Source organism: Psychrobacter sp. H26 (assembly GCF_059073035.1).
Window position 1 is genome coordinate 576,716 of the sequence record NZ_JCACRW010000001.1, and the last position, 57,671, is coordinate 634,386.

At 38.2% G+C, this 57,671-nt stretch carries 55 protein-coding genes (2 of these 55 running past the window's edge); 31 read left to right on the plus strand and 24 right to left on the minus strand.

Features of this window, described 5'->3' with window-relative positions:
* The 5 genes from AC5JPT_RS02405 to AC5JPT_RS02425 all read right to left on the minus strand — a co-directional run.
* Positions 1 to 224, minus strand: the 5' portion of a protein-coding gene (locus AC5JPT_RS02405; protein WP_493856961.1) for a hypothetical protein. 76 nt of this gene lie to the left of the window's left edge; the window shows 224 of its 300 coding nt (coding positions 1–224); it begins with the start codon at positions 222 to 224; the stop codon falls past the left edge of the window.
* 62 nt (positions 225 to 286) lie between these two features.
* A complete protein-coding gene (locus AC5JPT_RS02410) occupies positions 287 to 454 on the minus strand; it encodes a type I restriction endonuclease (RefSeq protein WP_493858416.1) in 168 nt (55 codons plus the stop codon).
* A gap of 42 nt (positions 455 to 496) precedes the next feature.
* Positions 497 to 640 carry a hypothetical protein gene (locus AC5JPT_RS02415; RefSeq protein ID WP_493856962.1) on the minus strand — a complete coding sequence of 48 codons (144 nt, stop codon included), beginning with the start codon at positions 638 to 640 and terminating at the stop codon, positions 497 to 499.
* Entirely contained in the window at positions 633 to 3,218 is a 2,586-nt protein-coding gene (locus AC5JPT_RS02420; protein ID WP_493856963.1) for a GmrSD restriction endonuclease domain-containing protein, read from the minus strand. Before AC5JPT_RS02420 ends, AC5JPT_RS02415 begins: the two co-directional genes overlap by 8 nt.
* Complete coding sequence (locus tag AC5JPT_RS02425) at positions 3,218 to 5,056, minus strand: DUF262 domain-containing protein (protein ID WP_493856964.1); 1,839 nt, start codon at positions 5,054 to 5,056, stop codon at positions 3,218 to 3,220. The genes AC5JPT_RS02420 and AC5JPT_RS02425 overlap by 1 nt, the downstream gene beginning before the upstream one ends.
* A gap of 947 nt (positions 5,057 to 6,003) precedes the next feature.
* Here AC5JPT_RS02425 and AC5JPT_RS02430 point away from each other — a divergent pair.
* The 7 genes from AC5JPT_RS02430 to AC5JPT_RS02460 all read left to right on the plus strand — a co-directional run bounded on the left by AC5JPT_RS02430 (position 6,004) and on the right by AC5JPT_RS02460 (position 14,180).
* Complete coding sequence (locus AC5JPT_RS02430; RefSeq protein WP_493856965.1) at positions 6,004 to 9,345, plus strand: glycosyltransferase family 2 protein; 3,342 nt, start codon at positions 6,004 to 6,006, stop codon at positions 9,343 to 9,345.
* A gap of 1 nt (position 9,346) precedes the next feature.
* The gene (ybiA, locus tag AC5JPT_RS02435) at positions 9,347 to 10,405 is read left to right on the plus strand and encodes a riboflavin biosynthesis intermediates N-glycosidase (RefSeq protein ID WP_493856966.1); all 1,059 of its coding nucleotides are present in this window, start codon (positions 9,347 to 9,349) and stop codon (positions 10,403 to 10,405) included.
* Positions 10,406 to 10,407: 2 nt separating this feature from the next.
* Positions 10,408 to 11,829 (plus strand): asparagine synthetase B family protein, encoded by a 1,422-nt coding sequence (locus tag AC5JPT_RS02440; protein ID WP_493856967.1) that lies wholly within the window; start codon positions 10,408 to 10,410, stop codon positions 11,827 to 11,829.
* Positions 11,826 to 12,506, plus strand: a complete 681-nt coding sequence (locus tag AC5JPT_RS02445) for an arylamine N-acetyltransferase (protein ID WP_493856968.1) — start codon at positions 11,826 to 11,828, stop codon at positions 12,504 to 12,506. The genes AC5JPT_RS02440 and AC5JPT_RS02445 overlap by 4 nt, the downstream gene beginning before the upstream one ends.
* 420 nt (positions 12,507 to 12,926) lie before the next feature.
* A complete protein-coding gene (locus tag AC5JPT_RS02450; protein WP_493856969.1) occupies positions 12,927 to 13,325 on the plus strand; it encodes a hypothetical protein in 399 nt (132 codons plus the stop codon).
* A 118-nt stretch (positions 13,326 to 13,443) separates the two neighbouring features.
* Positions 13,444 to 13,626 (plus strand): type II toxin-antitoxin system HicA family toxin, encoded by a 183-nt coding sequence (locus AC5JPT_RS02455; RefSeq protein WP_493858417.1) that lies wholly within the window; start codon positions 13,444 to 13,446, stop codon positions 13,624 to 13,626.
* Positions 13,627 to 13,769: 143 nt separating this feature from the next.
* The gene (locus AC5JPT_RS02460; RefSeq protein ID WP_201599334.1) at positions 13,770 to 14,180 is read left to right on the plus strand and encodes a type II toxin-antitoxin system HicB family antitoxin; all 411 of its coding nucleotides are present in this window, start codon (positions 13,770 to 13,772) and stop codon (positions 14,178 to 14,180) included.
* A 222-nt stretch (positions 14,181 to 14,402) separates the two neighbouring features.
* On the opposite strand, the gene AC5JPT_RS02465 is transcribed toward AC5JPT_RS02460, so the two are convergent.
* Entirely contained in the window at positions 14,403 to 14,588 is a 186-nt protein-coding gene (locus tag AC5JPT_RS02465) for a hypothetical protein (RefSeq protein ID WP_493856970.1), read from the minus strand.
* Between the two features lie 82 nt (positions 14,589 to 14,670).
* On the opposite strand from AC5JPT_RS02465, the gene AC5JPT_RS02470 reads away from it, so the two are divergent.
* The gene (locus AC5JPT_RS02470) at positions 14,671 to 14,799 is read left to right on the plus strand and encodes a hypothetical protein (RefSeq protein WP_493856971.1); all 129 of its coding nucleotides are present in this window, start codon (positions 14,671 to 14,673) and stop codon (positions 14,797 to 14,799) included.
* An 863-nt stretch (positions 14,800 to 15,662) separates the two neighbouring features.
* On the opposite strand, the gene AC5JPT_RS02475 is transcribed toward AC5JPT_RS02470, so the two are convergent.
* Positions 15,663 to 15,935, minus strand: coding sequence for a hypothetical protein (locus AC5JPT_RS02475; protein ID WP_493856972.1), 273 nt, complete (start codon positions 15,933 to 15,935; stop codon positions 15,663 to 15,665).
* Between the two features lie 274 nt (positions 15,936 to 16,209).
* Here AC5JPT_RS02475 and AC5JPT_RS02480 point away from each other — a divergent pair, with 274 nt between their 5' ends.
* The 5 genes from AC5JPT_RS02480 to AC5JPT_RS02500 all read left to right on the plus strand — a co-directional run bounded on the left by AC5JPT_RS02480 (position 16,210) and on the right by AC5JPT_RS02500 (position 23,758).
* Positions 16,210 to 16,428, plus strand: a complete 219-nt coding sequence (locus tag AC5JPT_RS02480; protein WP_493856973.1) for a helix-turn-helix domain-containing protein — start codon at positions 16,210 to 16,212, stop codon at positions 16,426 to 16,428.
* A 243-nt stretch (positions 16,429 to 16,671) separates the two neighbouring features.
* Positions 16,672 to 17,241, plus strand: coding sequence for a hypothetical protein (locus AC5JPT_RS02485; protein ID WP_493856974.1), 570 nt, complete (start codon positions 16,672 to 16,674; stop codon positions 17,239 to 17,241).
* Entirely contained in the window at positions 17,228 to 19,540 is a 2,313-nt protein-coding gene (locus tag AC5JPT_RS02490) for a hypothetical protein (protein ID WP_493856975.1), read from the plus strand. The genes AC5JPT_RS02485 and AC5JPT_RS02490 overlap by 14 nt, the downstream gene beginning before the upstream one ends.
* A 1-nt stretch (position 19,541) precedes the next feature.
* Entirely contained in the window at positions 19,542 to 22,679 is a 3,138-nt protein-coding gene (locus AC5JPT_RS02495) for a tyrosine-type recombinase/integrase (protein ID WP_493856976.1), read from the plus strand.
* A 395-nt stretch (positions 22,680 to 23,074) separates the two neighbouring features.
* Positions 23,075 to 23,758: a hypothetical protein gene (locus tag AC5JPT_RS02500; RefSeq protein ID WP_493856977.1), complete on the plus strand. Its 684-nt coding sequence runs from the start codon at positions 23,075 to 23,077 to the stop codon at positions 23,756 to 23,758.
* An 862-nt stretch (positions 23,759 to 24,620) separates the two neighbouring features.
* Here AC5JPT_RS02500 and AC5JPT_RS02505 read toward each other — a convergent pair.
* Both AC5JPT_RS02505 and AC5JPT_RS02510 read right to left on the minus strand, forming a co-directional pair.
* Positions 24,621 to 25,337: a 3'-5' exonuclease gene (locus AC5JPT_RS02505; RefSeq protein ID WP_493856978.1), complete on the minus strand. Its 717-nt coding sequence runs from the start codon at positions 25,335 to 25,337 to the stop codon at positions 24,621 to 24,623.
* A 135-nt stretch (positions 25,338 to 25,472) separates the two neighbouring features.
* Positions 25,473 to 26,630, minus strand: a complete 1,158-nt coding sequence (locus tag AC5JPT_RS02510; RefSeq protein WP_493856979.1) for a cysteine desulfurase family protein — start codon at positions 26,628 to 26,630, stop codon at positions 25,473 to 25,475.
* Positions 26,631 to 26,794: 164 nt separating this feature from the next.
* On the opposite strand from AC5JPT_RS02510, the gene AC5JPT_RS02515 reads away from it, so the two are divergent.
* From AC5JPT_RS02515 to AC5JPT_RS02550, 8 genes are all read left to right on the plus strand, one after another.
* On the plus strand, positions 26,795 to 27,811 hold the full coding sequence (locus AC5JPT_RS02515; protein ID WP_493856980.1) for a DUF4007 family protein: 1,017 nt from the start codon (positions 26,795 to 26,797) through the stop codon (positions 27,809 to 27,811).
* Positions 27,812 to 27,875: 64 nt separating this feature from the next.
* Complete coding sequence (locus AC5JPT_RS02520) at positions 27,876 to 31,241, plus strand: hypothetical protein (RefSeq protein WP_493856981.1); 3,366 nt, start codon at positions 27,876 to 27,878, stop codon at positions 31,239 to 31,241.
* Entirely contained in the window at positions 31,242 to 32,078 is an 837-nt protein-coding gene (locus AC5JPT_RS02525) for a phosphoadenosine phosphosulfate reductase domain-containing protein (protein ID WP_493856982.1), read from the plus strand.
* 90 nt (positions 32,079 to 32,168) lie between these two features.
* Positions 32,169 to 34,370, plus strand: coding sequence for a GmrSD restriction endonuclease domain-containing protein (locus AC5JPT_RS02530; RefSeq protein WP_493856983.1), 2,202 nt, complete (start codon positions 32,169 to 32,171; stop codon positions 34,368 to 34,370).
* Between the two features lie 64 nt (positions 34,371 to 34,434).
* Complete coding sequence (locus AC5JPT_RS02535; protein ID WP_493856984.1) at positions 34,435 to 36,597, plus strand: DEAD/DEAH box helicase family protein; 2,163 nt, start codon at positions 34,435 to 34,437, stop codon at positions 36,595 to 36,597.
* Entirely contained in the window at positions 36,590 to 36,808 is a 219-nt protein-coding gene (locus AC5JPT_RS02540) for a hypothetical protein (RefSeq protein ID WP_165598257.1), read from the plus strand. The genes AC5JPT_RS02535 and AC5JPT_RS02540 overlap by 8 nt, the downstream gene beginning before the upstream one ends.
* Positions 36,809 to 38,842, plus strand: coding sequence for an AAA family ATPase (locus AC5JPT_RS02545; RefSeq protein ID WP_493856985.1), 2,034 nt, complete (start codon positions 36,809 to 36,811; stop codon positions 38,840 to 38,842). It begins immediately after the preceding gene.
* Complete coding sequence (locus AC5JPT_RS02550; RefSeq protein WP_493856986.1) at positions 38,839 to 39,327, plus strand: DNA phosphorothioation-associated protein 4; 489 nt, start codon at positions 38,839 to 38,841, stop codon at positions 39,325 to 39,327. The genes AC5JPT_RS02545 and AC5JPT_RS02550 overlap by 4 nt, the downstream gene beginning before the upstream one ends.
* Positions 39,328 to 39,536: 209 nt before the next feature.
* Here the strand turns inward: AC5JPT_RS02550 and AC5JPT_RS02555 are convergent, their stop codons facing one another.
* The 8 genes from AC5JPT_RS02555 to AC5JPT_RS02590 form a co-directional block, all read right to left on the minus strand.
* Positions 39,537 to 40,955, minus strand: coding sequence for a DUF3631 domain-containing protein (locus tag AC5JPT_RS02555; protein WP_493856987.1), 1,419 nt, complete (start codon positions 40,953 to 40,955; stop codon positions 39,537 to 39,539).
* A complete protein-coding gene (locus AC5JPT_RS02560) occupies positions 40,952 to 41,239 on the minus strand; it encodes a helix-turn-helix transcriptional regulator (RefSeq protein WP_493856988.1) in 288 nt (95 codons plus the stop codon). Before AC5JPT_RS02560 ends, AC5JPT_RS02555 begins: the two co-directional genes overlap by 4 nt.
* A 106-nt stretch (positions 41,240 to 41,345) precedes the next feature.
* Positions 41,346 to 42,155, minus strand: coding sequence for a hypothetical protein (locus tag AC5JPT_RS02565; protein WP_493856989.1), 810 nt, complete (start codon positions 42,153 to 42,155; stop codon positions 41,346 to 41,348).
* Positions 42,156 to 42,268: 113 nt separating this feature from the next.
* On the minus strand, positions 42,269 to 43,735 hold the full coding sequence (locus AC5JPT_RS02570; RefSeq protein WP_493856990.1) for a tyrosine-type recombinase/integrase: 1,467 nt from the start codon (positions 43,733 to 43,735) through the stop codon (positions 42,269 to 42,271).
* Positions 43,736 to 44,062: 327 nt separating this feature from the next.
* Positions 44,063 to 44,254, minus strand: coding sequence for a hypothetical protein (locus AC5JPT_RS02575; RefSeq protein ID WP_394213772.1), 192 nt, complete (start codon positions 44,252 to 44,254; stop codon positions 44,063 to 44,065).
* Positions 44,255 to 44,358: 104 nt separating this feature from the next.
* The gene (locus AC5JPT_RS02580) at positions 44,359 to 44,772 is read right to left on the minus strand and encodes a hypothetical protein (RefSeq protein ID WP_493856991.1); all 414 of its coding nucleotides are present in this window, start codon (positions 44,770 to 44,772) and stop codon (positions 44,359 to 44,361) included.
* Positions 44,773 to 44,912: 140 nt separating this feature from the next.
* Entirely contained in the window at positions 44,913 to 45,581 is a 669-nt protein-coding gene (locus AC5JPT_RS02585; protein WP_493856992.1) for a hypothetical protein, read from the minus strand.
* A complete protein-coding gene (locus AC5JPT_RS02590; protein ID WP_493856993.1) occupies positions 45,578 to 45,856 on the minus strand; it encodes a hypothetical protein in 279 nt (92 codons plus the stop codon). The genes AC5JPT_RS02585 and AC5JPT_RS02590 overlap by 4 nt, the downstream gene beginning before the upstream one ends.
* A gap of 426 nt (positions 45,857 to 46,282) precedes the next feature.
* On the opposite strand from AC5JPT_RS02590, the gene AC5JPT_RS02595 reads away from it, so the two are divergent.
* Positions 46,283 to 46,369: a YdcA family protein gene (locus AC5JPT_RS02595; protein ID WP_493858418.1), complete on the plus strand. Its 87-nt coding sequence runs from the start codon at positions 46,283 to 46,285 to the stop codon at positions 46,367 to 46,369.
* Positions 46,370 to 46,747: 378 nt separating this feature from the next.
* On the opposite strand, the gene AC5JPT_RS02600 is transcribed toward AC5JPT_RS02595, so the two are convergent.
* From AC5JPT_RS02600 to AC5JPT_RS02630, 7 genes are all read right to left on the minus strand, one after another.
* On the minus strand, positions 46,748 to 47,632 hold the full coding sequence (locus tag AC5JPT_RS02600; RefSeq protein WP_493856994.1) for a hypothetical protein: 885 nt from the start codon (positions 47,630 to 47,632) through the stop codon (positions 46,748 to 46,750).
* A 2-nt stretch (positions 47,633 to 47,634) separates the two neighbouring features.
* Positions 47,635 to 48,660: a DGQHR domain-containing protein gene (locus AC5JPT_RS02605; RefSeq protein WP_493856995.1), complete on the minus strand. Its 1,026-nt coding sequence runs from the start codon at positions 48,658 to 48,660 to the stop codon at positions 47,635 to 47,637.
* Between the two features lie 13 nt (positions 48,661 to 48,673).
* On the minus strand, positions 48,674 to 49,525 hold the full coding sequence (locus tag AC5JPT_RS02610; RefSeq protein WP_493856996.1) for a DNA-methyltransferase: 852 nt from the start codon (positions 49,523 to 49,525) through the stop codon (positions 48,674 to 48,676).
* A gap of 218 nt (positions 49,526 to 49,743) precedes the next feature.
* On the minus strand, positions 49,744 to 50,019 hold the full coding sequence (locus AC5JPT_RS02615; RefSeq protein ID WP_493856997.1) for a hypothetical protein: 276 nt from the start codon (positions 50,017 to 50,019) through the stop codon (positions 49,744 to 49,746).
* A gap of 81 nt (positions 50,020 to 50,100) precedes the next feature.
* Positions 50,101 to 50,394, minus strand: a complete 294-nt coding sequence (locus AC5JPT_RS02620) for an excalibur calcium-binding domain-containing protein (protein ID WP_493856998.1) — start codon at positions 50,392 to 50,394, stop codon at positions 50,101 to 50,103.
* Positions 50,395 to 50,421: 27 nt separating this feature from the next.
* Positions 50,422 to 50,940, minus strand: a complete 519-nt coding sequence (locus AC5JPT_RS02625) for a hypothetical protein (RefSeq protein ID WP_493856999.1) — start codon at positions 50,938 to 50,940, stop codon at positions 50,422 to 50,424.
* 122 nt (positions 50,941 to 51,062) lie between these two features.
* A complete protein-coding gene (locus AC5JPT_RS02630; protein WP_493857000.1) occupies positions 51,063 to 51,743 on the minus strand; it encodes a S24 family peptidase in 681 nt (226 codons plus the stop codon).
* A 153-nt stretch (positions 51,744 to 51,896) separates the two neighbouring features.
* Here AC5JPT_RS02630 and AC5JPT_RS02635 point away from each other — a divergent pair, with 153 nt between their 5' ends.
* From AC5JPT_RS02635 to AC5JPT_RS02675, 9 genes are all read left to right on the plus strand, one after another.
* Positions 51,897 to 52,139: a helix-turn-helix domain-containing protein gene (locus AC5JPT_RS02635; protein WP_493857001.1), complete on the plus strand. Its 243-nt coding sequence runs from the start codon at positions 51,897 to 51,899 to the stop codon at positions 52,137 to 52,139.
* Between the two features lie 65 nt (positions 52,140 to 52,204).
* Complete coding sequence (locus tag AC5JPT_RS02640) at positions 52,205 to 52,702, plus strand: phage regulatory CII family protein (protein ID WP_493857002.1); 498 nt, start codon at positions 52,205 to 52,207, stop codon at positions 52,700 to 52,702.
* On the plus strand, positions 52,699 to 52,935 hold the full coding sequence (locus tag AC5JPT_RS02645; protein WP_493857003.1) for a hypothetical protein: 237 nt from the start codon (positions 52,699 to 52,701) through the stop codon (positions 52,933 to 52,935). The genes AC5JPT_RS02640 and AC5JPT_RS02645 overlap by 4 nt, the downstream gene beginning before the upstream one ends.
* A gap of 72 nt (positions 52,936 to 53,007) precedes the next feature.
* A complete protein-coding gene (locus AC5JPT_RS02650; RefSeq protein ID WP_493857004.1) occupies positions 53,008 to 53,736 on the plus strand; it encodes an antA/AntB antirepressor family protein in 729 nt (242 codons plus the stop codon).
* Positions 53,736 to 55,283, plus strand: coding sequence for a YdaU family protein (locus AC5JPT_RS02655; RefSeq protein WP_493857005.1), 1,548 nt, complete (start codon positions 53,736 to 53,738; stop codon positions 55,281 to 55,283). Before AC5JPT_RS02650 ends, AC5JPT_RS02655 begins: the two co-directional genes overlap by 1 nt.
* Positions 55,280 to 55,681: a hypothetical protein gene (locus tag AC5JPT_RS02660; protein WP_493857006.1), complete on the plus strand. Its 402-nt coding sequence runs from the start codon at positions 55,280 to 55,282 to the stop codon at positions 55,679 to 55,681. Before AC5JPT_RS02655 ends, AC5JPT_RS02660 begins: the two co-directional genes overlap by 4 nt.
* Positions 55,682 to 55,721: 40 nt before the next feature.
* Positions 55,722 to 56,198 (plus strand): DUF1064 domain-containing protein, encoded by a 477-nt coding sequence (locus AC5JPT_RS02665; RefSeq protein WP_493857007.1) that lies wholly within the window; start codon positions 55,722 to 55,724, stop codon positions 56,196 to 56,198.
* Between the two features lie 277 nt (positions 56,199 to 56,475).
* On the plus strand, positions 56,476 to 57,078 hold the full coding sequence (locus AC5JPT_RS02670; protein WP_493857008.1) for a helix-turn-helix domain-containing protein: 603 nt from the start codon (positions 56,476 to 56,478) through the stop codon (positions 57,076 to 57,078).
* Positions 57,075 to 57,671, plus strand: partial view of a hypothetical protein gene (locus AC5JPT_RS02675; RefSeq protein ID WP_493857009.1) — the 5' portion only. 345 nt of this gene lie beyond the right edge of the window; the window shows 597 of its 942 coding nt (coding positions 1–597); it begins with the start codon at positions 57,075 to 57,077; the stop codon falls past the right edge of the window. The genes AC5JPT_RS02670 and AC5JPT_RS02675 overlap by 4 nt, the downstream gene beginning before the upstream one ends.

Genomic DNA, 57,671 nt, shown 5'->3' on the forward strand with positions numbered 1-57,671 from the left:
GTCTGATGTACAGCATTTGTGATTCGCCGTTCCTTAATTAGATGACCTTGCCAATCTGCTTGTTTACTGAGCCTAATAGCAGCGTCTACTTTATCTGTTAAGTCCTCATTTTGATCCAAGTTGTCATATAGTGCGCGCTTAGTAGGAGTGTTAATAGTCTCAGGATACGAGTCACCGCTTGCTGTGCCAGTCGGATTGATTACTTTACACGTTAACTGCGACATTGATGTTAGAACATTTTAGCTCAATGATGCCTAAAGCAAACTCGTTGACGTAAAGGACGATATCATGGATTTTTTTTGTTCTTTCTAGTAATTGAGATTTTCTCAGCAATAGCAAAGTCATTGGCGTCGACGTTATTCCAATCAATAAGGCTGATGTTCTCGAATCGTTCGCTTGCGTCTTCCTTTTCCTTAACGCCGTAGGCTACTAACGAGTGCGGCAGCCTGTTGATAGCGCATCATCTTAAGATAGGGCAACCCTTACGGGCGGCCAGCTATTGCTCTAATAGCTCAGCTTCGATATTGCAGTTGTTGGCTTGATCTTTAAATTCACCCAAATAGCGATAGCCTAGCATATTAGTGAAAAAGCGTGCGACACGGTTTTGCATGAGTCTTTCTATAACGTTGACATTACTCATTCTCAATACTCCTCAATGAATTACAAGTTTGAGTAAGCTGACTAATCACATCATCTACCGTTGTTAATGAGCTAACCTCATAGCCTGTTTCGTCGTCTGTGATATGTTTGCGTTGAAGTCCATTGATTTCAAGTATATCAGTAACTTTTTGAGGGTAATCGTTCAATGAGCTATTTTTAAACAGCACTATAAAGTTGTTTGGCTCTTTCAAAATTTCGAAGTGATATTCATTTCCTGCATATCGCCAACCTTCTATTTTTAGGCTGGCAGGTATGGTACTAGTCATTACTTCCTGGTAATTAAGGTCTTGGAAGGGTTGTATCAAGGATTTGTCTTGGTTCAGTTTGATTCCAATAACACGGGTATAAAGCTCATATTGCGTATGGTTGCGTTGGGCTTCTTTAAATAAAACAAACTCATCATCATTCCTAAGAATGAACCCTTGCTTACAATCCTTGAAGAGCTCAGGATGTTGTATCAGATGTTCGCGCCATTTAACTAAACTATTATTAGCCAGCGCTTTGTCACAGATTTTTTGTAGCGAATATCTAACATTATTAACGTCGAAGTCGGTATCGTCTAATACAGCTTTTACATATGACTGTCTTTCTTCGATTTTGGCACTTGTTTTTTCTCGCTTCATATAAGCAGAGCCAATACGTAGTAGTCTTTTCCAACTATGATCACGATCGATATTATGTTTAGTAGAGCGACTGCTTAATAAGTTATAACGATCGTACCCTTTTTTAGTAAAGTATACTCCCTTACTTAGTACAGCGCGTTCCCATACATAGCCAATGTCTGAGGAGTTTTGTTGAAGTAGGTCAAAAATGGCTCTCGCTGACTGGGCGTATTTCTCAAAATGAGTAAAATATATGCTGTTTTGATCTACTTCCCACTTACAATCACCATGCTCTCTGTAATATTCTAAAATACCTGAAAAATTCAGTAGGAAACCGATTTGACCGTTAAAGAATTGATGTTTCTTATCACTATCAAAAAATGGCTGCTTTTCAGCTTCTAGAATCGCCTGTTTCCACTGATCTGATCTTAATATCAAATGTGCTTTAATCTTTTCTTCAACAAGCTGATCTTCTGAGATTCTACTCAAGGCTAACCCAGGTCTATGAGTTAGCGTATATAAAATAGGAGAGTTAAACCCACTTAGTTTTTCAATGGATAGCAGAGCTTCTAAGAAGTCTTTTGAAGTATTAAAAATAGTATTTTCAGTTAAGTTATAAATGACACGTACCCATTCAACAAGCTCAGATTGAATATCATCAGCATTAACGCTGTTAGCTGATCTGAGCTTTTTTGAAAGAAAACGATAAAAAGCATAGAATCGTAGCTTTTCGGGATAACTGGTATCATCTGCTAGTACTTTTTTGAACATAGATACTTCTGAATAATGTGTCTCATTATATGTGTCAGGTAAGTAAGTTTTGAGATGATGGTTATGATCGTCATTTAAATCTAGTAAGTCTAAAAGATGAATGAACTTAGTTACAAAATCAGGTGTAAAACAATTTAATTCAATGTACTGAGCTATTGTTAAGTGCTGCAACTTGGCTTTTTGTGCAAAAAAAGTATTGAGCCTATCTTCAATTTTACTATCATTGTTCTTAGTATCGATAATATATTGGTATATTATGATTAAGCGAATGAAGTTCATAAGCTCATCATCATAGGTATCAGGATTATCACCAACAGTCCGATACGTCCAAAATAGATCTGCCCAGTCTGTATCTATCTTATGAATGAAATACTCATAAGCATTAACCTTATTCTCTCTAAATTTTAAATTATAATTAGTTGCATCTTCAGAGAAGGATTTGATAATCTGTTGCAGATTAGCTTTGAAGTTTTCAAATAGAGTGAGGGGCTTGCCTCGCGCGTTCATTTTGATATACAGCTCGTCAGATAACCCAAACTTACTTAATGATAGGAACTGAAAAGTGATATAAGGGTTATTGCTATCCATCATCCGTAGGTATAAATCGCTATCACAGCATTCAAACCTGTTTTCAAGCGCCTTTAACATATTTAGGCAGGCTTGTACGGTCGGATCTTGTCTCCAAGCTGAGAAAAACCAAGTACTGTCACTGATTAACTCGTGAATACTATAGTTGTGTTTGCTGGCTATTTTATGATATCGCTGTTCAATGTCATCATTCGATACTAAAGCATCAAAAAATTCAGATGAGCTTGGTCGGGTTTTGTACGTAAAGCGAGACTTATTATCTTGGCTAAATCGCTCTTTGAACTTTACTAGGTGTTTATGCTTTACAGCCAAAAACCAATGTAATAAGAACAATGTTGTTAGGCGTTGCTGACCATCCAACACTGAAAGTGTATTGTGATTATCGATATCACCATATACAAAATCTAAATTTAATGTCTGTTTATCGCTATTAGTTTTATCTATAGTAAGCGCTGAGAATAAAGAGTTTAAAAAAGTATCTCGAACCTCTGATTGCTCTTGACGCCCCTGTGCATAGTCACGTTGAATAATCGGAATCTCGACAATACTAACTTTATCGAACAGCTCGCTAAAGGTTAACTTTTCTCCATTTTCCATTATTGAGCTCCAGATTTTGCAAAAAATTCAGTCATGGTGTTTATCATTGCTTCTTGATGGTCATCTCTATCATTTGAATTCCAGTAAAGCATCTTGTCTATATTTGTACTGTAATACTTCAAAAAAGCATTTTTGGTGCATAAAGGAACATATATGGCTTTTTTATCTAGCTCAATAATATGCTTTCGTTTTATAGGAAAGATTGCATTTTTATAGCTGCGATTGGTATGACTATCAAGCAAAGTTAGGTTGCCGATAGAATTATCTACTATCTCCTCATCATTTGGGTCGTAGAGTTTTATGATGTGTTTATAGATATCTTCGAAAGACTTTTGATTGAATGTCTTGGCTTGTAAGATCTGATTAATGTCATTACTAATAGATAATATTTCGTTATTATTATCTGTAGCGTCTTTTACATCAGTCTGTGAGTGTTTTAAGTATTCTTTGACGTCTTTTAGCCAACTCTTTTGACTATTTATATTGTCAGGCATGTCTGAGGTTACTGAGCGTATGTGCTCAACATCCCAGCTTTCACGCTTGAATCTATCAAATTGAAAACGTGAATTTGATTTGGAGTTACTAAGTAGGCTTACGATATTGAATAACAGTAGAATACGGCGGAGTTCTTTTAAGTATTTAGTATCGTAAGTAAGCTCTGATGATAGATAGTAGTTTATGCGTTGTTGAGTATCATCGTTAGATAATGTGGTATAAGACTTATGATTAAATGAAAGCTCAAATATCTCGCTGATAAGTTTTTTACGGAAATCTTGTTTGTTTTGACTCTTTTGGCTTATCGTTATAACACTATTTATCTTTACTCCTTCGGTGATTAGAAAACCAATAAGATGGAATAACTCGCGATCATTAAACCATTCTTCTAAAGTCATAAAGAGCCGTTTGATATTTAGCCATTCTTGAGCTACGTTTACCTCATTAGCGTTAAGTAGATTATTGAACAGTAAAAAAGTTTTCAGTTTGTCACTGTCTTCTATGCCCGTGCTATCTAGCGATGTCGCGTATAGGTTAAGTAGTAACTCAATCCTATTGGATTCGAGATCATCATTATTTAAAAAGTACCAAAACGCATCGTCTTGAAAGCTTTTTTCGATCGAGTCCCACTCTTGAGAGATTGTAAACTGTTTAAGGTTTTGAAGATGATGAAGATTTTCATCGTCAGATGTTGAGGGTAGACAGAAATTACTAGCTTTCAAGAACAGCGCTTTTATAAGCTCAGCATTAACGAGGGGGATCTTACCTATATTAAGTCTAGAGAAGACCTCAGTTGACTTTTCAAAGTCACCTAATTCGTACCATATAACTTTGACACTTCTATTATCTAGATTTAATAGAGGGGTTTGTATGGATTCATACTTATCTATTTCTTTTTGACTTTTAAACCATGATTCAACAGCTTTTTTAGCTTCGTAAATATGAAAGAAATCGATGTTATTTTCGTGTTGATTTGGCTCAATATTTTTCAAAAATCGAGCTGAATCTTTTCTTGTTTCATAGCTAATATGATATCGAGATATGTTCTCTTCATTATTAGCTTCCAATAAGCACGTTAAAATAATGTAAATAGTGGTTAAGCGCTGCTGTCCATCAACAACTTCCCAAGTCTTGTCATCTTTTTGCTTTACGACAATAGGTTGTAAACAATAAAACGATTCATCCTTATTATTTCTGGATTTCAAATAATACTCTTTTATATCGTCCAATAAGTCAGTCACTTGCTGCTCTTTCCAGCGGTAACCACGTTGATAAGCAGGAATGTAGAACCTCTTTTGCAATAAACTACCAATGGTTTTTAACGTTAATGTATTATCCGACATTCCTAGATCCTTATTATTATAATTTTAATGCTCCAACTGCACTTTGCCAGTCAAACCCTAATTTTCACAAAGCCATCTGGAAAAATCTTATTATTAGCAATTTTTGGTATAAGCCTTATATAAATAGGCTTAGATAGATTACTAATACTGTGTGTTCATATTTTGATTAGTGATCAGTATATCTACAAATTCTATTTATAAACCCGTAATACTATAGGTAATCACATCTAATATTCTTTAAATATATACATATAAGTTAATTATGCAAAAGCTCAAAATAGCTGGCTTGACTATCAATAAGCGTGTAATAGTACACTTAGTCTGTCGTGCACTCAATATGGCAATTAAGAGTAGACGACCCATCCAAGAGCTGATTTGGCATTCTGACAGACTCAGTCATTACCATAGCCATCAAAGATATTGTTAAGTATATTGAGCTTGATTATGAGTAAACTAGAGTTAAAAAAGGTTTAAGTTGTAAATCGCCAAAACAAGTATGGTTTGATTACTATCGTCAGGCTGCGTAACTAAAATAGTCCAAGTCCAAGTTTAACTTTAAGAATTTGATGGCAGGGGTCATAACTACACATTAACAAAAGTTGATCTTGTTTAACTGTGGATCCTTATCCTGCACAGTTATTGTTTACTTATCAATTATCCTGGATTTGTGCAAATTAATTGATAAGTAAACAATAATTGTATATGGTTACATTTTTTTAGGCACTGCGACATTTGTAAGCCATTGCACCATTACGCATTAGAAAGGGGGTATAAAATCACTAGTAATTCTTTTTATGTAGTTGTAATCCGTATGAGTGCTAACTAATGACATGAAAGTAAAAATATTTAATAGTTTTGACTGAACTACTAGCCTATTAATACAAGAAGCTTTATAACCTTACTATGCAAGTATAAAAGCTAGTTGTTCATTAGCAATGGAGTATTGTGTGAACGCCCCACAGATAGCAGTGATTATTGCGACCAAAAACAGACCTAGTCTACTAAAACAACGAGCTATAAACTCAGTATTAAATCAGTCCATATCACCGAGCTATATTATTGTTGTAGACGATTCTGCTGACCAAAACCAGTGTCAAAACAGACTGATAGTCGAATCTATCCCACCAACTAATTGCCATATTAAATATTTATTAAACCAGCGAACTGTCGGTGCTAGTGGAGCATGGAATACGGCAATAGAATACCTTAGCAACGAACAAAAACAGGATTTCAGTTCACTATTTTTAGCATTTCTTGACGATGATGATGAATGGCATCCTAACTACTTAGAAAACTGCAAATCGCTAGCAATCACACAGCATTGCAATATGGTGGCAGCTGGATTTTACCGCTATGAAGATAATGAACAACAGCCTATCAAATGTATACCTCCTGACTCACTAAATGAAGAGCTGTTCTTGTGCGGAAATCCAGGTATTCAAGGTTCTAACCTATTCTTATCACTAGATATTATGTTGATGGCAGGCGGTTTTGATGAGCAGCTATCAAGTTGCACTGATCGAGATTTGTGTATACGCCTTTGTGAGTTAGACGCAACACGCTACTGCAATATAAAAAAACTACTACTAAATCACTATGCTGATAGTGACCGTCAACGCCTTAGTACACCAAACTCACTAGCCAAGAATAATGGATTGGCAGTTTTTTGGCAGAAATACCATGGACGTATGAGCGCTGATCAAAGTAACGCGTTCCTTGAACGCGCACAGCGCCTATTTTTCTGGCAGCCAGAAGCCTTACCAAAACCAATACTAAAACAGGAATCTCAAATCGCATTAACTCTTGGCGTTGAATTAGGAAGTCTTTTATTTAACCAATTAGAGCGAGCTATTGAAAAAATTCATCATTTAGGTCAAAAAAGTCTGGTTAGCTTCAATATCGTTTTGACCACAACTAAAAAATTAGATCAGATTGATTTGCGTGCGTTTATTGAGCGGATGAATCAACTGGGAGTTACTTGCTATAATTTATGCCCTCAGCAAACGTGTATTGAAACAGCCACAGCATTTGTTGCCAAAGAAACTATTGGTAATAGCGCATGGGTATTAAGAGATGGTGACTTTCAAAAGCAACGGTCTATTGAAAGCGAGAACGATTTATCAACAATACTAATGGACTTAGGCGCTCGTCATTTATGTACTAACCGCTGTAATAAGCTCTTTATTAAACCGCATGCGACACTCATTAATAGAATAAAACAATGCCGCATTGATGCAGCTAATGATCGTATTAGAAGGCTATTTGGTATTCACGAGCTTCTACTACTTGGTATCGGCTCTGAAGCTGTTGTTATGACAGATGGTCAGCGTATTTTTAAATGCATTGACTATTGGAAAACCCACATACCTACTGAGCAAATCAAATTTTTAAAATGGTTCAGTTCACAACAGTACAATCTACCTGGTTTGTATACCCTTGACGAAGTTATATCAGATGGAAAAACTGTGGTACTCACTTATCCTTTTGAAAATAGTCACCCTTATCAAGGTGGCAACTGCGAACAAGTGATTGATTTGCTACACAGTTGCAGCAAAGCAGGAATTGTATGCAATAACATGCACCCGAAAAACTTAATAAAAACCCAGGGTGAAGTGAAACTGATTGATTATGGCGCGGATATTCGCCCATGGAATGAATTAGGGTTCGAACACATGGCTCGGAGGGCTTATCTGACTATTCATCATGTGGATCATCCAAATCTCAAGCACTTAATGCGCCAATCTTTGCATACAATAAATTTCCCAGAAATGCAGGGCTATCAAGCATTTCGTCAAAAATTAACTGGTATTGATTGTAACCTCAAACAAACACAGGAGGCATGGCTGCCATTTGCCCCACTAGAAAAACCATCCAAGCCATTTGCTATAACTATTGGTGTGATTACCGGTGATGCGCATAAGTTATTGCCATTATTAAATAGTATTGCTGATCTTGCACAATGTGATTTTTTATCCAGTATAAACTCCATAGTACTATGCAACGGTTGCTCAGATACTTCTGTGAAAGAAACGCTTTCATTCAGCAAAAGGCCATTGGGTGATATAAAAATAATAAGCGAAACACAACAGATAGAAGATGCTGCAAGCGGCCTATTTAGTTCCGACTTAGCAAAAAGACCAAAAGGTCAGGTGGGAATTGCACATGCACGGAGCATGCTGCAAAAATATGTTGGTTTAAAATGTACAATGACTCCAAATAACTATGCTTGGATCCTCGATGACGATATGCGTTTAGATGCCCGAGCCAAACAGTTTCTAGCTTGGCTACCAGTGTTTAAGCAAGCAGATGTCGATGTAGTGATCGGACAATACGAAGGCTCATCGCCTAATCCTCCATTAAATGGTCTACGTGGCCAATTGGTAGATCTGCTTCATAACTTACGCTGGCTTGATAAACTACCAAACAATATCGAATTGCCTGATCGCAGCCACGAAAATACAATACTTCGAGATAAGTATCCTGATTATTACTATGACTTATCTCGTAAACATACGGCTCATATCGAAGCACCATTTTGGCTTGAGCCCGCCTACAAAGGTGAAAGCGTCACTGAAGCTCGCTCTCGATTGATTGCACATGCGCCTTTATTGGTCACGGGCTTCCCGCTCACTCGTGGTATTGTTCCAGCATGTTCAACATCTCCATTAGCTGCAGCAAAAGATACGGTAAACCGTGGAGGCAACACCTTTGTACTAAACGCTAAAGCCTTAATACAAACGCCTAACCTAATTTTTAAGATTAACGGCCGTGAAGCTCGCCGTTCAGACATGGTCTGGGCAATAGTCAATAAACATTACCATGGACTAACTATTAAAAGTGCGCCATTTCCTGTTCAACATACTGGGCGCATACAGCACGAACCAATTTTGAATTTAAGTAAAGTACAGGATGAAATCATGGGATCGGCATTGTATGCTGGGCTGCAAGAATTTCTACGAAACAACGAACGACATAACTTGGTCTTTACTGATATTGAGATTAGCCAGGTATGGAAAGCAACCAAATCAGAATACAACACTCGTCTTTCACGTTTAAGGCTCAGTTTTTACCGAATCAATGGTTTAACGCAAGCTTTATCCAAATATCCAGAACTAAGCGAGTTGTATAAATACTTGGCTAGCTCGTTTAACCCAGATACTTTTACTAAATTAGAAACCCAAGTTCAACAAATGAACGAGTGCCATATTTACGAATTTTTAAATCAAATAGTGCCGCAGAGTAACCGCTTTGCAAAAGCACATCAGAAAACCCTCGAGAGAATAGAATAAAATGCCTTTTAAAGATTACTGCGAACTCCCAACACTACACGGCACATTTAGAATGTACGATACTGGCAACGAAATGTTACGAGTAGTCACCTTTGGTGATATCAATAAACTAGAAAGTAAACCAATACTGCGATTACATTCTTCTTGCCTAGCCTCTGAAGTATTTGAAGCAAGGGACTGTGACTGTGCCGACCAATTGCGCGAATCCATGAAGATAATGGCACACAACGGAAGTGGGATAATTTTCCACTTACATCAAGAAGGCCGTGGACAGGGCCTTTCTAATAAGATTCAAGCAGTATACAAAATGCAGAGTGAAGCTTTAGATGTAGCAGAGTCATTTGAGGCACTGGGTTTAGAACAAGACGTTCGCGACTATGCACCAGCTATAAATGTGCTAAAAGGAATGGAAATAAAACAAGTGCGCTTGGTATCAAACAACCCACGTAAACGACGCGCACTAGAACAAGCAGGAATCGAAGTAGAACTACTTAATACACATCCACAAATAAGGCCTGAAAATATAGATTACTTGAAAAGTAAAAACGAAAAATTGGGGCACTGTCTGCCTTTAGGTGTCGAATATGACAATATTAACTCTATTTTATTTTACCATTCAGACCAAACCTGGGGAGAGCTTTCTAACTTTTCAAAACATGCCATATATCTGCATAATAAAATTTGGCCGACAACAGAGCACTTTTACCAAGCACAAAAATTTAGAGATCATACATTGCAAGAGCGCATACGCTGTGCAGCAAGTCCTATGTTAGCCAAACAAATGGCTAAGCAGTTAGAATCACAACACCTAAAACCTAACTGGCATAACATGAAGGAAGATATAATGCTGCAAGCACTTACAGCCAAATTTACTCAGAACCCTGAACTTGAAGCGTTATTATTATCAACCCAGCAATATCACATAGCCGAACATACGATCAATGACAGTTATTGGGGCGATGCAGAAGATGGTAGTGGCTTGAATCGGTTAGGTGAACTGTTAATGCAATTGCGTAATCAGCTACAGTTCAATAAAGAAGCGCAACTATGTGCGGAATAGTCGTGCTTCACGGTGATACCGCCGAACAAAATATATCAGCTACTTTAACTCGCCTTTCTCATCGAGGTCCTGACGACCAACATTATTGGATTAAGGAGAAATTAGCTATTGGGTTTGCACGTTTGGCAATTAATGATGAAAGCATTACAGGACGCCAACCTTACAAATCCAGCTGCATGATAGGAGCTTTTAATGGCGAGATTTACAATGCAGATTTACTTGCAAAACAATATAACCTCCTCCGTAATAGCGACTGCGATACACATGTAATCGCACCACTATTTGCTCAACTGGGTGAACAGGTACTAAGCGAATTAGACGGATTTTATTCAGGGGTTATTTATCAACTGGAGACAAATTCGATTCTATTGTTTCGCGACCATATGGGTAAAAAGCCACTGTTTTACGGTCACACCAATAACAACCTATTTGTTGTCAGTGAACTTAAAGCTCTACAAAATATTGACTGGTTCGAGCAAGTACCCCTTGGTATTAGTCAGCTTGACTTAGCCACGGGCACGCTTACTCAAATAGCACGCCACCAACAGTTAACTAGTACAACATCTAATCTGCTTTCAGCAATGGAACAAGCAGTCATTAAACGCTTACCTAAACAGCCCTTCGGTGTTTTCCTGAGCGGAGGTCTAGATAGCTCGATTATTGCGGCTATAACTTGTCAGCATCGCCAAGATGTAACTTATTTTACTCTGGGAGATTCCGATAGTATTGATGTTGCTATGGTTGAAATGCTTGTTAAACACCTAGGATTAAAGCAAGTTATCTACATCCCATTACCAAGTGAGCAAAAGTTACCCGGATTGATTGATAAGGTACTTTACGCAACTGAAAGTTACAATCCATCGATCATTAGCAATGGTCTTGCGACCTATTTATTAGCTCAAGCAGTACAGAGGAAAGGCTTAAAGGTAGTACTAACCGGAGAGGGGGCAGATGAGCTATTTGCTGGTTACCATGAGCAACTATCCGAACAAGAGTGGCAAATTACTCGTACCAAGCTGATAACCGATATGCACTTTACGGAACTTCGTAGGCTTGATAAGTGCAGCATGGCACATAGTATTGAAGCTCGTTGTCCATTTTTAGATCGGACAGTAAAGAGAGTTGCCGATAACCTTGAGCATAAACAGTTCTATATTCTAGGTCACAACAAGATAGCACTTAGAGACGCCTTTAGGCACTTATTGCCTGCCGAGATCGCAAACAGAAAAAAGACCTCTTTTGATGTTGGCAGTGGCATCCGAAAGTTGGTAGTGGACCATTTAACCCGTAACGGTAATACAGAAATAGCAGAACTTAAGGAAATATGGAAAGATACATTCACATATGATGTAGACGATCCTTACTTTTTTAGCTATCCAACATTTGATTCTGCTATTGCTAAACGAGGAGGGGCTCATAGATGACTGTACATTTAGCCCAACAAATACTACTCGATAAATTTAAGCAAGAGCCATTTCATAACTTATACCTACTCAACAACGTACACCCTGCAACAATGGCATATGGCGGTACATGCTCAGACAAAGCCCTGAGCTACTTAGCTGCAACCAAAGCAGTTGGGTTAGATGCATACTTGCACTCTGCTCGCATTGGTGGAAAAGATATTCATCGACTAGTAAGACTTGAAATAAACAACCAGCGCTACTTTGCAGATATTGGCAATGGATGGCCATCAATTCAACTTATTCCAGCCGCAACACCCATTTTATATGAGTATTACGGTATGCGCTTTAGGACCGCAATAGAAAATGGTGTGATCACAGTCTACCACCGAAAACGTAATGTAGAAAAAAAACAAATGGAAATTGATATCGCTGCAAAGTCTGAAACCGAAATCTATCACAGTATTGAAAACCGCTTTTCTGCCGATATTATCTATCCATTTAGTAGCCAGTTGCGTTTCTCGATGGTTGTTGGTAAACGCTTTTTATTTATTCGAGATACCCAATTAGAAATTTACAGCAATAGTGGCTACGAGGAGATGCTGAACATCAATATGAATAACCTGCAAGACGTTATAGAGGAATATTTTGGCTATGATATTAAGCCACTTGAATCTCAATTTAGCAATAGAAACTAATTCTAAAATTTGATCTGGTAGTTTCATTCCACACGCAATACTACAATCTCCCAAGTTGATGTGTACGGATTTGACGGCATAGGTCCCACGTCAGTGGGCCTATTTTCCTGAAGATATCATCATTATCAGGGTAACGCAAACCACTGATAGCGGCAATTCAGTATGACCGATATAGTGGGTAGATATGCAGCGAGCCAGCTTACCGACCAGTGAGTATATTGGTTCGATTGTAAGAAGCCACAAAGTGGGCGAGCTTGAGCAAGCGATCGCGAATGTATTTGCATAAATGGTTGATGATTATTCTCTTGATGCGCTCAATGGTATTTTCAACTATATTTAACTATAGCGTGCCGTGCCAGGGTCGTCAGTCGGTCGTAAAGTGCTTTACTAAGCTAGACGGTCTGGTGGTATTCAGGCGTGATGATGACGAGCTATCTGATACGGATTATCTATGCCAATTGGCAAGCGCTGGCAAGTGAGCGCGGGCTGGGATTTTTGCAGTTTGTTCTTGATATGCTATACCCCAAACAAAATGAAATTATGAGGCTTTGGCATTCTAGATCCTTAGCGCACAAATATCCTTCATATCTGACCGATACCGCGCGTACAGATAGGTTTTTGACCAGTCGTATTCGTATTAAACTTGATGCAGTGGTAAATATCTGCGAGCTGTCAGAGCTTGCTCCTACATTATCACGGCTTGTGCTGTGGCAGGTTGTGCCAGAGATTGCGGTTAACCTACCATCAACTCAGAATATGGACGTCAAGGTTGCGGTGGCTGGCGAGGTTATCGCAGTAGCTGATTTTTCCCCTTTTTGAAATATTTAAGAATAAATTTGACATCTCATAACCCTAGGGTTATATTGTACTTAATAATTTATAACCCTAGGGTTATGGTTGTTACAATAGAAATGAATTTTGATTATAGGAGGTTTTTATTAAGTCATCCGAGCTTATAGATATGCTCATAGCAGATGGATGGTATTGGGTCGCCGCTAAGGGTAGTCATTTTCAGTACAAGCATAAAACTAAAAAGGGCAGGGTTACTGTCCCACACCCTAAAAAAGACCTACCGAAAGGTACTGTTAATAGTATTTTCAAACAAGCTGGATTGAAATGATCCAGTGGCTTTAGCAATAGTTAGCTTTGTTTGCAAACGAAGCTAACGTTTGACTACAGCTAACTTGTAAATACTAATAAAAAATCTGTTTTGAAATAATCTATACCGTTGAATTAATAAAACCTATATAAAGGAGTCTAGCCATGTTTTATCCTATCGCAATCGAGAGAGGAGATAGTTATACAGCGCATGGTATCCGTGTACCTGATTTACCAGGATGCTTTTCTGCTGCTGATAACTATCAAGATGCTGTTGATATGGCGATTGAAGCTATCGAGCTGCATTTAGAAGGCTTGGTAGAAGACGGAGAACAAATCCCACTTCCTTCTGATATCGGTGCTTATATGGATAATCCAGAGTACGAAGGTGTAACTTGGGCTTTAGCGCCAGTCGATGTAAATCGTTATCTCGGAAAAACTGAAAAAATCAATGTAACTTTACCAAGTCGTCTGATTCATATGATTGATGAGAAAGTTGCAAGCAATAAAGAACGTTATAAGAGTAGAAGTAATTTTATTGCATTGTTGGCAGAAAAGAATTTTTTTGCACATTGATATTAGTGTTCTAATAAAAAAGACTTGATTTTGAACTGACCCCCATAAGTTGGACACAACTTTGGGGGTTATTTTATGAAAACTACAATAGCAATGAACACCATCAAACTTGCCAGACCTTCATTAATCAAGGATAGAAAACGATGTGCCCATGCTACAAGGACAAAGTACCAAAAACCACATAGCAATATAACGATGCCTTTTCTATTCCAGAAAACTGTTTCATAGGTTTGGCTTTTTGTCCGTTCTATCAGATGCAAACTTTTTAATTAAAACCAATTCAAACAACGCCGCTACGCCAAACGTGAGCACCACCGCCATCACACCCTCTATTCGGTAGTGGCCGACAAGCCATAAGCTAAATAGAATAATAATCCCACCAATAATCCTTAATTGCTTCTTAGTCACGCACCTACCCCTGTAAGGTTTTAGATTAACTAGTATATCCGCTAGACTCAGCTAATGTCTAATTGAATTATAGGTGATGGTTATGGCATTTGGAATGATGGGTGGTGCTGGTGACTCTTGGGGTGTCAATGGAGCAGGTGGTTCTTGGGCGAATCAAGAGGAAGAAAGAAAAAAGAGCGACTGCGCAACACCAATAGCGTGCTTGGTATGAGTGGCCTTGGGCAAATAGCTAATGAAACCGCTGCCAGAAACCAAGCATCGCAAGAGGTTAGAGCTGCGTATAACCCAACCGCGCAGTCGCGTGCTGACAAACCCCAATTTTGACAAACTCACCTGAGTAAATTCCTGAACCCAAAAGGTTGCTAACACTATGCCGTATATAGTGCTAGCAACCTTTTTGCTGCTACCTATATCTAATCATTATCGATATTTATTCATCACATTAATAATCTTAAACCCTCGTTAACAAGGCTATAAGCATCTAAGAAATTACTACTTGATCCATAAAATAATTTTATCAAAAGCGTAATCGTCAGTGAGCTTTAGCACTAGCCAGCTGTTTAAAGACGAATAAGCACACAATGATAAATTATGAATTTATGTCGCAGATTATCGATTACGATAATAAGGATATAGAGAAGCTAAGTCTTTACGCTCACCATTTACAACCTATGCTACGTGAGAGGCTCGATAATGAGGTTTATTTCAGTAATATTATCATGAGTCACTACCGCTTTTCTAAGCTACTTCAATAGGATTTAAAGCTTAAGAGGATAGTTTCTTTCCGCTGAATGCTGGTAGCGGTAGAGCTGGCAATACTAAGGATAAACGAGAGGATTAACTATCAAAAATAGTCGCAAGGTTAAATGGGCTGTTCGATACTGAAAATCTGACCGATAGAGACCTAATCAATTACTCGCAAACTATCTGGAATAAAGTTAAAGAAAACCAAATCGCCATGAATACGAATAGAGTTAGTGTTTTGAGTGAGAGGGATTGATTAGGTCAGATAAAAACATCGGTTTTTTAGCTGAAAGTAGATTTGATTATTTATTTGCTAATAAAGTCACTTCTCTACATAGCATGCTCACATACTGCACAAAACCAACTCTCTTTTGCCCGCATATAGGCGATATCAGCAGGTACTTCAATTGGACAGGCGCTACCACAATATTCACAGCAAACATCATCTAAGCAAGCATAGCATTGGCTTACAGTTTCAAACAATGTTTGCGAGCTAATATTGTATTTTTGACAGAGCATACGCACATAATCTACATAGCTGATTTTATGATTATAGGCCCAATAATCTTCACAGACCCGTTTGTCCCAAGCATTTTGTATCATACTCCATTCAATCCTGATGCCCACAATATACTCCTTTTTAATGGCAGAATGACTATGATTAGTGTCACATTTTTATAGTGACTATATCTATTTAACAAGTCGAGCTCATCATAGTTAGCCAGTTATTGAGTAGCAAGATGAGTCTATGACATAATAGAGCGTTAGTCAGCATAAAATAGTTTTTGACGGAAACTTAGTTATTGCCAACGAGTATTATTTTAACAGAAAAGTAATCACTGGCAAGTATTTTTTACTTACCAATAAGGATTTTATTGTGATTTCATGTAATCTACCAGTGCTTTTAGCGGAAAGAAGATTGCGAGTTGCAGATTTAGTAAGAATGACGGACATTAGCAAGTCAACGCTTCATAGAATTTATAACGATGAGACAACTCGCATAGAATTCGATACCCTGAGTAAGTTGTGCCAAGTATTAAAAGTCACCCCAGGGGATATTTTGAAGTATATTCCCGATGATAATGAAGAGAACTAAGCTTGATAGGAAGGTCGACTGATATAAGACGTTAACCTCCTCACCCAACTAAAATTGAAATTTTAAAATACTCTTTAGCCTTTATTTATCATGGGTTAGGGAGTATTTTTTTGTCTAAAAAATGGTTGTGAATCAGTATTTTAGTTGGCTAGGGATAAAAATATAACAGCAATATTAAAGGCTTTACAATCGATAAGTTATAACATATCATAATTAATATAATTCACTATTATTGATATTAAAATGAATAATATTCATTTAAAGCCTACTCAGAAGTTTATAACTTTCAGTAAATATAATTTGGTTGTTCATCAAGATGCGCAAAAGGCATTGTTGATATGGCATCAATTTAGGCCAAGAATAGCTAGTATAAATATGGCTAGCTTGGATGATTATTATCGACCACCACTACGTTTGGTAAATGATAAAAACGAGACTTATTATTTTTTTAATGAGTTTAGAAGGTTTGATGAAATTCTAATAGAAGAGGCCAATTCACGTCAGCCTTGCTTAGTTGCCGCTGAAAGCCTGAGAGATATTAAGCGCTTAGCTTGGAGTGAGGTTGTCGAGCTGGCCTTCTCAAGGGGAATTAATCATCCTGAGTTTCTAAAGGCTTTAAGCTCTAGTGCACCAAAAAGTATTATTTGCGAACTCATGAATATTGAGCGCCTTACGGTAGACAATTATTGTAGGTTTGCTGGTATCAGCCAAAGTGCTTATCAGTATCAGCAGTGTAAGGTATCCAATGATGAGGCGATGCTGGGGCTGCCCAAAAGCCTGAGTTGGATGGACACTTCTTATGGGTCACACTAAATTATTTAATGATGTGACCGACAGGCGAGTGTTGGATAAGCTTATTCCAGTAGGCTCACCACATCACATACAAATGTCTCAGCTTGTGATTGATGTAATTAATTTAGTGTCAGATGATGATATTGATTTACTGTCCTCAACATCGGAGTCTAATTTTGCAGACTTTACTGGCATAGACTGCACTGAGGTAATGACACAAATCATACGGCAGGGTAAAACTGGAGAGTGGGCAGTCAGCTATCTGCTGATTGTCTTTTATCAGGCGTATGGTGCGATAGACGTTAAGAGTAATGCTTGGCGGTTTATGAGTAGCTACTTAAAAGTGATATTTATGATCACAGCACGCCATGACAAGCACTTTGCCAAAATAGATAAGCTTGGTGTGCGTGTTCGTATGGCGCTAAGACCTTCTGATCCACAGCGTAGCATTCTCGACCAGTTAATCCGCATTCACGATCAATGCGATAGCTTGTCTTCATGCTTATCTTATATCAGACAATATGAAACGAGTGTCAAACAGGAAGAGGCAACAGGTGAAACAGCGAACCAATATCTTTCTAGTAAAATCGGTCAAATCAGGTTGGCTTATGAGGTAGCGATTGATAATAAGGCCTTTATTGGTAAAACCTATACTGAAAATACTAAACGCGTAAAGTCGGCTCAAACAGTCACCAAGACAGTGGTGAGTACTGACAATGAGCCGCTACAAAAAATAGTGTTTGGTACGAAACAACCAAAAAAGCACAGTAACGTGGCAATCGCTGAAAATATTGCCGATGACGACGAAGTACCATTGCTAGACAATGACTTTAAGCCAGCCACACAAATTGCTAAATCCTCTGAGCTGCAGCAATGGCGATTGAAAAATAACCATCAACATGCCCGCCGTAACCAATTTCATTTTCCAACCAATCATCGTCAGCTAAGCATTACTGGATATCAGATGCTATTTGCCACGCTTTGGCAACGCTTTATGAATGTTGATAAAGAGAGTGGCACTGGGTATGCCGTTTTACTGCTATCACTGCTAAGCGGTCTTAGTATTGATAGTATCATTGCTGATTGGCAATGCAGTCACAGTCAACGGCAGTATTTCATTTATGACCGTGTCCGTAAAATTAGTAGCATTGCCATCACTATTGATGTGACGACCAATACTCGAAGTCATCTGCTTGCCCACAGACAAAGCTATGGCAGTACCTTTTATCGTGCATTGCCTGAAGCTTTACAAATTATGCTTGAGGATAAAATTACCGTTTCATCCGATACTGTTAAAGACGCTATCTCTTATGCTAAAGATCTGCTTAACCTACCAGCACTGAGTCCGCAATATATTGAAGCAGGCCTATTTACCCTCATCAAAAATGAGCTTAATAAGCCCTTATATGCTGACATGATTACAGGCGTTGATGTACGGCATAGTTCTGCGCTGTATTACCTTAGTACTAAAACGGTAGAGCTAGAGCAAACTTATATAAAAGCCGTAGAGCTGATAACTGAATACTGTAATGATGAGCAAAAAGCACTTTTAATAGATGAGTGTAGCGTACCGATGAACGGGCATAGAAGCCACATTGGTAGTGATATGGCACTAAAGACCACAACGTGCCAGCAGTTCTTTAATCAACTGGCTGTCAGTGCCGAGGGTTTTAATGGCAATCTAAAATCGCACATGGAACGCTATATTGCGCAGTTCAATAGCTATAGCATTTGGCTATGGCACATTGTTATGATCCAAACCGGCATTCGTCCAGTCAAGCACGCACCAGGATTGCTACACCAGTTTGACTTTAAGCGGCGCACATTATGGGTATCTGATAAAGAAGAGCGCCATGCGCAGTCTGATGGCAGGCTCATTCCTCTTAGCAAGTTTTTGATAACGGCTATTCAAAACTACATTATTTATATTAAGCAATTTGCCGCTATCTATAATTCATTATGTCCAACAGCACCTTATCCCATCAATGACATCTTGCAATCAGAACAACCCCTTATTCAAATTTACCAAAAAAACCCAAAAGGCTTTGCCAGTATTACGCCAAGCCGCGTCCGATACCAGTTGCAAGACTTTTTTAGTCATCAGGACAATTGGCTGCGTCATCAGCTGAGATCCATGCTTACAGGGCGCGTGCCTGATTATCTGATTTGCGCGCTTTACGGTCACGAGCATGCTGATCAAGAATTTATGCACCCGATGTCATCAAGCTCTATCAATCAGCTGCATACGCTCAGTCCCCATTTAGATGCGATTGCTACAGACCTTCACTTAAAACAAATTGAGGTTCATCTATATGGATAATATGAGTGCTCATAAACTGCGACATCTTAATAGAGAAGAGGCTAAAAAGAGTATCAAGCGTGATGCTAAAAAATTAATCGAAGAATATATCAATCAAAGTTCTATGCAATTGCCTTGTGAGTTGCAGCATCATTACGAAGCAATTAACCAGTTACTAGAAGAACGGTTCGATACCGCTCAAAACTTCCAATTGGCGCGGCGCGGGTTATTAGAGTTTGTTCGTGATTATAATAAAGCTCACCAGATATACCTTAAGGAGCCTGTGGTACCGATACTGGCAACTCGTGAGCGCTTGACCATTAACTATGATTGGTTTGTGAATGGACATGCTGTGGCAGACAGTAGCGCGACAATGATAGAGGTTTGGCAACGAAAACGGCGTTTCTCAGTAAACGACTTGGTTGAGGGATTGCTGTATTGCAGCATCATGTATGGTGGTATGAATGACATTGAGGTGGTAAGAGCGCTCTATGATTGGCTGTTTGGTGAGCACTGTGTGTATAAAATTAACATGCCAGCAACTGATGAAAAAAGCAGAGTAGAGCATTTGGCTATAATACCGCTTAGCGTACCTGATGATAATTATGGCTGCGCGGCTGATGAGAGTGACAGTCTAAAGCGATTCGTTGATTATGTTCCTGATGATATGAGCTTGTGTTTTTTATATGCTCTAAAGGATAAAGAGTTAAACACGGCCAAGATAAAGCCATTTAATACCATAATTAGCGATATCTCAAAAACGCTTAAACTCACCAATAAAGATATCGATCGCCCGCAGCACTCACTACTCATAAAATATGCTAACTACCATTGGCGACAGCTAGAGGGTAGCCTTATTGATGGGGCGCTTTCCGTGGTAAAAAAAGGAGATATAAAGACGACAGGTTTGCCTACTGATAAGCTAATCCATTATAACCGAGAGCTCATCAAGCCAAGTCCTGAGCCACTTGAATGGTCTGAGCTGTTTGATGCCAGTTATCAATTATCAGAGAAAGCACAAGAAAAGAGCAATACCATAGCCTACCCGAGCTTTAGTAAAAATGTGATCAAAGAAGTTCAAGAGGCACTTAGATTAACTAGAAATGACGCTATTTCCACTATCACAATATTAAAGACAGATGCTAGCCAGCCTAATGCACAACGCTTGCTTAGTTGGGTATTAGCATTGCTTGCTGATACTAGCATTCGGCTTAATACTATCAGTAAATATGTGGGCTGCATTGGCCGCGACTGGTTGATGCTGACAATGGATGAGGATATTGATCAGTGGGAGGGCAATGACTTTGAGGAAGTTTACGAGCAGATTATTCAGAGTAAGGTGAAAGATGGTCGCAAGTTATCTGTACTATGCAAGTCTTCAGAGTTTGATGATACGTCTAGTGGTATAGATAATGATAAAAATGTTACTGGTCAAGCGCTATCTCATCTTGACCGCCTAAAAGACAGCCAGAAATTCACCTACGGGCGTCTGAAAGCATTTCATGATTATCAGCGACTGTATTTTGATGCACCTTATGTGTATTTTCCATGGGGTAATAACCGACAAGTGATTAAAGCAAACATAGTATCACCTCGTATCTATCATGCTATGAAAGATTATCTCAAGTCATCAACTTTAGATTCTGATCAGAAACGACTGTGCTTAGTCGTCTTGAGTTTGGCATATCGTACAGGTATGCGTATAAATGAATTAATTGGTATAAAAGTCTCAGATGTGACCGATATCTATACTGACAACCTCGATAAAAAAGTTGAATTTCCTCAAATATTACTGAGACCCAATCGTTATCGACGGCTAAAAAGCAGCAGTGCCAAGCGAGTGATACCAGTAGACTGTCTACTCAAACCAGATGAATTAGAGCAGCTCCTTAGTTTATATCACTATCAAACCAGACTAAAACAACGCTACTTGTTTTCGCAAGGATCAGGCGATCAGCCGTTGCCTCATATATTCTTTAGTAACCTGATGAAGGTTATGTGGGATCGATTGCTTGGTGATCATGATTTTACTTTTCACAGTCTGCGGCACACGGCAATTGGCCATTTAGCGGTTGTGCTCAATCAGTCACCATTGGCACAGTTATTAACAGATTACGATGCTACGCATTGCACGGCCATCTCCAAAGGGGTTCTGGCATATAATCAAGATCAGGGAGTATGGTTTGGGCTGGCCAGCTTTGCTGGGCACCTAACACCTGATACGACATTCGAGCATTATATTCATACAGCGCACCTGCTGGCGGGTTGGCAAATGAGTCAAGCCAAACTTTTTATGCCTATAACCGTATTTGAGATGGTGACTAGCATTGGTTACCAGACAGTGAATAGGCAAGACGGCAGGGCATATAATGCCAGTACCAAACAGGTTCATCTTGATAAGATACGTGGCTATTTAATCAATAAGGTTGCGAGCAAAGAGTATCTACTCTCCTATAATAGAACACTAGCTAATACAGACTATGAGAAAAACACACAAAATGACGCAGCGAATACTCGACTTTCTATATTTATCCATTCTAAAATTTATGATGTGATTGCACTGTTAGAAGAGCTGCAAAAAATAAGTGTTGATAAAAGAGCAGAGCGGTTGGTAGAGGTCGCACTAAGGCATGGGATCGCTATCAATGAAGCTAGACAAATTTACGATAAAGCTCGTCAGGTTTTTACCGATGATAGGTTGTTGCTAAGTGCGCCAACGGGACATAAAAATCAAGAGATTCTAGTCAAAGCGCTTGATCGAGCGTATCAAATGTCAATTGATGAGCCTGCTAGATTGAAATCGTTTGTAGAAATATTTACAGGTAAACAAAACTTAAATACCTCATCGATTCATTTTGGGATTAAAGAAACACAGATTGAGATGCTACAGCAGTTCGTGACAGTAGGTTGTCATCTGATCGATATCAGTCATTGGCAGATTAGAGCGCATAGTGAGCAAGCAGCACGTAATGTTAAAAAAGAGCTAGGGCTTGATAGCTCAATACGTATCGGTGCTCGTGAGAGTTTTCATGGCTATGAGGTGAGAGTGGTACAGAAGAAGCATAAGCGGTCTGATAAAAACTTAGCGATGACAGATGATTATTATGCCTCGTCGGGTATGTTGAAATATTTGGGGTATTTACTGATGTTACTTATCTAAATGAAGTGACAGGTCGATAAGTTATATGTTGAAAGGGCTGTAAGCTGATTTTCCACTTGTTCGACCGAGAAGTTGTCACGAGTAATATTGCTCTGAGTACTATGGAGCATAAGCGTTGTCACGTTGTCACGGTAAAAAAGGTGTAAGGGCATAAGATGACTGAAGTGCTCTATATAGCTAGATATTACAGTTGGCGATCACAACGCATGACTAACGCGTCTGCTGGCATGTTATGAAAGGCTTATTTAAATCTAAACTAAAACCAAAAAGAAAAGTGAGAACACAGTAAAAATCATGAAAACAAAGTTCAGCTTCAGTAGACAAATAGATAATTTATCGACAAATATTTGCTATTATCTATCGATAAATTAACTAATCATACGAGAGCTAGTATTATGAAGTCAAAGCGTACGTTATGCTTATTGGCTGTTAGTAGCATTATTGCGTTGTCTGGTTTTGCTGAAAGTCAGGCAATGGGCAGTACCATAGCAAAAAGCATGGGTTCTTTGGTTACAGAAGTTGTAGGAGGTGCAGCAGAGGGCGTTAGACTGGGTTTAGGTGGAGCACCAAAAGAAACTATGAAAACAGTTGCTACTTCTACAACAAACAAGCCACAAACTATACCAACTAGTGATATGGTTTATCATTTTGGCTGGATGGAATATGCTTGTACTGGCGATCAATTAGATTTTGAGCTTTTAAAAGGCCAGTCGTTATCAGACAGTATCAAAGGCTCAAAGGATTACACTTACTTTATAAAGCCTAGATCACAATGGTCGCAAGAGCATCGCGATATCATCCAAGATGTAAAAATGATTGAGGGACAAGAGTACATTGAATACTATGTCGATTTTAAAGATGGCATAAAATATCGTAATCAACCACTAGATGGATATATATTTAAATTTAGAGGTGAGTCTTCAGGTGGTGAAGATATTTTAAAATTTGCGCCGAGTGCTAATGTTGGAGTCATTTGGCCAAATTTTACTACCCGTGCCATGGATTATTGGGATGATATGGTAGATAGAGGTGCGGTTTACAGTGCTCAGAAAAAGACTATTACGTGTCATTATGACTAAGTATTAGTCTGAACATATATGCGGTAAGTTCGGATTAATATTGAACAATAATTTACATTGTGTTGATCTTTGCTAAAGACGATGGTTTAAATGACTATTTGCTTGATACAAGGAACTGATAATTAAGTTTTTGGCACTTGATTAGTGCTTGAAACTGGGTTTTCATAAAACTATTATCACTGTATATAAGATGATTGTTAACAAGTTATTCAAAGTGTTTTACGGGCGAAGCTTGATCTATAGTTACTCTTATGATGATTATAAGGTCGAGCTTCACTTGTTTTTTAATGCTTGCGTTCTCTGCTATATTCTTAGAATATAGCATTTTCAGTAATAGTAGAGTGGTGTAGGATAGTTGGTTTTAACGTGACACCGTGACAAACCTTATGCTATATAGCTTATATTCGTTCTATATCCGTGACTCTTTTAGTACCTTTCATTTCTTATAATCTCCTGAAAGGTGCATATCTAATAGCATGTCACGTTGTCATGTATGCAAAGTCCTAATATCAACTAACAACGCTGAGAATATATAAAATGAGTAAACACATGTATAACTTGCGCTCGGTTTTCTTGTATCGCTATTATTGTGGATTAACTATAGTGTCATATAAGAAAAATAAGTTTTATACCTCAGCTCTCTACAATATATAAATAATAGCATATAGAGCTTTTCTGACTTGTCAGAGTATGATTGTTCTATGATATATGCAGATATTTTAAATAGCATGGTATTGAGGGGTTTACTACCTAATAAGTTATATTTTTAATAAGAACTTAATCTACTTTAGCGTTAACCATTTCTAGTATCGATCTCAATTTTCAACATAGCTCGACTATAAAACCGACTACATCCGTGTATTTATACCGATTCTAATGCTTGCTGGCATGCTTGAGATAAATAAGGGTCAATACTGTCTTGTTTGAGGAGCCATTTAATATAGCCAGTACCTTCAGAGCTCGCAGCTAAATCCGCAATCGCCTTACCCTTATGCTTGCCAAAACTTATATGTGTGGGTATACGCACCATTTGACTAAACTCATATAGGCTCTTCACATCACTTATATGATGACCTTGGGTATTCGCCAAATCAATCAAGCTACAAAGCACTAGCTCAGTGAAGTAGATGTCAGCAATGGCAGCATGCGCGTTCTTTGCTTGAGCACGTGCTACATCTCGATGGAAGTAGTAGAGGAGTGATACTAGCTTATGGCTCTCAAGCATAGGAAGCAGGAAGTTAGCCATCGCATTGGTACAAATCAGATTGGGTGCATGAGTCACACCCGCATTTTTAAGAACGGCCAGATCAAAATCAATATTATGACCAATCAAGTAGTCAACACTGCTAGGCAGTCTAAAGTCTGTGTGTGGTGGTTCATTCGCTACATCCTCATCACAGATATGTGATATTGTCATAGAGCCCAAGCTAATTTCTTTTAAAGGATTAAAGCGCTTAGCTCTTGGTTCCTGTAATACCGTCACCTTGCCATTTTCTATATCAATAATAGAGTAGGCCGCTTCAGTCATATGCGGATCAATAAGCCCTGTGGTTTCGGTGTCGAGTATGTATGTGGTCATAATTGGCCTTAGTAGTGCTTAATTTGATATGAGACATTTACTTTTTACGAGCTTACCTAATTTATAATTACTGTATTAACTCCTAGTGATATCTTGGTTCACCTTATGCTACCTTCAGGCGGAATATCATAGCTGTTACTCAATGACTTTCATCTTGTTGACTTCAGCTACTATCATATCTATTGTCGAATGAACTTCTGCAATCGTAGTCATTCGTCCGACACAAATTCTAAAGGCGCATTCGGCGACCTTTTTTTCTACACCCATCGACTTCATGATAGGCGAGTATTCACGATTTAAGCCATCACAAGCAGATCCAAGCGAAAAAGCAAGATTTGGTTGTACGTTGTTAAGAAGTTGCATACTATCAATATTCTCAATCGCTAAGTATAAGTTACCAGGATGACGCTCATCCAAGTCACCAAAAACTTGGATTGCAAGAGCTTGATTCAAACCATTTAGTAAAGTATCTCTCAGTTCTTTCAATCGTAAAGCCTCCGCTTCTTTACTTTCATCTAATACTCTAGCTGCTTCGGCAAATCCAACAATTAGTGGTACAGGTAACGTGCCAGCACGAAGCCCGTTTTGTTGGCCGCCACCAGAAATTATGGGCATAAACTCAGGGTTCTGGAGATGCTTTGAGTACAAGAGACCAATACCTGATGGACCATATATTTTGTGAGCAGATAGTGTGAGAAAGTCCACTTCCAAATCGTGACAGGCGATATTCATATAACCCGCTTGTGAGGCATCTACATGCAACATCGCATTGTAATGCTGGCATAGCTCAGCAACTTGATAGATAGGCTGGTTTGTTCCTATAACGCCATTGGTCATCGTGCAAGAAACCCATAGCACATTATTATGATCAAGTTTATTCTTCATATCTTGTAGATCAATAACACCGTCTGATGTAACTTCTACATAAACTAAATTAAGATTATATTTATCAGTGGCTATTTCTAACGGGTTTAAGACGGATTTATGTTCTAAGTGACTAGTTAGGATCGTGTTTGCTTGAGGGTTCATTTTTTTGGCAATAGAGATGCCTGAATAGATGGCTAAGTTATTTGCTTCAGTAGCTCCCGAAGTAAATAAGAGATCTTCCTCAAAGCAGTCATATATATCAGCGAATGTCGTAAGGCTATCACCGACTAATCTTTGTTTATCCCAACCAAAAGAGTGCCCATCTGAATGAGGGTTGCCAGGCTGTGACCATATATCATGCATTGCAGTAATGACTAAGGTATCGCAAGGAGTATGCGAGTTATAATCTAAGTATATGTTTTTCATATGTTTTTCTGTTATTTATTTATAAGGATGATTTTTAAGATGAAAAAACTAGAATCTAATTACTTAGAGATAGTAACATGATATACTCTCGCATTGGAGAGTTGTTCCAATGATGTAGGCAGCTACACGAGTTTATTATAAATTATATGGATTGATTGATATTTATGCGTTACTTTGCGTCTTTGATAGATAATATAAAACCAACTCTTTCAGGCCATGATACTTTCCCATTGAGATATGGTTGGTTAAAAAAGGTTCATGATCAAATAGCAGTACAGCCAGAGTCTGAGGAAATCAACAACGTTTTTTCTCAAGATACCGCTATTGCTGACTTTGGTGTTGGTAAAAATATGTTGAATGCTATGCGATTTTGGTCAACACAGACGGCCATGATTATCAGAGATAATAGTGCTTATTATAATACACAGCCTACTACGATAATTGATGAAATTTCGAAAAACGATACTGTAGATGTAACCAAGCAACTCAATACTTTCTATAACTCTGTCAATATTTTTGCTGATCATGGTTTGGACCCTTATCTAGAGTCGCCTTCGACCATTTGGCTATTGCATTTATGCCTTGTCACAAACCCTAATTTAATGACCTACTATTGGCTGTTTAATATCAATACGAAGTCAGAGTTAAGTCGAGAAGAATTTGCTCGATTATTAAAAGATTTCTTTAAAGATCATGGCTTATCTGCTCCTTCAGACTCAACAATAAAGAAAGATATTGAATGCTTAATTCAAAATTACACAACAAAAACTCGCAAAGCGAATGACGATTTTGAAAATGTATTAGAAGGTCCGCTAGTCGAGCTTGGGCTATTGACTCGTGTTAATAAGCAGAATATTAGAGCGTTACGAGGTGAGAAGAACTCTTTGACGCTGCATGTTTTTGTTTATTCGTTAATTAACTGTTGGCGGATTCATAATGGGGCAGCTGATACCTTGTCGTTAGAGATGTGTACTTATGACGAATGTTCTCCAGGTCGGGCATTCATGTTAGATGAAGATGCGATTATAGATTATGCAGAGCAACTGCAAGACTCTAACTATTCTTTGACGTGGACTCAGTCTGCTGGGATTCGTCAATTTCAAATAACTGATGGTAGTAGTCTTGATGCCATTTTTGAGCAATGCGTAGAGCATATGCGAAATGAAGATTATAGCCATTGATAGGTCCTAAAAAATATTTAATTACGGTATTTTTAATAAATTAATTATAGAGTTATAAATAGTCATGAATACTAGCCCTAATGTAGATAACTACCTTATTGACCACATCGAGCGAAATCAATACTTCCAACGCTCTATCAATATCCATGCTGATAGCAACGACAAAGGTCCTATCAGTAACTTTTACTGTACTGCGTCATATGAACAAATTCTAATAAATATGATTGGTCATATAAAAGGCGGACAGACAGCGTTTACTTGGACAGGCCCTTTTGGATCTGGCAAATCGAGTTTGGCTTTGTTTCTACAGGGCTTGGTAAGTGATGATAAAGAGATTGTTGAAATCGCATCTTCTAAGTTAAGTAAAAAAAACAAGACTGCTATTGTTAAACACTTTAACTCTAAAGACCAACAATGGAAAACGCTTAACCTAACAGGTCAAACGATAGCGCCAGAGCAAATATTTAAAGATGCGCTAGGATTACCCTCAAGTGCAGATGCGAAAGATATTTTAGAGGCATTAGGTGGCTATATCGATGATGAACAACGTCTGATTATTTTTATTGATGAGCTAGGTAAGGTGTTTGATGGTGCAGCCAAGAGCCATCGTCCAGATGACATTTATTTTCTGCAGCAGCTTGCTGAATTTGTGAATAGAACCAATGGAAGAATACTTTTAGTTGGTATGTTGCATCAATCTTTTACAGCTTACGCGCGTCAAGCGACTGCTAAAACACATAATGAATGGATGAAGATTCAGGGTAGGTTTGTCGATTTTGCCATTACATTATCAGTTGAAGAGCAGATTTATCTGATTGGTCAAGTCATTAATATAACGAATGAACAGTTAGAAAAATACAAAAACAGCGATGAGTTCACAATACAAATTCAATCGCTAGTTGCTAATATTGCTAATTACCGTCAAACCAACTCAGAGAGTTTAACCAAGCTGCTAAGTGATGTATTTCCCCTACATCCGCTTGTAGCAATTTTGCTATGCAAATTGTCTCAAAAGAACTTTGGACAAAATCAGCGTAGTATTTTCTCTTTCTTAATGTCTTCTGAACCAAATGGGTTTGGCTATTATCTAAAAAACACTTTGTTGGATGAGTTTGTTCTATTTAAGCCGTATCAGTTTTGGGATTATCTGGATAGTAACTTGAATAGCGCTATTATTGCTTCTGAGTACAGTAAACAATGGCTACTGTCTCAAACGGCGGTCAACCGTTATGAAGGACTTGATGACGAGGCTGCCGTTAAGTTAATTAAAATAATTGCTTTGATTAGTATTTTCGCAGATGGTACAGGAGTGCATGCAAGTCCTGAGCTATTAAAGAAATTACTAGGTATAGATGAAGGACAGCTGAATGAGCTTATAAAGTCGTTAGAGTCTGCTTCAATTATATTTTATAGTAAATTTAAACAATCCTACGTGCTTAGTGAAGGTAGCGACTTTAACCTAAACGATGCGGTGAGAGAACAGATTCAAGATCTTGACTCGCTACCATTTGAGCAGCTAGAACAGTTTGAACCTATCGTTGCAAAAAAACATTATCAACTCACCGGTAGTCTGCGTTGGATGGAAGTGAAACTACTTCCGGTTACTGATGCATTAGAAAATGTACTTACGGGTCTGCAAGATAGTATCAATGCGTCGTTAGTCGGATATTTTTGTCTGCTTATACCTAAAAATGATGAAGAATTATTGTTGGCAACAGAGGTTTGTGAAAAAATAGATAACTCTGATAAATTTAATAATTTGGTGGTTGCCGTCTTAGATAGTCATACGATTATCATCGATATGTTGAAAGACAAAATTGCACTTAGTAATATTTTAAAAAACGAAGAGAGATTGCTGAACGATAAGATTGCACGTCAAGAAACTGAAGGGCGTTTGGTTGAAATTGAAGATGCTTTGAATACGTTGCTTGATAAGAGTTTAAATGCATCGAAATGGTATAGCAGTCATTTAGCAAGTCCTGAAACCCAATTGAATCGATTTAAACTTTCAGCACTTGCATCAACCATCGCCGATAAGCAAGTGACTCAAAACTTCATTTGTAATAACGAGCTGGTCAATCGTAATAAACCATCACCTAGCGCAAAAGGCGCCATCCGTGAACTGCTTAAACGTATGATTGAACGTAGTGAAGAGGCAAGCTTAGGAATCGATAAATTTCCACCTGAGAAAGGTGTTTATGAATCAGTTATTGCTAAAAATGGTTTGCACAAAACGGATAGCGACGGTAATTATTATTTTTCTAAGCCTGATGATATACAGTTAGAAGCCATCTGGAAATGTGCTGATAATATCATTTCTGAGGCTAAAGGAGATCTGGTTACTGCTAAGGAGATCTACGAAGCTTGGCAGGCACCTCCTTATGGCGTGAAGTCAGGCCTTCATGAAATTCTATATATTGCTTATATATTATCGCGTCATAGTGATTTAGCTAATTATATCAATGGTGAATACAAGCCTTCAGTCCAATACTTACTGGCTGAGTATCTAATTAAAGTCCCTGCTGATGTAGGTGTAAGAGAAGTATCTTTTTTAGAGGGTGTCCAATCGTGGATTCATGTTTTGAGAGACAGATTGCAAGAAGAGTTCGGCGCTCGTTTAAATAATCATATTGAAGATGAACCATTACCGATCGCGCAAGCATTAGTGAGTATTTTCTATAGTTTGCATCCATGGATTCAGCGTACTAATACTTTATCACCTAAAACTAAGCAGCTGCGTGATATTTTGAAAAAAGCAAATGATCCTAATCAATTGCTCTTTGATGACTTACCAAAGTTCTTTAGCGCAGCAGATGACGATGATGCAAAAGTAGAAAAAATCATCGAAGGTCTACAAGAGTTAGATAAGGTTTATCCAGATCTGGTTTCTGATATAAACATGAACCTTCAAAACTACCTTAAGGTAAAAGAAGACACTATTAATCCTTATACCGAAATTAATCAACGTTCTGAAGCATTGTTTGGTAAGTCAGGTGATTATTTACTAGATTCGTTCATAGCGAGGCTTGTTAAATACGATGGCTCTATGAATGATGCTGAAAGTCTCATTAGTTTATTAGCAGGCAATAAGCCATCTAAAAAATGGATTGACCAAGACATTACTAAGGCCCAGCAACGTATTGCCACATATGGCTTTCAGTTCTTGGAAGCAGAAGTCAATGCTGATGTGAATGCCAGCCCAGATAGACAAAAAGTCGGGGTGATTACTAAGTCTCCTAATGCAACGACCAGCCGAGTACGAGAAGCGCATATTACGTCTAAAAATATAGAACCTATCAATCAAAAAGTAGAAGAAATTGCAAATGCTCTGAAAGCGAGTCAATTCGATATGAATGATAGGATCGCTGTGATTGCAAAGCTTTTAGAAGCTCTAAATGATGAAGAAGATGCTGAAAAGGAAGAGTCTTAAATGTCAAAAATCAAGCACGTATTGGGTATATCAGGTGGTAAAGATAGTGCAGCATTAGCTATTTATATGCGTGATAACTACCCAGATTTAGAGATTGAGTATTTCTTTACGGATACTGGCAAAGAACTCGATGAGGTGTATGAGTATCTCTCTTATTTAGAGGGTTACTTAGGTAAGCCCGTACAACATATTAATCCTGACAGAGATTTTGATTTTTGGTTAACTCAACATAATGACTACTTGCCATCACCACAGGCTCGTTGGTGTACTATTAAAATGAAGCTAAAACCGTTCCAAGACTGGGTGCAGGGCTTTTTAGATGATGGCTATGAGGTACACTCATATGTCGCTATTCGTTCAGATGAGCCATATCGTACTGGTTATGACTCTAGCGATGAAAAGCTTGTGATTAAACTTCCTTTCAGAGAAGATGGTATCGATAAGCCAGGTGTGATGGATATACTAGAAAACTCTGGAGTAGGGTTACCGTCGTATTACGAATGGCGTACACGCAGTGGCTGTACCTTTTGTTTCTTCCAACGCAAGATAGAATGGGTAGGATTATTAGAACGTCATCCTCAAGCCTTTAAGGAGGCTATGGCTTATGAGAAAGAAGCGCTAGCTAATCAGACCCCTTTTACTTGGTCGGAGCGTGAATCTCTAGAAGAGCTTAGTCGCCCTGAGCGTATCGCTGAGATTAAAGCAGATCATGAGAAGCGTATAGCTAAGATGAAAAAGCGGATTAAAGTTAACCCGCTTAGACCTGATGGGGAGCCTGAACTAGATATGGATGACATCTATGGTCAAGGTAAAGCATGTGTAATGTGTCACAAGTAAGAATATCGAATAATATTGACTATTAATTGTAATGTTCTAAACTGTTAGCTTGTGAAATATAAGTTAACAGTTTTTTTATGGGCGAAAAGTATGGATCTGAAAGGCGCTGAAATTAGAAATTTTAAAGAAATGGGGCGAATTATTAATGATAATAGCAATGAGCAATATCCATTAAAAGTTCCGCACTATCAAAGACCATACAAGTGGGCTCCAGAGAATGTTGAGAAACTAATTACCGATTGGTTTAATCATGAAGAAAATAGTGATTATTTCTGTGGATCAATTGTAACAGTGATACATACTGATCAACCTCATGACTTAATCGATGGTCAACAAAGATTTACAACATTGTTTTTGGCAAATTTCGTAAGCCTGATGACTCTTCGATCATTGGTATTAGCAACACTAAAATACCAAGGCTATGCAATGCGTTTTATTACACTCTATGATGAAATGTTAGGTAGCTTACAGCACGTTATAATTCTCGATTCTGATGATAGCAGTCCTACTTCATTATCAGGCTTAAGCAAGATAAAAAATATAATCATAGACGAGCTGAGCAATGGAAATCTTGATGCTGCTATCGAAACATTTAATAAATATTTCTCAATGACAGAAATTCGTAGGCTATTATGTAATAGAACCCTAAACCTCCAATACGATAGAAGCTCATTCAATACTTCACTTATAAAAGTAATGTGTGCACTCGATATTAACTTGGAAAACGAAAAAGATATAAACTTCTCAATAGATTTAGATGAGTACCAAATACCTTATTCAGCTAATGAGCAAACATATGTAAACTCAATAAAAACTATATTTGAGAGTATTAGGAATAAAACTAACTCTGAGATCAAGTCTCCCTCTCATATTAAGTCAATACAAATGGCTATAAGTTTTAAAGATATAATTTCAGAGTTTATAGATGATGTAAAAGTTTGTATTGTTCAAACCGGTAATCCTGATGATGCCTATACGTTGTTCGAGGTATTGAATGATAGAGCTCTAGCTCTAGAAGACTTAGATTTAATAAAGAATGAGTTTTATAAGAATTACGTTTTAAAAAGTGATTCAAAAGTTGGTGAAGAAGAGAAAGATAGGGTATTACAGGAGCTGGATGATAAGTGGGTCAATGAAATATTTAATAAGACTCAAGACTACGAAAAGAAACTTATTACTTTTTTAGCTGTTGGATATATTACCGGATCAGAAAGTATAAAACATGACAACTCAAAAGGTTTTAGGGATGCTCTAAAAACTTACTTTAACATGTATGATTCGAACAACCGTTATGACCAATATAAGATAGCTAAAGATTTTAATATTTTTCTAACTTGTAAGAAGTTTATGGAGCTCTTTTCCTTAAAATACCAAAAAAAGGATCTAGTTGCCTTACAAGCAGAATATAGTACAGAAAAATCAGAAATTTATAAAACTGTACATTTACTCTACGCAAAAGATCAGTTTGGCGTGCTTTTAGGGCTAACAAACTTTATTTTCAGGAACATTGAATCTATTAGTCCAGACTTTGAAATATCTAAGGTCAAAACTATTTTAGAGGAGCTTTTAAAAACAAGTCACGCAAGCAATGGTCTAAAATATCTAGATCTTCATAATATATGTACTACTCAGTCAAAGAGTTTATGGAAAGTTGCTATTATGGCTAAAGACTACAAAGCTCCTCGTAGCTTTGCTATTTCATTAATAAATCAGCATTTTTTAAGCTCTCTTAAAGTTAATATATGTAGTATTAGTGTTGAGCTAAACAATCATCTAAATAGTGAATTTGAAAGCTGGTTAAGAAATTGGAGGTATACTTCTAGTAGTAAGAACACACTTTCTATTCGAATTCTTTTCGCCAGACTCATTAAAATGAGTCTAGATATATCTACAATGAAGTTAACAACATCTACTATTGCGAACACTATAAGCCAAGCAGATGTGGCTGAAATGCAGCTTGACCATATTGAGCCTAGTAAAGTTAACTTTTTAGCAGAAAACAAATACTTTAAGCATATAGATAGAGAGAGGTTCGTGAATGAGCTAGGCAATATGATGCCTTTACCAGGAGCTCAAAATCGTGATAAATCCAATCAACCTGTCATGGAAAGTTTTAAATTCTTTGAGGAAGCTGGCTTAAAAAATCATTTTATCTTAATACAGACCAAAATGTTATTTGAAGAGAATAAAGTGCTATCTACTGGTAGTACTGATTTTTATATACCGACTGAAAGTTTCTTTGAAGAACGCAAGGAGTTTTTAATCGACGTATTCAAACAAGTTGTGAGTTGATATTAGAACGTATACTACAAAGAGCTTGTTTCTAAATTTGATAGGTTTGAATTAAGAGTATAGCATGGGTCCATTATTTCAAGATTTGAATTTAAAGCCTGTTTATCGTACTGGTGAAGACAATTTATTCACTGACTTTTATCGACCGTTACTATCGTCTGCTATACGCTACGATAGAGCAGTTGGTTTTTTTTCGTCAGAGATTTTGTCTTGTAATCTCAAAGGACTAAGTAGTTTAGTTAGAAATAATGGCCGCATGCGATTAATTATTGGCGAGCCACTAGAGAAAGACGAATATGAGGCTATATTACATGAAACGATGGAAAGTCGTCAGGTGTTGACCGAGCTTTATATTAATAAGCTGATTGAAATGATGGATGGCACGGAAGCTAATACAGGTAGGTTGCAGGTCTTAGCTTATCTAGTCGCCTCGAAAAGGCTGGAAATTAAATTTGCTGTTCGACCAAAAGGTATGTTTCATGAAAAGATAGGGGTTGTTTATGATGAAGAAGATAATTGCGTAGTCTTTCAAGGGTCTGCAAATGAGACCCCTTCTGCTCTATTTGAACATATTAATGCTGAATCCATAAGTGTATATAAGAGTTGGCAGGAATCCGTTTTCGAAGATTACGGTAAAAACTACATACGGTCTTTCGAACAACTTTGGGAGGGTAATAGAGAAGATATAGTTGTTCTTGATGTAGTCTCAAAGCAATATGAGCGTATAGCTGATTATATAAGCAGTCAAATTAAACAGTCTAAAAATAATAGACTGGATTTTGAAAATTTTTTATCGCAACTTGATGATAATTTAGAAGATGGTATTTCTTTATCCCAGAGTGCCTTGCCTAAAGTTCCTGAATACTTAGGTACTCATAAGTTTGATATAAGGCCACATCAACGAGAAGCTTTAAACAGCTGGCGAGCTAATCAATTTACAGGAATCCTTAAGCATGCAACTGGCTCAGGTAAGACGATAACGTCAATATACGCTTTAACGAAGATGTTTGAGGCAAAACAAAAACAAGGTCAGTCATTAATCGCAATGATTAGTGTTCCTTACATAGATTTGGCAAAGCAATGGGTGAAAGAGCTTAAGCTGTTTAATATAACACCTATTCAGTGTTTTGACAGTAGGTCTAAATGGGAAGGTTCTTTGGCGAGAAACTTGCAATTAGTTGAATTTGGGAGCTCAGAGTTCGTTTGTATTTTAGTTGTTAATAAAACACTCTGTTCAGATCATTTTCAAAAAGCGATAAAAGATATTAACTTGAATAGTTTAATGTTCATAGGTGATGAGTGTCATAGACATGGTGCTAACCAAACTCGTTCGCTATTGCCAGATGCAGTTTTCAAACTAGGTCTATCTGCTACACCATTCAATGATGATGACGATATGTTAGAAAGTCCATTCGGCAATGATGCAATGGATAATATCTTGAGTTATTACCAAGCCATAGTTCATGAATACAGTCTTGAAGACTCAATTCTAGATGAGGTATTAACCCCTTATGATTATCACATTATTCCAGTTCATTTAACTGAGGTTGAACAAGAGGAGTATGACCAGCTATCTGAAAGCATTAGAAAAATAATGATTAATTCAGGTGGTAACCTGTCAAAAGATAATCGTGAAAAAATGGTTACTCTCACTTCAAAAAGAAGTCGTTTATTAGGAAGTGCTGAAAACAAGATGTTCAAGTTGAGAGATATAACTTCCAATATATCTGAAGAAAAACGTAAACTCACTTTATTTTATGTCGGTGAAGGTAAAGACTCTGAGGACAATATTATCATTGATCAAGTTACAAAAACTTTGAGAGATAACGATTGGAAAACAGCTCAATTTACAGGTAAGACAACTAAAAGAGAAAGAGATGAGTTATTACATTTATTTAAGCAACGAAGAGTTGATGCCTTAATAGCAATGAAAGTTCTTGATGAAGGTATTGATGTCCCTGCGTGTAGTACTGCTTATATTCTAGCAAGTACGAAAAACCCCAGACAGTATGTTCAGCGTAGGGGAAGGGTCTTGAGAAAGTTTCCAGGTAAGACTAAAGCCACAATACATGATTTTGTAGTATTACCTTGCCCATATAGCAAATCCATTTTTGGAAAGAAGCTTTATGAGTCAGAGCTAGAAAGAGTAAGAGATTTTTCATTACTTGCAACAAATAAAATAGAGATTGAGTCACATCTACAGGAATTGGAGGTTTTGCGTGTCTAATAATGATATAAGAGAAATGTTTGAAGAAGCTAATAAGCTAGTTGAAAAGGAACTTGAGACTCCTTTGAGACAGTTAACCCGCAAGATACTTAATGAGGAAAGAAAGTATCTATACTCTGATCAAAAGCCAGCGCAACGTAAAAAAAACATAAAAGACTTTATTGAAGAAGCTAGAAAATCTGGTAATTTCAAAAGTAATCTGGGGGCATAAGTGAAGATAATTTCTTTAAAGATGAAAAACTTCAGGCAGTTCCATGGTGAGCAATCAATAGAGTTTTCTACCGATACAAAAAAAAATATCACTCTAATCCATGCTGAAAATGGAGTTGGTAAAACAGCTTTGCTGAATGCTATCAAATGGTGCTTTTTCGAAGAAACGACTCTTAACTTTAGTCAGAAAGATAATTTACTAAATAACTATGCTCATGATGACGGGGATAACACCTATTATGTTGCTATCGAATTCGAGGAGGATGGCGAATATTTTTATTGTGAGCGAGGTTATAACGATATAAGTAAAAATTACTTCAAAATGACTAGGGACGACTTCGAGACTGGTGCCAAACCAATTAATGATCCTGAGTTGTTCATAAACTCGATACTTCCGAAAGAGATGTCTGAGTACTTCTTCTTCCAAGGAGAAGGGGTAGGTAGCTTTACAAAAGCTAAAGTAGGACATAACAGAGAAGTTAAAGAGGCTATTCAGAATATACTAGGGTTTAAAACAGCTCAGCAAGCAATTGATGACCTTGGTGATATCAAAAAAGATTATCGAAAAGAAGTGGCTACAAGAAATAAAGGTTCGGAATTAGCTAAGCTTAGTGAGGAAATATCAAAATTAGAGCAAGAAAAAATTGCTAAGGACTCACGTTTGAGCCTTTGTGATAAAAATATAGGAATGTATGAGCAACTAATTTTAGATATTGATGAGAAGTTAGCAAACAGTAATAGCACCGTGGTTAAACAGAACCATCAAAATCGCGCCAAACTTGATAAGCAAAAAAGCGTTCTCACACAAAGAATTAAGGGTAAAGAGACTGAAAAGGTTAGACTTATTAAAATGTACGGCGCGCATGTCTTTGCGAAAAAACTGGCATCTCAAGCTTTAGACTTTATTAATGAAGAAGAGTTTAAGGGAACGATACCAGCACCATATAATGAGAATCTAGTTAGACAGATACTTGAAGAACATGCGTGTATTTGCGGCGCTCCTATTCATGGCAATTCCGAAGCTTACAATAATATTAGTAAGTTGTTGAAGAGTGCTGCAGATCCTGATCAGGGTAATAGAGTAATTCGAGCACGTGAAACACTCAAGTCAATTCAAACGAAGAATGAAGGTGCTAAAGGTCATTTATTGGCCAATCAAAACGACTTAATTCAGCTTCATAATAATTTGGAGGATACAAAGCGAGAGCTTGAAGAGATATCATTGAGAATGACAGAGTTTAATATTGACGAGATTGTTAGCTTAGAGAACCAAAGGAAGTCACACCAGCAGCATAAAGATACTGAATATCGAACTCAAGGTCGGTTAGAGGTAGAAACGGACAGGTTGAAAAGATCTATTGATGCGACACAAAGTAAAATCAATCAATTGCAAGCTCAATCAACAGGGATTGATATTTATCAAGAGTCACTAGACATACTTAATGAAGTGGAGTCTTTGTTAATTAATACACTTCAAAAGGCAGAAGAAAGCAGTTTTAACGAACTTTCAAAGCTAATTAATGACACTTTAGATTTATACGTTCGACAGGACTTTAAGGCTAAAATAGATAAAGAGACATTTAATATTCGTCTCATCGATAATCAAAATAGAAATGTAGCAATGAGTGATGGCCAACAGCTTTTATTGAGTCTGACCTTTATATCTAGCTTAATTCAGCTGGCTGCTACAAGAAAAAATGCTCAAGGTGAAATCCTAACTCCAGGGGTTATAGCACCTTTCGTTATTGATGCTCCTTTTGGTGTTCTTGATAATACTTATAAAGGTAATATGGCTAAATCTATTCCTGAGTCGGTTGAGCAGGTCGTTTTCTTATTATCCTCTAGTCATTGGGAGGGTACAGTAGAAGAAAATATCAGAGAAAGAGTAGGCAAAGAATATAATCTAGTTGCAGAAGTAGCATCTTCTCAAGGGAGCAAGGAGCTTAATCCTATATTTGTCAAAGGGAATAAGGTTGATACCGTACGTTATGACTGTGGCATCGATAGAACAGTTATTGAGGAGGTGAAAGTATGATGGGACGGAATAATAAAACCGATTGGCGAGGGTTAAATGTTAATCGTGAAAGAAGACATGAAAATTTAATTCATACTCTGGTTGAGGATAAAGAGACAGCAATCTTTACCTACAACAAGGATCTTATGATTTTCGCTGCAATGATTGGTTATGCTTATAATAAGAGATTATCTTTATCAGGTGATAAAATATCGATAACGTTAGGAACATATTATAATACTGAAGACGATGGCTTTATATATTTATTAGCATTGATGGAAAATAAAAATGCCACCTGCTTAAAGGATCCCAACCTATCTGACTCAATTAAAATCTTTGAAGATTACTGTAATGGCGGGTTAGATATTGTTCAAGACTGGTTTAGAAGCAACCCCACAGATAACAGTAGAGTTGAAACTCTAGAAGCTAAAATTTGGGAGTATATGAAGAGTCAAGAAGGGTTGGAACAAGGTATTAGTAATGATGACTTAGATGTGGATTTCTGAATGAGAGAATTTTCCATCTTTTCATGCTTTGGTTAGCCGAGATGATCTTTCATGTCAGCTTCAAGAGCGGTATCGATAAGGGGTTGATGGCTTATAAGGTGGCTTTTTCAAATTAGGTATAAATAATAGGCTGAGAAAAATGAAAGGAACTGAGATCTGTGTCAAACAGATTTCAGTTCTTTGTAGAGGATCCAAAATAAGAGTAAATGCTACGATAAATAACGTAAAAAAGTCTCCTGAAAGTCATCAAGGTCATACCCTTTGCCTCGCACTTCCTTACCCCGTAGGTCGAGTGCTCTCATATCCTTAGACGAAATTTTGAATTCACTTAATCTTCTAGCAATTTGATGTAAAGTCATAGGCTTGCCATGATTTAGAGTTGACCAAACCATCTCTGGATCTCTACATAATCCTGTAAGCAAATCTCTGCTTAAAAGTCTATTTGTTCCACATAGATTGAAAACGGTTTGAATATCAGCTAATAGCTGCTCATTTAAACTAGGTTCATCGCTTTCAATACCAGAGATTTCGATACAAGCATTATGAGCCTTCTCTAACCAATCATGACCTAGCATCATAGCTATTTTTAGCAAAATTTCCCAGTTGTCTTGTGCTCGATCATTGATATAAGGTGGCAATACTGGTTTAGCTGCTTTGACAGCATCCATATTATCATTAGACCACCTCGCAAGTTGTGACTGGATTTTGTTAGTGACATCTATAGGCAGATCACGTACTCGTTTCATTGTCTCCTTTTTCATTTTACGGCATAGCGTGAGCGATATTGAGCGATCTATTAGTGTACTATGTATTTTACCAATACCTGAGATCGCTTTCGCACAATAAACATCAAATGTAGTGGGTTTATTATCATCACCAACACAGCGAAAAACTGCTGAAAGTTGGAGGCTATGTCCTGCATTTAGTATGCCTCGCATTTCCTTATCATCACTAATAAAAGTATCAGCTTCATCAATAAATAGTGTTGGTTTATAAGTTTCAATGCAACGATATAGAGCTGGGCTTGTAATATTAGATGTTGACAGCGATTTTTTGCTTAAACGACTCATTAATACTAAAAGCGTAGTTTTACCGCAACGTTTCTCTGGAGCATTAATCCAAGCAATAGGTAAGATTTGAGCTGCTGGTATGAACCAAGTCATTAATATCCATAGCGTGGCAGCAACTTTTACTGCATCAGTGCAAGCGATATGATCTTCTAGTATCTGATATATTAGACTAACTATTAAAGCAATATCAGTTACAGGTTCTGAGCATGGCTTAATATCAACAACTAAACTTTGAGTATTTTCAGCTAGCTCGTCTCTCACATTCTTGACCAATTTATCGAATGCGTTTAGTGTTATATTCAAAAATTTAGCTGTATCAACTCGTATGAGCTGATAGTCTAGCTCTGGCAATTTAGCCATTTCATTGATAATAGTTTGCGCGTCAACTGAGCTAATTCTTGGCGCATTTTGTGATAAAATATTTAATGATGGCTCGTCAATGTCATCTGTAGTGGTTTTTGAGAGCTGGTCATCCTGCCAGATGACCGGCCCTTTTATTAAGTCGGCTGATTGCTCATCAACCGTCTCAGGAGGTCTAGCCTTATTTTGTTTACTCATGATAATGCCTCCTCATCAATAGAGGATGCAGAATGGCTTTCTATCCATTCGTTTATATCAGATAGACGCCAAAGACTAGCTCCATCAATTTTGATAGGAGCTGGAAATCTATTCTCGCTGATCATCTTATAAATATGTTTAGACGAGAACCCTACGATACCGCGTCTAGCCTTTTTAGCAGTAATTATACGCTGGTGCCCAGATTGGGTAATATATGTTCGTGCTCTACGTTCGGGGCAGTTAGCAAGGTCTGACATTCGTAGAAATTGTTCATTTGTTTTCATTATAGTTTACTCCTCAGCGTGGTTATAGCCAGTAGTGGCTGGTGCTGTAGAGTAATGTTAAGTGCGATTCACCCTATTGTAAACAAGCGTGCATGCACACTATAAATTATGAAAAATCACCTTTGTTGGCTTCTCTTAACCATCTGTAAACTGTCTCATAAGCTGGTTTTTCATCTGTATCGACATATTGTTTAATGTACTCTGCTGTAGCTCTCATGTTTTTGAAACCTTTATTTCTATGTATAGCTATGTATTCTAATTTCTTTTTTATCCTGAAATCTTTTTTTTCTTTAGCTCCTATATTAGCTGCTCTAGTATTACTGATTGATAGCTGTTCTTTATAATAGGCACCACTCTCATAACTTAGCTGAACAGTACCACCGCCATATAGAATGACTGCGTAATCATGATATATTGAAGCCACATCAAACGCGTCTAGATCGAATGCTAGAATTGACAGCCACTTGTAGGTATATATCCTAATTATTTCGTACATCATAATTTGAAGACGTTTTAATTCAGCTCCAGAATAGGGAGCTAATATATTTTGAAAGTTATGATATTCATGAATTTCGATATCTAGGTCTTTATCCATTTGTATGAAAAGACTTTCTATATAACGATTTAGTGCATATTCATCTCTGCTCTCTGTACGTTTCATATTTGAATAGTTTTTTTGAAAGCTAGCTTTATTATCTTGAAAGTAATTTAAATCAAACTTAAATTTTTCACTTGTGTATGCATATGATGCTGCTTCAACAATGTCTAAAAAATAAAGATTATTTTTTTGTTGTAGTTCGTGACATTTCCGATGGGACAACATGTTATGAGCTATGTCAATAGTTCTAGGCCTATCTAAATTATCTGTAAAAGCCTTATAATAGTTTTTATTATTGATCGCTTGAGGGTCAAACATAGTTTCCTACCTTCATATAATAAAAGTAAAGTGTTTAAGTGAGTAACAGCTATTGTTTTGATAATTAATTTTAGCCTTACATTTTCTATTGATCAGAAAAAATATGCTCGTATCTATTTTATCTGGCTGGCGATCTGCGCTAATAAATTAGGCGACACACCCTGAGCTTGTAAACTCTTTATCAAAATATCTTTATCATGCAAAGCTATATCAGTAGCTTGCTCATTACGGCTATCCATTTGTTTTTTGATTTCATCTGGTGTGAGTAAATCGAAGCTAACAGCCTTGCCAGCCCGTAAGTCATCTAGATGATTTGCCCATTGGTTCATCATCATCTGCCGTTCCGCTAAGTGAGCTGATAAATCATAACGCTTTTTAACGCTGGACTGTTCAAGATGAGCTAATTGTATTTCTATAAGATTTTGACTAAATTGCAACTCATATAGTCCTGTGCTTGCAAGTTGTCTGAATCCGTGACCAGTCATTTTAGGGTAGGGATCACCTGTATAGCCCATACGTTTTAATGCCTGATTAAACCAGACATCGCTATAAGGCTTACTACGCTCAAAGTTATAAAATACGTAACCCGTTTTTTCTGTCAAAGATCGCATACGCTCGATAATTGCTATCGCTTGTGGTGATAATGGAATAATATGATCTTGACGCATTTTCATCTTATGAGCGGGTATACGCCACACGTTTTTATGATAATCAATCTCCGACCATTCAAAAAACCTTAGCTCTTTCGTTCTAACAAAGCAAAGCGTCATCAGTTGCATGCCAGCAATAGTCTGTTGATGCGCGTTTGGATTATCTGCACCGTATTGGTCAATATTGCGTAGTAGCTCTGGGAATTGGTGCTGCTCAATCGCTTTCATACGCTCAGCTTTATGAGGTCTTAATGCTTTGTTGCGACCATAAGCGATGTTGATGATATCGTACCCTAGTGTATTAATAGCATACTCAAAAACTGAGCTAATGAGGGCAACACACTTGTGTGAAGTATCAGTTGTCCACTTCCCCCGCTCTTCAAAATAGGTTTGGATTGCTAATCCAGTTTTGATAACGTCTTGAGCCGTTATAGAGACAATAGGGTAGTCGCCTATATGCGGTGCAATATGCTTATCTAGATAGTTATGTAGTTTTTGAACGTTCTTAGGTGTAGTGCTAGATCTTTCGTTAATATAGCTTTTAGCAATTACTATAAATAAGTCTTTTTGCTCAAAGTTATTCTTTTCATGATTTTTGTGTTCTGTAGGATCAATACCATCACTGAGTAGTTCCTGAGCTTTATCACGTGCCAGCCTTGCTTCTTTCAGTGACACTTCTGGTTTGAATGTAGAATCAATACTTTGCTTGGCTGGCTTGTAGATTCCTATTTGATACGTTTTTTGCTTAGGTTTAAGGTCTTTATCGGATTGATAGCGGTAGGTCATCTGCCAAAACAATGAGCCATTTGGATGTTGTATAAGGTATAGGTTGTTACCATCACCGTGGCGTGTGACTTTGGTGGGTGTGGACTGTTTGGCAATTGCTTTCACGCCAGCGTCAGTTAATCGGTAGTCTTTTTTTCTTGTCATGGCTTATACCTCAAGTTGTCGAGAGGTTTAACAACAACCTCGCTCCATAATTAACAACAAAAAATGACGTTGTATATTATTTAACAACGCATTTAACAACATTGTAGAGGTGCTAGTAGGTAATGACAAGTGTTTAATAAAGACTAAAAACTATGTATGATAGGTGTTTAAAGGGCTTGAGGTAATGCGAGGTTATGTCTAAATACAATGATTGGTGCGCCCACCAAGACTCGAAATAATAATATAAGTATATGATTTAATTTATCTTAATAAAATATATTTTTATGGATACTGTGTATTATACTGTATAAACAAAAAATGACGCAATTAGGCGTCATTTTTGTCTTTGTTGGTATCGTTTACTAGCGCATCGATCTTAACCTTTAACCATTTATTAGGCCGTCCTTCAAGATCAGGTGGCGGTAAAAAGCCGGCATCACGCTTGCGATGAATGGTTGTATTAGATTCCCAGCCAAATATTTCTTTGATGTCGCCTGTGGTGTAATACCTACCTATCATTTCAATCTCCTTTGTCTTCAATACTCTTACAATCAATTACCCCAACTGAAGAAAGGCTTATATGTCGCTTCTTCAAGTCATGCGGTATAACAATTAGCTATTCTTTATTCGTAACTGGTCGCTCTAGCCTTGCATTCTTCAAAGTGTGTGTGGGCCCAACTAATCGCTGCGCTCTCAAGATTCCCAATATCGTCAGTATAGAACCATTTAGTTTGACACCATCCCCAATCGCTAAAGCAAACACTACCATCCGATGAAAAGTTATGAGGGGTAGGGGTGGCAAATTGGGCGAGGTAACCAACTTTACCGTTACGCTGCAGCTCTTCAGCAATACAGTCATCACCTTCTATATCATTAGGTAGTTGAAGTAAACTACAAACGTCATTGCAACCAAATATGGCGTCTGTTAAGTCTTCGCTAAGCGTGTCGGCTAAGCACATATAAATAGGTATCATTTTTTCACAGCGCACATTCGCGGTGTAAGTTTCATCTATTAATTTTTTTCTACTATGATTCATGATTAACTCCTAATACCTATTTTCAGTCTTTATCGCTACTAAGCGGTTTGTATCATCAGCTATTGGATTGTTTTTGCTTTACATTGAAAGCAGAGAGGTACCTTCGATGAAAGAGATTGAGATAGCTGTCTATAAACTCTCTAAGCTCTATCACGTTGAAGTTCGCGGTGGTTATACCGAGATTTGCCAAACTCCTTACGATCATTTTGGTTTGCTGCCCAGGATATACCGCCGATTGGTCTACTGTTTCTGCTAGCCATGTATTTTTTCTTAGCAACATCAAACTGTTTTTGTAGACGCTTGGCTATGTATGGTTCGTCAGCTAAATTAAGACTCAGGATACGTAGTGGGTCTCCAATTAAGCGATATTCAACGACACTCTGACCGTTACCTAAAAGAGAGATAGCATCTTTGGATTCAAAGATTTTGTCGTCTACTTTCAATTTGTGTTTGCCACCACTGTCAGCGATAGCAATAACTGCATCAGCCCACATTGCGAACTGTTTACCGTCTCTGCCTTCAGAAACATCTTTAGTGAATAGGTGAGCATATGATGATACAAAGCTACGCATAGCACCTGTCAGCTTTTTGGCCAATGCATCGTTAACGGTAGCAGTCTGCCAGCCGCCAGCGATAAACTCATGAACATTGCTGCGATCAAGCTCTATCTCAAATGGAGCAATGCGTTTAACTTTGCAGGCATAGAACGCTTGGTTGTCATCTGAATCTGATGTGATCACCTGAGCGCCAAAGGTACCATCAGGATATTTTCGCACTGAGTTTAGGTTTAGTTTGATGTGTAAGTTCATTGGTTGCCTCCAGCAGCGTATAAGCGCATTTCAGCGAGTTTTTGATTGGCGTAAGCGTTCTGCTTTCTGAACTCTATTAGCTCAGGGCTATCGATTGAGCTCATGCGCGGCTCAAGTGTTGATGTCGCTACGTCTTGCTCGGCTTGGCTGAGCAGATAGCTATTACAGCCAGTGATGTTACCGACCACTACAAGTGACATACCTGTTGCCAGTCCTGCAGCGATATGCGCACAGCCTGACTTTATTTGGTTGAGTAGTGCGAGATGTTGTGCCATAATCCTTTCACTCCTTGTTGAGTAAAGCCCCTTTAGATGTCCAGTCGAGAAGGGGCTTTTTATTGTTTAAAATTTGGTACTACCGCTAACTTGTGATTAGCTGATAAATTAATTATGCATTAATGCATAGTTTATTGCAATAGTGGATAGTATAAATTATGCAAATATGAATACTATAATTTAAATAGTTATAAAAAAACCCGCTCAAGGCGGGCTACAGAATCATAATTGAATTAATTCTCTATAGAAATGAACATAAGTAAGATAATCGTTGATAATAAAATAGGTCAGTGATACATTCTAAACTTATGTCATTTACCTATTAGGGCTATTGTTATGAAGCTATTATCAGCGTTTTTCGTATCTATATTAATGATGGCGCCAGTAATGCAGGCGAATGCTCAAAACTATCCTTGTTCTAAGAGCATGGGTGGTGTATCGCATTGCAAAGATGGTAAGTTTGTTTGTAAGAATGGCAAGATTAGCCAGTCTAAGAAAGTTTGTAGTAGCTAAGAGGAGCTTAAATATCATGCTAGAAAAATTATGCTGGGTCATGTTATATGGCATTCGTGGTGCTATTTATGCAGTACCTTTGATGTTGCTTTCGCTCGCGTTTACTTTTATTAATAATAATCTGCTATCAGCTATTGAGGGCAGTTCTTTTATAGTCATGATTAATTACCTATCGAATGGTTTTATGTATCTTTCATTGGGCGCGTTGGCTTCTGCAGCCATAGTATGGCTAGCGACTTGGATATCGGATTATTGGACAGGGTATTTACCAAATTGGATCGGAAGAGAGTTGTATTGAAGTAGAAAACAACCCGCTCAATGGCGGGTTAGGTAGTAAGATGGAATGATGAGGTAGTATTTATTTATGCATAACAAAAATCATATTAGCCAAGACTGAGTTAATAAAACATTGTCTGCATATTCCAAATTTTCGAGCATAAATTTTCTTTCTTTTTCGAGCGTACTAATACCTTGACTCAAATCTTTTAAAATTAAATCGTAGTTTCTTAGTAGCATTAATGAAAGAATGACTGAAAAATGACTATTGTCATCGTCTGGATCTGCATTTGTATAGATGTTTGAGCTAAAAGGTACTATCCACTCTTTATCAGCTGCTTGGAAAAGATGTAAATCTTCATAAATCCAAGCACAGTTATTATATTGAAGTACATGTCTTACTTTAGAAAAATCTGGAGTTGCTAAGTCAGTTATGAAGGTAACAAATTCGCGATCAAAAGGTGTACTTCTAGTTCTTGAAATCAAAACCTTTAATAGGTTCCAGACATGAGCATGTCCAGGACGACTTTTTCCTACTTTAACTAACTTGGCAGTAGTTGAATTTCTACTTTCTCTATTATCTAATAACCAATATGTTGAGTTGATGTCTTCGGTAGGCATGTAGCAGCCTAAAATAATGCTAATACTTCTAGCAAGAAAAAAAGAGGCTGTATATGCTGATATCTCAGCATATGTTTGATTGTCATTGTCAACATCTTGGCTATAGCTTCTTAATAAGGCCCCCGCTTTATGTGCAAGATAAATGGATTCCCTAATCATTAAGTTTCTACAGCCAGGTAAATTAGTTGTAACAATCTCAGTATTAGAGTTTTCAAAAGAATTTTTATAGGAAACCATTAGATCAGATAAAGACATGGAAGGACAAGCGCCTACATCTGTGTAGTCGCTGAAACTTTGCCTTAGCAGATTTTTTATGCTCGCCCATTCAACATTTACAGTTCTATTTATACCTGCCTCTAATTTCATTACTAAAGCCTAATAGTTTGAGATGGACCTTCATCATCTATTGAGTTTTTAAAATGAGTTTGAAAATCACGTCCAGCCTGTTTCTCAGCAGCTGATCCAGTCCCTATGCTGTCCCAATCCGAGAAGTTAAATTCCTCAGATTTTTCGAGCATAGCTCTTATGTCTTTAAATCTAAATCCCGACTTTTCCTTGAGTGTAACAAGAAAGATAGTTGGTAATGCATTTATAACTGCGCCAAACCCTAATGTCCCAAAAAAACGTTCCTTTAATAAAGAAAATTCATCGGGAAATACTGATTTCAAAGCTCTAAAGTAATTCTCTAAAATTGATGCTACTTCTTTCTGAGAGTACATTGATAAGGACCCTTTACCTTCATAGATCAAAGGGTGTACCTTTCTAACAAAATTGTTTAACGACATTTGACCTTTTTTTGGAGAAGTTACTACTACTATTTTTTCAAAAAATATAGAATCAGGATCTTTTCTAAGAGTGTTAGCAATATCTGCAGCTACTTCTTTGGCTTGATCTCCAGGTTTGCTTTTAGGGGGAAGGGAACTTAGCAAATCGTAGTATAGGGAAGTTGGTACTCCTTTGGCCTCTCTATTAATTGTGACAAATTGTCTTATTTGATCTTTAATATCAAGGCCAATATAAGCTACAACGGGCAAATCAACGTGAAAGTCGTCACTATCTGCTAAAGACGCACCTCGTAAGCGATGTTGACCATCAATAACCCATGCTGAATCTTCAGAGCTATTAATCTCGATCTCATGAGTTTCTTCGTTAAAACATGCTTTATCCTCATCGAAAGACAAAATAATAGCCGGAGCAATAGTATTTTTTCCTTCAATGTATTTTTTAATATCTTCAGCTCTCGACTCGGATAAAGCCCTTTGGTATCCTCCAATTTTATCATCTTCTTTTTGGTTAATACTGGAAAAACCCCATATTTCTTTGGCTCTTGCAGTAAAAACATATAAAGACTTATCTCCTTGATCAAACTTTATTGCTTTAAATTTAATGGACATTATTCCTTTCCTTTTAATCTATGATAGGGTCTTTACCAACTGCTCCAGCATTCTTAGGATCGTAGATAGGTTTATCAATTTCTCTGTAAGGTAGTTCTTCATTTTCAGCTAGTTCTAATCTAGACTTAGCTATATTAAAATAATCTTGGTCTAGCTCAATACCTATAAAGTTTCTATTTTCGATTATAGCAGCCGCTCCTGTAGATCCAGAGCCCATAAAAGGATCTAGGACAGTACCATTTTCAGGAGACATCGATAGTATTAATCTTTGAGCTATTGAAATAGGGAACTGACAAGGATGCTCTGTCTTTTCTACATGATTGGCTTTAACGTTTGGTATAATCCATACATCCCCTGGATTCTTTCCTAAAGGGTTACAACTATACTGTCCTTTCTTAGAACCTTTATAATACTTTTTGCCTGGATATTTTTGCTTTACTCTTACTGGATCAAGATCAAAATAATAGTCTTTACCTTTTGTGAACCATAAGATAGTTTCATGACGTCCACTAAACCTGTTGCGGCAGTTTGCTCCATGTTCAAAATGCCATATTATTCTGTTTCTAAGTTTGGCATCTGGACAAAGCCTTCTAAAACAATCATAAATAATAAAATCTAAAGGAATTATCTCACCGTCCTTGACATGGTGCCCAACTTGCCAACATATAGAACCACCAGGCTTAGTTTTTCTATAAACTTCTTCTATAACAGGCTCATTTATCTCTAGAAATCCCTCGATCGTAGTATGAATGTCATATGCTTTACCAATGCAGTATGGTGGGGAAGTTATCGTTAAATCTAAACTCTCATCCTCTATAGTAGAGAAAATATCTATACAGTTGTCATTATGGATAATATAGCTCATAGCATAAATCTTAGTTTCAGTGTAAATCTGGATAATTATATCATTCAAGGCCTTCAAGGATCCATAAGGATTTGGTATTTATCTTCTCTTACTAACAAATCATCCTTTAATTGTTCATGATTTTGAAGAGAAAAAATAAAATTCTTGCTTTATGAAAGGGTTTTATAGACGATGATTTTTCAGTAAGCAATTGATTATTATAAAAAATATAAAAACGCCTATTTATCACACAACTTCAGCCCCACCGCTACAGCCTCACTCAAGTCAGCCCCATTCTTAATGCTATAAGGCACGTTTGGAATCAAGCCATCTTTCTCCAGAGATTTAGCAGCGGCCTTATTAAGCGGCGTACCAATAGATGAGTCTTTACTATAGCCTGCAGGTTCAAAATATACCTCAGTCCCAAATTCTGGATAATAGACACAAGAGATTTCACCTGATGTCGTAAACGGGTAGGGTGTATTATGATCAACGGCCCAGAAAACCTCGTGCACCGCAATATCGCCAGAAATAAACTTATGACTATCGGTCTTGAGCAGGAGAGCATGCGGCTAGAGATAAGGCCGTGATGCTAATTAACCACCTGGACATATTGATTCGCATGGTACACCGTCCTTGTCGCGATCTAGTCGTTTATTACCACACTTTAATGCCTGTTTAGCTTGCTCACAGTTCGCCATTTGGCCACAGGTACTAGGCAATCCTTTGCATTGTGCTCCACCAGTACCTTTGGCAAACAGTGGGTGATCTACTTTGACAGGTTCCTTTAAAACCATATTGCCTTGAAATGGGTTGTCTATCGTAGTAACACCGGCATTGGACAATAAAGCGAGCATAGAGAATGCTGCTGCTAGTATTAATTTTTTCATAGGCGAAGTCTTTTTCTAGAAATTATTTTAATTACTATTCAAAATTAGTGACTCCATAAATTCTTCGTAGCTATCAAGAAGTTCAACCTCCTTGATAGCTATAGAGGCACAAGCGTTTTCAATATTATAGCCACCAACAGTTTCAGGGAAAGCATAAGAAAAATCTGACTCAGACAACATTGTTTTTTTGAATTGTTGACTGTTAATAACCTCATCTTTAAAGCCATAATCTACAAGCGCGTTGACATAATATGTTTGATCGTCACATGAAATAAACCATTGCTGCTTTGAATAATACAATCCCTTTTTACGAACTGGATTGTTATTTATATACGTATATTGAAAAATGGCAGAAATATACTTAGGTTTATCTTTAGTGCTACTAAAGCTACTGTCTCCATACACCTTAATATTCTGTCTCTTAACTGAGTCATAATCTAAGAATGTTTGCATTTGTTTATCGACAGACTTACCTAAGTCTATCCATTCAACGGCGCTAGATACCACTGGTAAAGCCAATAAGACTGCTAACAAAACTTTATTCACAATCACATCCTTGTGTTATTCAAAGTCTATTGCTTCACGATATACGCACCATCCAAATGGCAGGGTGTCGACTGACTTGGCCAGCTTTAAGAAATGGCATACCCAGTAGTACTCATAGGGTTTCATACTGATCTCAGTATCTGCTTACGTTCCACTGCGACGCCGCAAATAGTAAAAGGTACAAAGCGACTATCTATAATTGGATAATTCTCATTAGAAGGTATCAGCTGTGAATACTCCTCACCAGTTTTTTCATCAAAACCACGAGGACGCCACTTTTTGAAAGTTACTGCCTTCTCACCTTTACGTAAAGCAATAACATAGTCGGCAGGGTTTGGCTGAATGTCTGGATCAATCAGTACTAGCTCACCAGATTTGAAGTCAGGCTCCATGCTGTCACCTTCTAAAACTATCCAATATACATTTTTGCCGTACCCCTCACCAAAAATTGGTCGAAATTCATCTGAAATTGCATCGTCATGGTATTCACAAAATTCACCAGCTTGAACGAAATTCAGTAGAGGAACATACCTCACCGTTTCTTTCTTTATTACTTTGAAATTATCACCATCGCCTTGTAACTTTTTAATATTGTCTGATAAATCTTTAAATCTTAGATCTGCTTCATCAATATCAAAATACTTGGCGTACTTTAGTACCGTAGTGCTGCTTGGACTTTTAGTATCACCATTGATAATCCTGAATGTTGTTGATTGAGCAATATTTGATTTTTCCTGCAACTGATAAGCATTGATATTATTTTTATCTAATAAATATTGAATATTCTTTGCTATTAAAGACACCTGAAGCCCTCCCACTCAAATTTAGCAACTGCTAATTAAATATATTCTATGCAAAAACGCATATTTATGTAATAGTCTATCCATAAGTGGGTTGATATTATGCATATTTGCATTATAATGCAGGTAAGAGCCTATTAAAGGAGTAAGTCTCTAATGCAAGCTTCACATCAAATATCTGAACTTATCGAAGCAGGTATGACGCAAGAATTGATTGCTGATAAGGCAAAAATATATCAATCAAAAGTGTCTCGCCTTGCTACCGGTAAAACTAAAAACCCAAGATGGAGCGACGTTGAAGCGATTAAAAAACTTCATCTGTTCGTAGTTATTGAAAACCAAGACTGGGTAGATTTTGATCTAGAGAAATTAACCCATGCTCAACCAGAACCAGCCTAGCCCCATAGCAAAAGATACAAAAATATAGGGCTCAACAAAACGTTTTTATAGACAGGTGCAACACGATGGACGCAATAGACGCAGCACACAAGACAGTGCACAACACTCAGCATGGCGGATCAACCGCAATTGCCGCACGCATGGGTATGTCTAGCAATGTACTGAACAGCAAAGTTAATCCTAATTGCGATACTCACCATCTGAGACTAGATGAAGCACTCGCTATTATGGAGTTCACTGGTGATCACAGCATCATACAAGCCATGGCCCATCGTCTAGGTGGCGTGTACTGCGAAGTTAGTAGCGCTACTAAAAAAGATGATCTCATCATGACTGCACTGTCCGCGTCTGCCTGCCAAGGCGATGTTATGACTGAGCTGCACCAAGCACTTGAAGACGGCCAGATCAGCTGTGATCAACGCGTCGCACTAAAGGCAAAGATTCAAACAGCATTGTCTGAGCTGCAAGCCCTTGGTCAGCACGTTGACGAAAAGCACGCCAGCGACAACCCGCACATCGTTGCACGCTGGGGAGCTGAAAAAGTAAAGGATGTTAACCAATGAAACCTCTTTCTCAGATGAGTTTCGAAGACAAAGACTTTTTATGGATGCAGGCATATATCGAAGCATTGCAACAAAAGCGAGAAAACGAACAGAAACATCGTGACCAAATGACGCTGATAAATCAAAAAGAAAGCCAAGCCAAAAAGATTGCCGATGCGTTCGTTTACGCCACATTTCTTTCAGGCTTTGTTGCTTGCATCCTCTTGATCATTATCTTCAGACTCGGGCAATAAAAAACCCCAATCAGTTGCACCTGATCGGGGTTTTGCGTCTTACATAAAACTCAATACAAAGGAGATTATGCCATGAAGCTACCAAAGCTACAACAACACAAAGAGCTGAAGCATGTCGTAGATGCCAAAGAGCTTTATCGGTCATTGGGGCTCAATACAGCTCATTGGGCCAAATGGCATGCACGCAATATAGATAGTAATACGTTTGCCATCAAAGGGACCGATTACCAAGGGTTCACCCAATGGGTGAACGGCAATAAAACGCAAAATTATCTACTTTCTATCGAATTTGCAAAAAAGCTGGCCATGCAGGTTAAGACTGAAATGGGCGAGCGAGTTAGAAACTACTTTTTAGAGTGTGAGCGCCGCATGTCACCCTCAATCATACAGCAGCCGGCAGTCGCATTGCCTCAGAACTATATCGAAGCATTGGAAGCCCACTTGCAAGCTGTAAAAGAGAAAACAGCATTAGAGCATCAACTACAGATCAGCCAGCCAAAAATTGATTTTCATGACACCGTTGCCGCAAGCAGTGTCCTTGTCACGATATCTGATGTGGCCAAAAAACTAAACATGTCGGCTCAAGCACTGAATGTAAAACTGATTGAGCTTGGTGTGTATGACAAGCGACGTTTGCCAAAGAAAGTATTTAACCACTGGTTTCTTCAGAAAAGCTATGGACAGATGAAACTTACGAATCAAGGCCGCGATCGTAATCTGATCACCCAAGCAGGCCAGATTTACATCATCGACTTGATATCAGAGCAAATGAAGCTGGTAAGCGGAAAGGAGGCAGTGTAATGCACTATATCGCACACAACTTTAGCGACTGGGATAGCAGCACGCTACACATGACGCGCACTGAGCGCAGTATCTATTTTGACTTGCGATCACTGTATCTATTGCAGGAACAGCCCATTGATGGTGGCGACATGGCACTGCTGCAGCGTCGTGTACGTGCCACCAATGACGAAGAAAAAGCAGCGCTAACTTTTGTCCTCAAAGATAAGTTCAAGAAGGCTGGCAAGTTATATAAGCGTCCAGAATGGGACAAAATAATTAGCAGCTATCACTATCAAGCCATATCAGGTGCGACCAAAGAAATGATCAAGCGGTTGTCAGATGCTGGCGAGACTGTTGCCGCCAATGCGGGCGTACCTAATATTCGCGTTGCTTATATTGAAAAGTTTGGCCATGACGAACACACACGAATCACGAACAGAGCGAACGCCAAAGCGAACGAGGGCGAACGCCATCACGAACGGACGAACGCAAAAGCGAACGCTATCACGAACGATGACGAACATCAGGACGAACGCGAAAGCGAACAGCTAAGTGCACGTGAGCGAAGCAAACGCGAACGCAAATATATGGTTGAAAAGCTTAAAACTGCTGGCGAGTCTGTCACGCTAAAGACAGCTATATCAACGCTTAGAGCTTTATACGGTAAACATTTTAACAGTGACGCATTAACAGACATGCAAGAAGACGAAAGGACGAACGCGAAAGCGAACGCCAATATAAGTAATGACGAACGAATGGGCGAACAGCAAAGCGAACGAGCGAACGAAATCACGAACAGAGCGAACGCGCAAAATTCATTACATAACCAAGAACCAGAAACCACTAACCATAAACCATCAACCAATAACCAAGTGAGTGAGGGCACACACACAAGCCCAGTGACTGTTGGTGATTCTTTTGAGGACAGTTTTGAGCTGACTCAGCAAACAGAAGAAGACATCAGACTGGCAGAGCAAAAGCGTCTAAATGCTCAGGCACCAGTCCAAGCTGAACAGATACGTAGTCAGCATTCGGGTGACATTGAGAACTGGCAAGCGCCCAGCTACAAAGAAATGCAAGACATGCTATTGATGGCCGGTAAGCAAATGAGCTTCACAGGTACAGAATACACGATGCACATCGACGACTTTAAAGCCCATCATGCCGAGCAGGCAATCAAGGGTAAACCGCTAGTCACTGAATCAAATCGTAAAGCCAAATTGCGCAAATGGTTAATGGATGAAATCAATAAACAGTCGACAACTCAAGCACGTCAGGAAAAGGCCAAAGGCCGCTTTACCACAGATAACGAAGACTGGACCGGTACCACTGCCAAAAACGCTTCAGACTTTGATAGTGATTTGCCTCCTATTTACCATCCAAGCCATGAGACTGCTAAGGCCAATGACGACATGCCACTATTTTTAAATGGATGTAAGCGTATGCCTTTGCCTGGTATGACCAATCTTGAGACTGAGGCTTATGTAGACAGATATGTTCAACCTGGTGAAGCTCGAGTAACAGCTTATGACAGGTTGTTGGAAGATATGAAAGAGGCAGTATGAGCACATCGGACCACAAGCTATCTATGAACCAGGCAGAAAAAATAGAAGTAGGGCGCGGCGCTTGGAAGTTTGAGCGCTGGCTAGACAAGCAAAAGACAGAGAAAGAGCTGGCTGATATTGAATATAAAAAGAATCATCCAGACCTCTATTTTGTTGCTTTTGTAAAAGTAAGCTTGCCACGCGCAACATTGCCAGAACACTTATGGCCAACAGTAATTAACGACACGTTGTTGTTTGAGCAGCCAGAGCCGCTAACTTTTGAAGACATCATACGTGTGGCTAATAAAGCATGGATTCTTGCAGATAGGGTTGAGCTGACCAACTTTTATGAAATGAATGCCAGTGACTTTGCTGCGTTTGTTAGTGATGAGGCTGGCTGGGCGGTAATAGAAGAATGAAAGGGCATAAAAACTAACGACAAACCAATTAGAGGAGAATATGGTTTTGGCTAAAAAACGCGGTATCAGCTGGACAGATATAGCTTCCACCAGTGTCGGTAAGATCAACGCGCACAAAGTATCTGAATTATGGACAAGCAAGCCAGGGACCAAAAAAAGTAAGTACGGCAACGTGAAGACGATCGTTGATGGCATTAAGTTTCACAGCAAAGGTGAAAGTGAGCGTTATATCTTTTTAAAGCTTAAAGAGCGCGCCGGTAGGATTAGAGATTTACGCTTACAAGTGCCTTATGAGCTCATTCCCAAAAGCAGAAACGAGGCTGGCAAGGCAATTAGAGCGGTGACCTATAAAGCCGATTTTGTTTATATCGATACCAGGACCGACTGTGAAGTGGTAGAAGATTTTAAGGGCACGCGTACGCAGGATTACATCAATAAAAGTAAGCACATGAAAGAAAAATACGGTATCGAAATATACGAAACTGATCGGACCCATCTAAAGGACGGTAGGTTGTGAGGAGGTTGATACTAACCTTGCAATTAAGGTCCATGTAAAAAAACTTGATGAGAATTAGACAATAAAAAGCGCCAATGTTGGAAGCATTGACGCTTTTGAGTACATAGTTTGTTCTGAGTAGCTAAGCATCTTAATTATATGAACATTGCCAGTATTTTGCAACGTATGACGCTCAGGGGGAACAGTGGCTAAACGATCAGGATATACAAGGCGTGATATTAAAAACATTAATGTCACGATAGGACTAAATTTAGCAGCGGCGCGGCGTAACGCTGGTATGTCTCAAACTGAGGTCATGCAAGCTGTGTGGTGTGTCTCAAACAACCGAAATCGTATTAGTGAGATTGAGAACGGCAAAAAAGATTTAACGCTTATTGACCTTCTTATCTTTCAGGACCTTTACGGCCAATCATTAGATTATATATGTGGCCTATCGACAGAACCTGAAATCGATATGTTGGCGGGTACCGTGAATCACGTTGTTAACCAATCACACGCACTTATTGAAATGTTAACAGGCAATGTGGCTGACGTGATCGTTAGTCATGTGAAGTCGATCTGTAAAAATGACCATGCCGCGCTATTAGATGCTTCCAAACGTCTATGTAGTATCGTCAGAGAGGATCATAAGGCCGATAGCGCCAGCGTTGAGGCAGTCGTGGCCGCTAGTACTGTGATGCGTGTTGTCAGGTCAATAGAGGTGAAACAGGCACGGCAAGCGCAAGCTATTGATACGCAAATGATGCAGATTACTGAGCGTGTTGATCGTGAAGACCGCCACCGTTTGCTAAAGGATCGTGACCGTCACTACCAGTACAGCATACCGCTACCTAAACCATCTATGATAGAAGATGACATGGTTTTGGGGGTTGCGCCATGAGTGATCAGTATTCAAAAGACGAGATATGGGCGGCGGCCAAACTGATATGGGAACACACACCTCAAATCACCGATCGAGAATTACTGGATCAGCTACAAACGACCTATGGAAGCAGTGCACCAAAGTCTAGCGGTTCGGTAAGCAAAAGGCGAAAAAAGGAAGCATGGACGAAGCAAAGCCTTGTTAAATCGCCTAAAAACAGCCTCAAAATAGAGGGGGAGGACGCAGGAAGCAAGCAATCTAGGAAGCAGGAATCGGAAAATAATACTTTGATTCCTTCAAAAACTAGTAAAGCACAAAACACTCATTTAGAGAGGGAAGCGGAAGCAACAGGAAGCAGGATTAGCGAAATAGCCGACAATGTAGTGATCGATGCTAAAGGTCGTGCTGCTATTATTGCCAAGACTAGACGTAGGTTTACCAATTTAGGCGATCTTTTCGAGCAAGCATTAGGCATAACGCTAAGCATACCTGATCTTGCCGAGGAAGCGGCAAGGGTAGAACGTGAAGCGCTGGCAGGTGAGTACGGCGCTAATTTTGAGATAGGCGAGAACGATAAAAAGGGACCGATAGCCGAGGTTGAAGCCGCGTCA

Bases quoted from the DNA above. Each gene is read 5' to 3' on its own strand.
- AC5JPT_RS02425 (WP_493856964.1), bottom strand. From the start codon at position 5,056: ATGTCGGATAATACATTAACGTTAAAAACCATTGGTAGTTTATTGCAA.
- AC5JPT_RS02420 (WP_493856963.1), bottom strand. From the start codon at position 3,218: ATGGAAAATGGAGAAAAGTTAACCTTTAGCGAGCTGTTCGATAAAGTT.
- AC5JPT_RS02460 (WP_201599334.1), top strand. From the start codon at position 13,770: ATGTTTTATCCTATCGCAATCGAGAGAGGAGATAGTTATACAGCGCAT.
- AC5JPT_RS02485 (WP_493856974.1), top strand. From the start codon at position 16,672: ATGAATAATATTCATTTAAAGCCTACTCAGAAGTTTATAACTTTCAGT.
- AC5JPT_RS02565 (WP_493856989.1), bottom strand. From the start codon at position 42,155: ATGTTTGACCCTCAAGCGATCAATAATAAAAACTATTATAAGGCTTTT.
- AC5JPT_RS02575 (WP_394213772.1), bottom strand. From the start codon at position 44,254: ATGATAGGTAGGTATTACACCACAGGCGACATCAAAGAAATATTTGGC.
- AC5JPT_RS02610 (WP_493856996.1), bottom strand. From the start codon at position 49,525: ATGAGCTATATTATCCATAATGACAACTGTATAGATATTTTCTCTACT.
- AC5JPT_RS02665 (WP_493857007.1), top strand. From the start codon at position 55,722: ATGGTTTTGGCTAAAAAACGCGGTATCAGCTGGACAGATATAGCTTCC.
- AC5JPT_RS02600 (WP_493856994.1), bottom strand. From the start codon at position 47,632: ATGAAATTAGAGGCAGGTATAAATAGAACTGTAAATGTTGAATGGGCG.
- AC5JPT_RS02555 (WP_493856987.1), bottom strand. From the start codon at position 40,955: ATGAGTAAACAAAATAAGGCTAGACCTCCTGAGACGGTTGATGAGCAA.
- AC5JPT_RS02490 (WP_493856975.1), top strand. From the start codon at position 17,228: ATGGGTCACACTAAATTATTTAATGATGTGACCGACAGGCGAGTGTTG.
- AC5JPT_RS02525 (WP_493856982.1), top strand. From the start codon at position 31,242: ATGTCAAAAATCAAGCACGTATTGGGTATATCAGGTGGTAAAGATAGT.
- AC5JPT_RS02620 (WP_493856998.1), bottom strand. From the start codon at position 50,394: ATGAAAAAATTAATACTAGCAGCAGCATTCTCTATGCTCGCTTTATTG.
- AC5JPT_RS02590 (WP_493856993.1), bottom strand. From the start codon at position 45,856: ATGGCACAACATCTCGCACTACTCAACCAAATAAAGTCAGGCTGTGCG.
- AC5JPT_RS02500 (WP_493856977.1), top strand. From the start codon at position 23,075: ATGAAGTCAAAGCGTACGTTATGCTTATTGGCTGTTAGTAGCATTATT.
- AC5JPT_RS02640 (WP_493857002.1), top strand. From the start codon at position 52,205: ATGGACGCAATAGACGCAGCACACAAGACAGTGCACAACACTCAGCAT.
- AC5JPT_RS02670 (WP_493857008.1), top strand. From the start codon at position 56,476: ATGTCTCAAACTGAGGTCATGCAAGCTGTGTGGTGTGTCTCAAACAAC.
- AC5JPT_RS02515 (WP_493856980.1), top strand. From the start codon at position 26,795: ATGCGTTACTTTGCGTCTTTGATAGATAATATAAAACCAACTCTTTCA.
- AC5JPT_RS02475 (WP_493856972.1), bottom strand. From the start codon at position 15,935: ATGATACAAAATGCTTGGGACAAACGGGTCTGTGAAGATTATTGGGCC.
- AC5JPT_RS02595 (WP_493858418.1), top strand. From the start codon at position 46,283: ATGGGTGGTGTATCGCATTGCAAAGATGGTAAGTTTGTTTGTAAGAAT.
- AC5JPT_RS02535 (WP_493856984.1), top strand. From the start codon at position 34,435: ATGGGTCCATTATTTCAAGATTTGAATTTAAAGCCTGTTTATCGTACT.
- AC5JPT_RS02550 (WP_493856986.1), top strand. From the start codon at position 38,839: ATGATGGGACGGAATAATAAAACCGATTGGCGAGGGTTAAATGTTAAT.
- AC5JPT_RS02585 (WP_493856992.1), bottom strand. From the start codon at position 45,581: ATGAACTTACACATCAAACTAAACCTAAACTCAGTGCGAAAATATCCT.
- AC5JPT_RS02560 (WP_493856988.1), bottom strand. From the start codon at position 41,239: ATGAAAACAAATGAACAATTTCTACGAATGTCAGACCTTGCTAACTGC.
- AC5JPT_RS02495 (WP_493856976.1), top strand. From the start codon at position 19,542: ATGAGTGCTCATAAACTGCGACATCTTAATAGAGAAGAGGCTAAAAAG.
- AC5JPT_RS02570 (WP_493856990.1), bottom strand. From the start codon at position 43,735: ATGACAAGAAAAAAAGACTACCGATTAACTGACGCTGGCGTGAAAGCA.
- AC5JPT_RS02415 (WP_493856962.1), bottom strand. From the start codon at position 640: ATGAGTAATGTCAACGTTATAGAAAGACTCATGCAAAACCGTGTCGCA.
- AC5JPT_RS02580 (WP_493856991.1), bottom strand. From the start codon at position 44,772: ATGAATCATAGTAGAAAAAAATTAATAGATGAAACTTACACCGCGAAT.
- AC5JPT_RS02645 (WP_493857003.1), top strand. From the start codon at position 52,699: ATGAAACCTCTTTCTCAGATGAGTTTCGAAGACAAAGACTTTTTATGG.
- AC5JPT_RS02450 (WP_493856969.1), top strand. From the start codon at position 12,927: ATGATGACGAGCTATCTGATACGGATTATCTATGCCAATTGGCAAGCG.
- AC5JPT_RS02510 (WP_493856979.1), bottom strand. From the start codon at position 26,630: ATGAAAAACATATACTTAGATTATAACTCGCATACTCCTTGCGATACC.
- AC5JPT_RS02655 (WP_493857005.1), top strand. From the start codon at position 53,736: ATGCACTATATCGCACACAACTTTAGCGACTGGGATAGCAGCACGCTA.
- ybiA (WP_493856966.1), top strand. From the start codon at position 9,347: ATGCCTTTTAAAGATTACTGCGAACTCCCAACACTACACGGCACATTT.
- AC5JPT_RS02470 (WP_493856971.1), top strand. From the start codon at position 14,671: ATGGCATTTGGAATGATGGGTGGTGCTGGTGACTCTTGGGGTGTCAAT.
- AC5JPT_RS02605 (WP_493856995.1), bottom strand. From the start codon at position 48,660: ATGTCCATTAAATTTAAAGCAATAAAGTTTGATCAAGGAGATAAGTCT.
- AC5JPT_RS02520 (WP_493856981.1), top strand. From the start codon at position 27,876: ATGAATACTAGCCCTAATGTAGATAACTACCTTATTGACCACATCGAG.
- AC5JPT_RS02505 (WP_493856978.1), bottom strand. From the start codon at position 25,337: ATGACCACATACATACTCGACACCGAAACCACAGGGCTTATTGATCCG.
- AC5JPT_RS02445 (WP_493856968.1), top strand. From the start codon at position 11,826: ATGACTGTACATTTAGCCCAACAAATACTACTCGATAAATTTAAGCAA.
- AC5JPT_RS02635 (WP_493857001.1), top strand. From the start codon at position 51,897: ATGCAAGCTTCACATCAAATATCTGAACTTATCGAAGCAGGTATGACG.
- AC5JPT_RS02530 (WP_493856983.1), top strand. From the start codon at position 32,169: ATGGATCTGAAAGGCGCTGAAATTAGAAATTTTAAAGAAATGGGGCGA.
- AC5JPT_RS02650 (WP_493857004.1), top strand. From the start codon at position 53,008: ATGAAGCTACCAAAGCTACAACAACACAAAGAGCTGAAGCATGTCGTA.
- AC5JPT_RS02660 (WP_493857006.1), top strand. From the start codon at position 55,280: ATGAGCACATCGGACCACAAGCTATCTATGAACCAGGCAGAAAAAATA.